The organism is Methylomonas defluvii (genome assembly GCF_033949435.1).
Taxonomy (GTDB): domain Bacteria; phylum Pseudomonadota; class Gammaproteobacteria; order Methylococcales; family Methylomonadaceae; genus Methylomonas; species Methylomonas defluvii.
Genome location: NZ_JAXARY010000023.1, coordinates 1 through 57,671 on the forward strand (window position 1 = coordinate 1; position 57,671 = coordinate 57,671).

The window sequence follows — 57,671 nt, forward strand, 5'->3', positions numbered from 1 at the left end:
GGGCAATACAACTAACTATTACATTCCCAAACCACAAAACCGTCGATGACATCCTTCGTTGATCGATGACGCTTGGCGTTGATCAGCGACATCAGTGATTCATTCAGAATTGTTAAGGCTTCCGCTTCGAAAAGGAATATTGGGTCCTCGGGGGATGCAATCGGGACCATCATCATGGTTTAGTCATCGGCTCATAGCCATGCGCTGGGTGCCCGCTTTATAGGGCCTCCTATTTACAGCGAACACACACTAACTCCCGCCAGTCAGTGGTATACCGTTGAGACATCCGCTCTGCTTTGGGTTTCCAGGTTTGATCGATGCGGGCCGTGGCCATGGCAATGCCTTTAGGAAATCGCTGATTGATGTGATCGACCGTTTTCATTAAGGCTCGGTTTTCTGTTGGTAAATCCGTGTCGGCAAAGTCGAACAACTGAGTTTGTCCCGGCGCGGTATCCGACTGAATCTGACTAAGTTGCACCCCGCATTTGTAATACCCGTAGCCAGGCTGGTAAATGGCACTGAGCAAGCGATTCACGACCGCCAGGATCACCCGAGTATCCTGACTGGGTTGATCCAGCCTGGCACTCGCACTGCGCTGGTATTGCGGTTCGCGCTCGGCAAAGCCATTGGTCCGAATGAAAATCGTCACGCTGCCGGCTACCGACTGTTGTTGCCTGAGTTTCTCGGTGGCCCGACTGGTGAACTCGGCCAGCGCGGCGGATAACTCATGGTAGTGGGTTAAGCGGCGGCTGAAACTGCGCGAACAGACGATTTGCTGTTTATTCGGAGCCACTTCTTCCAGGTCCAAGCAGGCAATACCGTTCAATTCCATCACCGTCCGGGCCACCACCACACTGAATTGCTGCTGGATTTTCGCCGGCGGTTGGCAGGCCAACTCCCAGACGGTCTTGATTCCGAGTTGGTCCAGTTTGCGCGAGAGTTGCGGGCCAATCCCCCAGACCTCGTTGACCGGTACGATACGCATTAGCTTTTCCCTGCGCAACGGGTCCGATACATCCAATACACCGTGAGTTTTGGGCCATTTCTTGGCGGCGAAGTTGGCCAGTTTAGCCAAGGTCTTGGTCGGCCCCATGCCGACACAGACTGGAATGCCGGTCGCGCGGAACACCACTTTCTTGATGCGCTGTCCGTAAGCAATCGGGTCGGATTGACATGGATAGACGCCGGTCAAATCAAGAAACGCTTCGTCAATTGAATAAATTTCCATGCAGGGGCTAAAGGCCTCCATGGTCGCCATGACCCTGGCTGACATGTCCGCGTAGTACGAATAATTTGATGAAAAAATTTGGATGTTGTGCTGCTCAACCAGATGGCGGATCTGAAACAGTGGCACGCCCATTTTAATGGTTCCCAACGCTTTCACTTCGGCACTTCTGGCCACCACACAGCCATCGTTGTTACTCAAGACAATCACCGGTTTGCCGTTCAGATCAGGTCGGAATACCCTTTCACATGAAACGTAAAAATTGTTGGCATCAACCAAGGCTATGCGCTTTTCCGCTGGCGACATGCTGGCTATACGGGATGAATGACATTGGTCACCACTCCCCAAACCACCAGCTCCAAATCGTCGCTGAGCATGATGTCCGGGTAATCCGGATTTTCTGCTTTTAGCGTCCATTGTTCGTTTTCACACGTCAGACGCTTAACCGTCAGCTCGCCGTTGAGTGCGCAAATCACGATTTTACCTGCGACCGGCTCCAGGGAGCGGTCGACGACCAAGATGTCGTTGGGGTGAATGCCGGCCCCGAGCATCGATTCGCCTTGTGCTCTCACAAAGTACGTCGCGGCGGGTCTTTGGATCAGCAATTCATTTAAGTCCAGGTTCTTTTCAATGTGGTCTGCAGCAGGCGAGGGGAAACCCGCAGAGACTTTGCCGGCGAACAAAGGCAGCCGAAGTCGTTGTAACCAGTGAGGTGGTTTGGAAACTGCCACGCGATCGGCCAATATCATTACATCATCGACGACATTACGTTTGAAAGGCAGTACAGGCATGGCATGGCACGACAGTTGGCTGATGAACGGGTGGCATAGCCTACCATTGAAAAGGTTAATGTTCTATATTTGTTCTTTGTGGCGGTCTTGCGCTACGCCCGGCTATTCGGGTTTAATGCGCTCAAGCAATTAGCGCGAGGCAGGGCTATGTGTGGCCGCTACAGTTTAACGACAACGCCGGACCTCATCATTGAGCATTTTCAGTTGCTGCGCCAGGTAAAGTTTCAGGCTAGTTATAACATTCCGCCTGGGCAAAAGATTCTTTGCATCGTTGAATTGGAAGACCAGTCGCGTAAAGCGGTCAATCTACACTGGGGATTGGTGCCGTCCTGGTCTAAAGATGCCAAGAACAGCGCTTATCTAATCAATGCCCGCGCAGAAACCGTGCGTGAGAAACCTTCGTTTCGATCTGCTTTTAAACAGCGCCACTGCCTGATACCCGCCGACGGATTTTTTGAGTGGCAAAAACAGGAAACCGGTAAACAGGCTTTCCACATTCATAGAGAGGATGGTCAGTTATTCGCCTTCGCGGGATTGTGGGAGCAATGGCCGCACGAGGCCGAAACGCTGTACTCCTGTACGATCATCACGACCGCCGCCACTGACCTGATGCAACCGATACACGCGCGGATGCCGGTGATTATTCCACCAGAGCATTATCACCATTGGCTCGACAAAGCCACCGGCGAAGACGACGCATGGGCGCTGCTGGAAAATCAGGCCTATTCGCAGATGACCGCTACACCCGTCAGTGACTGGGTGAATAGTCCTTTGCACAATGATGCGCGCTGCGTTGAAGCCATGCCGATTCGGCATTAACCAGACCAAGGACGCTATTCGCCGAGCAAGCCGTTTAGGTTCCTGGCCAATACTATCGGGCATAGCCATAATAAAAACTCAGAAAAACGATTGAAAATTTTAGCGGCTAAAATACAACATCCATCATCTAACTGTATTTCTTCTCGCCAGCAGTTTTCACCGACTGATGGCTGCAAGCTATAACCTAAATAATTGCAACCGCGTTGCGCGACGCTAGTTTCTGGCGCTGTTGCAGCTCTAGGCGCTGAACATTATCTTGATGCTGTCTCGTTTCAATTCGTTCACGCTGATCGGACACAATTTTATTCACGACATTTGTTATCTGGCGTTCAACACCTTCCCAACCCAATACGCTTTTCGTCGCAAGATCGTTGAAATCCGTAAAGGACTTCATTTTCGAGATTGCTTCTTTTTGAGCATCGGATAAGCCATCCCCCTTTGCCAATGCCGGCGTAACAGGATCAAGATCTATGGGGTACGCTTGTTCTCCAGGAGCGAAAATCGGAAACAGCGCGACACCGCCTACTGCTGTGGCCGCCGCCTCAGCTTTTTCCTTACCCGGATTGCGGCCCTCGGTCAGTTCTTGATGCAAATCATTGTCCCCAGCAATGATGATTGGCTTATCAGGAAACTGGACGCGCAATAGCTTTGCAACGTGCGGCAAATTGCCAGAATCGAACGCAGCAACCGTTGGATACCCGAGTGACTGGGATAACGTATCAGCCGTAGCATACCCCTCACCTATCACTATGGCCGGCGCTCTCGCCAACGCTTCCACGCCATTATTGCCACCGACAACATGAAACATGTCTTGCTTAGCACCGCCAGCAGCAAAGCGCTTCATGCCGTTTTCCTGGATAGATTGCACTGATCGAATTACGCCGCTTACATCTTGCGCCGACAAGAGTAAATCACCAGCGGTGAACACCAGTTTATCCGGGTGCGAGTCCCGCAACTCCTTCGACTCCTTCCATGTTTTACCAATCATTACAGCCGAATCGGGGGGCAACATTGTTGAATCGGTCGGCACCATTCGAAGATCACCTGGCCGGGCTTCTTTCGATTGCAAATATTTATGATCGGCAGATGCAGGCGGAGCGATAGCAAGTAGCTGTCTTATAGAGGCCGCTACGGCATCCTGTTTAGCTTTTAGCTCGTTTTCTCTTGCTTGCAACTTAGACGCGCTTTGAGCTTGCAATTCCGCCTTTTCTCCATCGCTAAGCGAATATCCCTTTGACTTCCATTTCTGGGCTTCGCCGGTACGATTATTCTGAGCAAAACCGGCAGGATGACCATCCAGGTGAGCAACATAAAATCCTGCTTTCTCGCCAGCCTTATCACCAACCGTTTCAAGCCTATGTCGCTGTCCATCCATAACAGGATGGTTTCCAGAAAGCACAAACCCCATATCCTTAAGTAGCGATGAAAATTCTTCGCGCGGGGTCATTGCCGGTTCTTGCTGCGGTTTAGTGTTATCAGGCAACCATCGTTGCAACTTATCCATATTGGCATTTTGACCGACATACCACGATTTAGCGCCGGCATCCCACTTAGCACCGGCTTCTTTCGCGGCTTTTCTCTCCGAATAAGGAACAGCAAGGTATAACTTATCGGAGGCGGTTGGTTTACCCACCTCCGAATTAACAACCGACGTTACTTTTACTTCTCCAGCCTCCGACGGCAACCATTTAGAAAACGCCGATTGATCAACACCAGCAGGAATGAACCAGGATGTATGTTGCCTATCCCATTTGGCACCCAATACTTTAGCTTCCTCTTTCTCGCGGAAAGGCACAGCAATAAAGGTCTTATCATTTCCTGTGTTTTGTTGGTCTGGCCGCACACTATCACCACCTTGGCCCGACAAGCTGGCGACCGATTGTTTCTGCTCAAATTCAGAAACTTTATTCTGGAAGTCTGAGCTGTTTACCGTAGCCAACAGATCGGCGGACTTCCTCTTCTCCCGAGCGGCAGCTATGTCCTCATCAGAGCTATTCGGGTCGTTTTTGACAGCTTGCTCTTCTAATCTGGCGACTTCCGCCGCCTTTTGATACTCTTCGAATGTCGCACTTGATAATTGACTTAGGTCGCGCGGCAAAGCATCAAATTCCCTTTTCATAGCCGGCGTGATAGCTGGACCAACACCATTATCGGCTTGCCATTTCCGCCAGTATTCTTCCAACACTTTTATGGCGTCACGAAACTCATCGCTATTTTCACCACCGTATCGATGTTCTAGCTCAACGTTTAACCATAGTGCATCGATCGCTTTATCGACTTGCCCACCTTGGATCAAATCAATCGCACGTCGAACATTTCCATTACCTTGCTCTTGAGCGTAGTTACCACGCCATTCAGGAATGACCTCTTGCGCGTACTCAATATTCCGCACAGATTCTTCTAAAAGACGTTCAGTTGAATTAACAACAGGTACGCGCATAACGCCTCCTTCAAATTGAGTGGTTTCCGGTTTGGCAGATTCCGATAACGCTACCGTTTTGATATACCCACGCTCGAAATAGTCAGCAATATCTTGATGTGTGACTCCGGTTTCGGACTGGGCCGATGTATCGGCTACGATTGCTTTCTTGCTGTCGCTATCGATAACAACCTTACCGTCCGCCATTAACGTAATTCTCGAAATACCAAAACCATTCGGTTTGCCATCTGGACCATTGAGCTCTGGGAACAGATCGAGCAAATTACGCCTATCCAACTCAACACCTTCTTTGGATAGGGCAATTGCCGGCGAAGAAACTTGTTGTGTTTGATTCTGGACTAGCCTATCGGCCATTGTCTGGAACGCCTGAGCCAACCCCTTGCGCTCAAAGTAAGCATTGGTCACGCTAATATCATCTGGCGCAATGCCGAAAATAGGGGAAAGAGTTTCAATAGCGGTGTCAAAAAACCGCTCAGGTATATTGCCGACCACATTCTGAATTGAATTGAGCCCTTCTTTGCGTAATGCCACATCCAGGCTCTCGCCTTCATAGTCCTGGTAATGATCGAACGTCCATTCTTCGGACCTTTGCAATACCGTCGCAATATCAACAGCCAGTGGTCCATCAAAAACTCCGACAGCTTTCGCCGTTTTTTCAACAGACGCAACCTCGTTAATATCTGCTTTTACGTTATCCTTATACCACTGCCGCAAAGGCGCAGAATTTGGTTCAGCGTCACTATGCGAGTGATCAAGCAAACGACCGGCAACCTTTGTTCGCCATGACTGATGTGCTTCCGTATCATCGAGCGGCGGAATTCCAAGACTCGCTTGAACCTGTCTAACGAAATATATTGCCGCCGTTAATGGATCGCGCTGTTCTTGAAGAGCGAGATTCGTAATGGGGTCAAGGCGGGATTCGAGGCTAGTGGAGATTTGCATGTCGGTTAGCCCGTCAAACACCATCCTCTCAATGTCAGCAGTCAATCCTAAACGGTCTGCAAGCTCGCGGGAACGGTCGATAGATTCGCCAACAGGGCCAAGAGCAGATACATCCGCTCTTGGCAACACATCGATGTTTACCGAAGGCGATGATAGCCGTGCCTCAACCGTATCCCGCCATTCAGAAAAGGCCTGTGCTACATCGAGCGGCGGAATTCCAAGACTCGCACGAACCTGCCGAACAAACGGCACTAATCCCTGGTCGGCAATAGGCGTTAAACGATCCTCTAGGTCTTGAGCAATCTGACTGGCCGTTAAGCCATTGAAGGCCAATCGCTCAATATCGGCTGTAATGCCTACTTGGTCAGACAATAGCCTTGTTACCGCGATGGCTTGGCCTACCGGTCCCAACGCCGATAAATCTGCACGTGGTAATGACTGCGGTAATACCGATGCAATATCAACAGCCAGCACGGTTGATAACCCATCAAGAGCTACTTGCACATTCTCTTGCTCTTGCTCTTGAAAGTACTTTTGTTCTAAGCCCAACACAAAACCCTGAATTTTTTCCGCATCAGATGCCGCCCGGAAAATCTCCATTGGATCATCCCGCAAAGCCTTAATCCACGAGCCAACATAAGCCGCATGTTGAACAGGATCATGACCAATACCAAGCTCTTCACCCAAGATCATACTGGCAATTTCCGCCCTTAACTCCTCCTTGGCGTAAGCCTCGCTTCCGAATGGATGTGCAATGTCCCGGTTCAACCGGTCTTCGTGTCCAGTCCAGTGCCCCAACTCATGCAACGCGGTCGCATAGTAATTCTCTGCGGTTGGAAACTGGCCTTTTTCCGGCAAGTGAATGCTATCAGTAGACGGTCTATAAAACGCACGGCTACCACCGTTATGATTTATATCGGCACCTGACGCCGCTAATATATTTTCTGCGCGTTCAATGGGGTCCCAAGTTACCTCTTTCTTTTCAAGCGGCGGCAAACCATCGATCTGTTCAGCATTAAACACCGTTGCAAAGAAAACCCGTGGACGTTCCAACTTTACGACCACCTTCACCGGATTGCCTTCTTCGTCTAAAACCGGATTGCCGTTATCATCCCGCTTTGTTTGCTCATCGGTAAATTTCCAATATTGAACACCAGTCCCCTTCTCTCCTTTTCGGACTTGCCCACCAAGCTCACCAGCTTGCTTATAGGTCATCCACCGATTATCGTTCCTATCCTCCGACAATAAATGGAGAGTGTTGATACCTTTATATCGATTGCCGGTAACAGGGTTATATGGGAGAAATCCACCTGCTTCGTCCGGGTTCCACGGCCTTTGCCACGGCGCTGTACCTTGCTCAAGTTGCTCGATTAGCTTTTCTGCAACTGTTTCGTGAAATGGTTTCTTCGTTTTATCCATTGAAATAACCTCTTGGTTAGCAAGGTGATTAAAAACAGCCGGCGCCTGCGCATGTGGTTCGGTAACGCTGTTCGGTTCTGATGGAATTGGCGCAATGCCCTGATCGGTCTGATCTGGTTGTGAAGACTGTTCAGGTTGTAATAGATTAACTGCGGTTTCTAAGGCCTTAATCGCATCGCTTCGTGTCTCAAGATCGGTGATTAGAGTTAAAGCGTCATTGTTAGGAATAACAAACCACTTACCTGAAACAATCTCGCTATCAATGATCCCTCCCTTCTCAGGATCAAGACTGGCAATCAATCCACCCGGTTGTGATTCTGTCCAACCTTCAGGCAATGACTCCACTTCGATCTTATGCGTGTTTTCACTTGCGGCAACAACTGTGTCCAACTTACTCGATGTTGGATTGAATGTAGCGGACTCTTGAACGGCCTCGTTTTCCTCCTGATCGCTATCTTTATCATTTTTTCCAATTAAATCGACAACGGGCTTTGATGAAGTAATGCGCTCGAACACACCGAGGCCATTTTCACCGGTTGGTATAAACACCCGGTCGGCCCAGTTGATGCGCTCAATAAAAGCACCCTGCTCTTTCAATACCCGTTTTTCGGCATCGGTCAGATAGCCACGGCCCTTAAGCTCGATACGATCCTCATAATTGACCTTGGCAGTTGCGATTTCCCAACCGTTGGAAAGGATGGCCTTACTGCCTTTTGTGATGGCAGCAAACAAATCACTTGCCGTCATATTTGAAAGGCCAGAATCTAGCCCCAGGTTTTTGAGTGTTTGCTTGGCCGACTTAGGCCCCAACATTCGGCCAAGTAATTGTTCACCGTCGTCTGTTTGTAATCGTTGAATGGTTTCGGCACCTTCGACACGATCCCAGATTGGCAAAATCACACCGACAAGCATGCGTTCGGTTTTTGTTTCGGTTTTCGGCGCATTCGCAAGCTGCTCATTCCAAAGCCTTTCCGCTTCCTTTTCATCAATCGCCCGAGTCAAAGTAACCCGCTGATAAGAGCCATTAACTGATCGATAGTCAAACCCGCGACTGATAACGTCGGCATTGTCGATATATCGGTAATCGTGCTTCTTGATTGTATGCACGATACCGCGACGGACTGATTTACCATCGGAATCAAGCCGGTCGCCAATGTCGCCAAGATAAAACACTTCCCCTTTGTTTTTGCCGAACTCTGATACAAACCATCCACTTAGATCGCCTTCTTTTAAGTTATCCTTGCGAAACTTTTTAGTCTCTTCCCACTTGTGATAATGAACCTCGTTAGTCACGGCCAACTCGACATATCGAGTTTGAGCACCTGTTTTTTTATCTTCGTAAGCGACATCATCCCGTGTTTTCTGGATGCTTAAGGCCGTCATAGTCTGTAGGCCAACATCATACAAACCACGTTGCTTGGCATAATCCACGGCTTCCACAAGTCTCTTTTCGAACTCGCCAAAAACTTGGTTTTGCATATCGGTTTTCAGCGACAGTAGGCGATTCAAGAACTGCGGTATAGCCGGCAGATTGCTCTCATTCAATGAAGCATTTTCATCAAGCAGATTAAGCCCCATCTGCTTGGTAACGTCGTGGAACTTAAGGCTTGTGGTCCCACGATACAGATCACGAAAAAAGTTATTCAGCGCGGTCGATGCATATTGGCTTTCAAGATTGTCAGAAGCAGTAAACATACCCTGGCTAGTGGCCTCTCTCTGCCCGCGAGTAAGCGCTCCGAGTTGGTCAAGCCGACGAGCGATTGAAGATACAAATCGTTTTTGTGCCTTTAAGTTAGTGGTAGGTAATACATAATGGGGCTCTTGGGCTTGATTGGTTCGATGAGTTCGCCCAAACCCCTGAACGGCGGCATCGGCTCGCCAACCAGGTTGTAAGATGTAATGAATCCGTTTACGTTGATTCTCCGCAGTGTTGTCAGCATGAAAGCTATAACCGGTCCCACCGGCACCCGAGAATATGAGAATGTCCTTTTTGTCGGCTTGAAACGTCTCAGCGTCGGCCCGAGAAGAGTTCTTGCCGCGCTTTTCTTCGAAAACTCGTAGATTACCTTCATCATCGCGAGATTGAACAAAGCGTCGTCCACGGCCAGTAACCTCGGCAACTCTTTCTGAACCAAAGGCATTGATGATCGAATCCAATGGATTTTCAGGAACACGAATTTGATGCAATGTTTCTAATAAAGAGTCGCGTAATGCAATGGCCTCTCGGTCAAATACCTGATTCCCTTCCGAGTCACGTACTGGAACGTAGGTTATGTTGCCGTTATCGTCTTTCGTTTCCTCATAAGCAGCAACCGGGAAGCCGTTTCTGACGTAATCCATAAGCATTTGCCGAGGCGTAAAATCCAATTCTTCCAAAGGAGCATCATTGGCTGTAGCGTCGGCGATAATCCTTTCCTGTGCAGCTTCGTTTGTATTGACCAACTGAATCACAGCCGCATGTCCAGCATCTAACTGGTCGCGAATATGGTCTATCACTGCCGGCGTTTGCATCGCCGTGACAATTTGATTGAAGAATCGTTGATGTGCGCCCCAGAACTGAGACATAGCGGCGCTTTTACCCGGACCGCTCTTGCCTGCTTGAGTGAGTTCAAGAGCCTGCTCAACATTATTTAAAACGACTTGCCAAGCACCGGCCAGTTCGTTGTAAATATCTTCCTGTAAGTCAGATAGTGGATGTTCCAAGCGCTCATAAGAGACACCATCGTAGGACAACGACCGGGCCAAATACATGCCCATTGCTTTCATGTCCCGGCTGATCAATTCCATTGATGCGATTCCGCCTTTCGATACCCCATTGATAAAGGCATTGGTATCGGCAAACGGGGTTCCCTCACCCCATAAGCCAAGACGATCCGCGTAGCTAAGATTGCTTATCTCGGTAGCGCCGGTAGCTGATACATAGGTGACACGTGCATTAGGTAATTCGCGTTGCAAGTTAATGCCGGCTATCGCTTGTTGCGAAGGCTTCTTGACGCCTCGTTTTCCCTTAATCGCAATGGCATTGCCCATGCTATGGGCTTCGTCGAATGCGATAACACCATCGAAATCCTTACCTAACCAGTCTATGATTTGTTTAGCGCGAGACTTACCGCCCTTTTGTCCCAAATCATTCGCCTGCTTTTTCTCGCCACCACGTAGCGTCGAGTAAGTAGTGAATAAAATACCTTCCTCTTGCGTTATTTCGTTCCCGGCCTTGGTCTTACCTTGAAAAAATATCTTTGTCGGGTCGCCGCCAACACCCGCAAAATCCCTTTTAGCATCTTCTATCAAGCCTTCATTGAATGAAACCCAAACGGCCTTGGTGCGACCTTGCAGCATGTTATCCAAAATGATGCCGGATATTTCCCTACCCTTACCAACGCCAGTACCATCACCAATGAAAAAGCCCTTCCTCGAACCATTCGGCAAAATTTCCGAATGCGCTTGCCCTGCATAGACAACAGCCTCAATCTGAGCAATCGAAAGTAAGCCATTTTCGATGACACTCTTTGGCAATAGAGGAGCGTAAGACGGTGCAGGTGGTTGAACAGCGGACATTGCCGCTGATTGCACCAATTTGCCTGGATGTGGTTTAGAGCCCTGTACTGTAAGACGCTGTGGGGCGTAGTTCGCAAAGACAGAATCGGTAAACTCAGTAGCTAGATCATCCTTAGCTTCTACTGCAACGCTTGCGGCACTGTTGCTTGTAGTGAGGCTACTAGTTCCTCTAGTATCTCCGCCGCCGCTTCCTCCAGCGTTTCCGATAACTCTATCTCGAACTCCACTCCCGGCTCCGATTCCGTCATTAGGGACATGGCTATCTTCGGTTGAGCCGCTAACTTCGCTATCAATAAGAGCGGATCCGGAATCGGTCCCGTTTCCAGCAGATTCCGCTCTAACGCTGTCCGCACTAATGCTAATGCCGCTAACTCCGTTTCCGGATTGAATGGTATCTGATATTGGCGGAGTATTTGGGCGGCTTGCCTGTTTATCGGGTGTTGATTGAATATGTTGACGGTCATTTCTTATACCCTCCAATAATGCTGGTAAATCGGCCACCGAATCTACTTTGCCGGTCAATATCGGCTGCGTCGTGACCCCGTTTTTGTCGATTACTAAAATTTGATTGTCGAATGTGGTTCCGTATTTAGCATATTCTCGCCCGGAAATGCCTATATTGGCCCTTACATTGTATTTGGCTTGTATATCCTTCCACCATGAAGCAAAGGCAGGCTTATCCGCGGCCATTCCGTTCCCAACAATCGCCACCAATCGCCCACCTTGCTCTAGGCGCTTTAATGCCTGTTCGAGATGTCTTGCGCCATTAGTTGTGTCCCGCTGCCCTTGTATACGACCAGCAGACGAACTAAATGGTGGATTCATTACAACCACTGTCGGCTTAAACTCGATAGGTAGAACGTTATCCAACTGCTCAGCATTCTCTTTAAATATTGTCGCCTCGGGAAACAAGGCACCCAATAGAGCTTGTCTACGAGGGGACAATTCATTCAGAATCAGTGTGGCCCCAACCATCTTCGACCATATGGCCAAGTCTCCTGTACCAGCAGACGGCTCGGCCATAACATCATCCTTTTTGACATTCGCAACCCAATTAGCGACAAAAGAGAGCGCGGGCGGTGTGCTGAACTGCTGGAATTCCTCCATTTCTTCATCACGTCGCGTCTGAGTAGGCAATCGTTGAATCCGATTTGTTAAGTCAACGACCTTTAGCTTGGCTTCGTCGGCATTCAATGCTGTCCAAGTCGCGTCTTCGGTCCCGAGCAAGTGGATGTTAAAAGCGGCCTCTAAGGCATCATAAGCATCCTTAGATAAATAATCGCCACCGGCCTGGGTTCCACCAAACGCACGATTCGCTTCCTCGGTTAATATCTTTGATGTAATACCGCCTTCTTCACTCAAGCGTTGCGCCAATCTTAATGCGAGTAAATGCCGAGCATCGTTCGGGGATGAGTCCAGGCTTTCCTTAACCGCCACCACCGGTTTGTCAACCGGCGTTGGCTCGGGAACAAGCCAATCTTCAAAAAAATTGAAAAAATCAAGTTGTCCTTGATTAGAAATAGGTGTCTTCGCCATTGGTCAGACACCTATTCATGATTTACTGAATCGATACGGCTTTCTAATGCATCAGCCTCATTTAAGGCGTCCTCATTGAATGCACCAAGCCGTTCGGCTTCGTCAGGATCGAAGTCCACGACAGAACCAGGCACCATAGCATCAAGCAGCTTCACCCCCACTACGTCGACCGCATCAACCTCTAACTCCATTTCTAATTCCGTATCGACATTCAAATCATTTACACCGTCACCGTTACTCATCACGTCCACCCTGTTTACTAATGTTAAAATCCGGTTTTCCTTTAACGTCTTGATACGTCTGCTTGCACGTTGGAAACCCACTACACCCCCACCAAAACGCTCCCTTTTTTCGCCCTGGCCGCCTCGACAAGCCCTTTCCACATGACATGCATTTATGAACATCAGACACTAGAGACGCTTGTTTGGGGACAGGCCGACCATCCTTGTCTTCAGCGGCATGCCGGCACCCATCAGAGAACCCAGTACAGCCCCAGAAAAATTCGTTTTTGTCCTTTTTCTTAATCCGGCGCAAAGGCTTTCCGCAATCCGGACAAGGATTGAAAGCAACTTTGATCCCAATGCCATTCTGCTTGACGTTAGCCACCTCTATACCGATGTACTCCATCAACTCAGTGACAAAAGTAATCGCATTGATGTCGCCGCTTTGGATAGCTCTTTGCTGTTCGTGCCATAGAGCGGTCATATCGGGATATTTAGCTTTATCGGGCAAAGTGTCGTAAAACTCTCGCCCTGTAGGAGTGCTTATAATGTTGTTACCCTTTTCCATCAGATAGCCACGATCAAACAAAGTAGCAATGATGGTGTCACGTGTCGCCGGAGTACCAATACCACCATGCTCGCCTTCCTTGCCCTTGTCCTTTTCGATAAGGAGCTTTCGTAGACGATCATCCCGAACATATTGAGCGACGCGAGTAAGGTCTGTTAACAGGGTGGCCATTGTGTACAGTGGTCGCGGCTTCGTTTCCATCTTACTTGCAACGGCTTCCGTACAATCGCCGCCCTCGCCTGCCTTTAACACGCGAAGATCCTGAGCTATGTCGTTTGCATCACCCTCCAGATCCTCATTACCTATATCGTTTCGATATAACGCCTTCCATCCCGACAAGGTAGTGACGTTCGAGCGAACAGCAAACCGATGCGTAGCGGCTTCAAGAATAATATCGGTTTGATCGTATTGATGCTTGGGCCAGAATTGCGCGATATAGGCACGGGCAATGAGCATGTATATCTTCTGCTCGCCATCAGTCAGATTAGAAAAATCGGCGGTCGCCTCAGTGGGAATGATGCCGTGGTGGGCGCTAACCTTCGACGAATTGAATGCACGGCTCTTTAGTGACGGATCGGCCCTTTGCGCGACAAGTGTTAGCGTCGGAGCCGTCTTAGCAATAGCAGCCAAAACGTTCGGAGCATCGGCATGTTGATCTTCACTGAGATATTCGCAGTCACTTCGATTGTATGTAATCAGCTTGTGTTTCTCGCGCAATGATTGGGTTATGTCCTTAACGGAATTCGGCTTCATCCCAAACTTACGCGATGCGTCTGTTTGGAGCTTCAAAAGGTTGTAAGGAAGTGGAGGGTGCTGTTCTTTCTTTTTTGTACTAGCGCTAACAAGTTTAGCCGGCGAACCTTTCGCGGCATCCGCGATACCTTGTGCATGGTCCTGATTCGATAGACGACCTTTTTCATCTACTGGATCGCCGTCAACAACTTGATAGCGTGCAGGAAATGCCAAACCACTAAAAGCAAACTGTCCAATGACATTGTAGTAATAGCTCTTGGTATGCGCCTCAAACTCTCTATCCCTTCTAACAACCAAACCAAGGATAGGAGTCTGTACTCGTCCAACACTCAACACACCTTGAAAACCAGCCTTATTCGCGGCCAGCGTATATGCACGACTCATGTTATAACCGTATAGCTGATCTCCGACGCTTCTGGCCTCCGCAGCCGCTGACAAACCGGCGAACTCCCGATTGTCCCTCATACTCGCAAGCGACCTCTTAACGACACTGATATTGTTATCATTGATGAGCAACCGTTTAACAGGCAACGAACAAGACGCATACTCCAATATTTCATCAACCAATAGCTGACCTTCCTCGTCTGGATCGCCCGCGTGTACAACGCTACTGGCTTGTTTTAATAATGTGGTGATAATCTTGAGCTGGTCTTTTTTATCGTTTGACGGTTTTTTCTGCCAAGGGATATGCGAAATAGGCAGATCATCCATATTCCACTTACTGAAACGAGGATCGTAGTCCTCTGGGTCCAACAATTGCAGCATGTGACCGTAGCACCACGTCACAAAGCTATCACCACAATCATAGAAACCGTCTTTGCGCGATCCCCCGCCCAAACCATCAACAATGGCTTTAGCCAGATCGGGCTTTTCTGCAATAAACAATTGCATGAAAACCTCCTTTTTACCAAGTGAAAACCGGGCGGATAACACCCTTGATTTGAGAGCGTTCAACTAAGCCGAAATAGCGACCATCAAATGAACCTGCGTTTATATCCGTCATAAGCAAAACCTCTGACTCAGTTAATTCTTTGGTGGTCCTAAATCTCGGCATAGGGCGTCCCGCCCCATCAAGTGCAGAAGGAGCGCTAAATGGCAATAAAACATCATTTACTCGCACACCATCGTCACCAATCGAAATGACATCCGTTTTAGCCGCTAAAATTTTCTTCATCATGAATCCGTATCCACCTGGGCAGTAACCAGCACCGATATAACCCCTAGTCATGGCTAAATCGAAGACCTCTCGTTGTGGAGGACAGAACATTACATAGGCACCCTTCTCCACCGGGTCGTTGGTTTCCCAGTAAAGGCCAACAGGAATGCTACGTGTTGAATTGAATCGCGCACCAACGGCGTAGGCGATTCCGCATAATGCGAGATAGGAGATACCAAGCATGGCAATCAATGAAGTAAGCCGCATCATAACTTGATGGCCTCATCACGCCTTGCTTCATGCGTCTTAAGTAACTTATCGGAAACCTTAGGAGGCGGAATAGATGCTCTGGCCTGAAATACCGGATCCTTGAAATATAGGGGCTGGACACCGTAAATAGCAGGGTAGCCTGCGGCATAAATCACCATGTCCCCCGGTTTCTCAATCAACCCATCTGCTCCCTTAACCGGACCAGGCATGCGTAAACATTCATCCGGAGTCAACAGGGGCCGTTGTACTTCCTGAATGGTCCTAGAGACTTGCGCCAATAACGCGCTGGTTCGCCGACCGCTGGTTGTAATTTGTTCTTTTGCAACTGTGGTTTGACCCGTCAGTTTGGATAGATGATCAGCAGTCTCTACCCTGTTTGGTGGATAAGCATTCTGTACATGACAGTTAGAGGTTATCGATTCGTCAGCTCCATAACCCGTTTCACGACTTTTTAATTGATTAATATCTTGGCAAATCAGATAGCACTTAATCCCGTAACCCGCCACAAAAGCCAGAGACTCTTGCAAAATCTCCAGTCTGCCGAGACTAGGAAACTCGTCGAGCATCATTAGCATTCGATGCTTGTAATGAGCTTTAGGACGACCATTCTCGAATTCCATCTTGTCAGCCAAAAGCCTGACAATCATATTCACCATAACCCTAACTAACGGTCTTAGCCGCGCTTTATCATTAGGCTGGGTGACTATGTATAAACTGACTGGATCATCGAAGTTCATCAGATCTTTGATGCGAAACTCAGACTTACGCACATTGCGCTGAACAACTGGATCGCGATACAAAGCGAGATACGACTTGGCCGTAGAGAGAACAGAACCAGCCTCTTCTGGAGGACGATCCATCATATCCCGAGCGGCAGAGCCAACCACCGGATGGTTTTTACCAAATGCATGCCCGTAGGTTGTCATTTCCACCCAAAGCTCGGCAATGTCTCTATTAGGATCAGACATAATGGCATCCACAATAGGAAGAGATGCCTCGCCACCCTCATCCCTGGCCTTATACAGAACATGCATAATCACACCGACAAGCAAAGCCTGAGCTGTTTTCTGCCAATGCGTTTCTAAGCCCTTACCATCTGGATCAACTATCAAGGTTGCCAAATTCTGGACATCGCCGACTTCATACTCCGTACCAAGCCTAATCTCATCCAATGGGTTCCAACATACACTACCTTGCAGTGCGGCCGGCTCAAAACGCAAAACCTTATTCCTGGCATATTTTTTTCGCCAACCTGACGTTAGAGCCCATAGCTCGCCCTTTAAGTCGGTAACAACCGCGCTACGTTCCCAAGACAATAGCGTAGGAATAACTAAACCGACGCCCTTACCTGAGCGAGTCGGCGCATAACATAGTACGTGCTCTGGACCGTTATGCCGCAAGTATCGTGTAACACCTTTCTTGTCGACCCATGCACCTACATAGACCCCTGAAACCGGCTCAGGCCTTTTACCGAAGAGCCGAGTAAATAAACCGGCAGAACGAGGCAACAAGCCGGCCTCTTCAATATCCTTCTTGTTAGCCCATCGGGCGGAGCCATGCAAATACGGATTAACCTTCGATGAATTCGCAATCACCATCTTTGCAACAACCAACCCGAGTAAACCGACAGCAGTAACGGACATACCAACACTGCCCGCTTTCATGAAGCTGTCCTGATATAACCCATACCAATCACTAGACCAACGCAGTACAGCCCACGGTGCGTATATATGGTTGTAATGAGGGCCCAACGTAGACTGGTAATTAAATTCATCGGCAAAGAACTGGGTTGCCGATTGAAGGCCAGCGACTAACGATGTAACGGCCAACGCAGGTATGACGATTCCAACACGAGGTTTACCTGCGCGGATTTGGGGGCCGACTGCATTGTTAAATTTATCTTTCATTTGATACGCCCCTTTTAGCGGCTAAAAGGCAAAAACCCTATGACTGATGTTATGGCTAACATCGCCCATAGCATTCAATGTTTTTGATAAGCTGATTATCTATGAAAAGATACTATCAACAATGACTTACAAAGGCAAATACCTTAATTTTTTTTTGATTTTAGCCCCAGAAGAAACCGAGGCGTATGCCTAACAAATAAAAGAAGCGGCTATCTACTTCGGCCTTTTGCGAGCGTTATTGAACCGGACTCACCAACAGATACAGCGTCACCTATCGATAAACGCTGTAGCCGTGCCGCCATCGGTTCATCGACTGGCAAGACACACACAACATCATCACGCTTTAGGAGCAGAAGAGCCGTGCCGTCAACGCGTCTTAAGCCAGCAAAAGATAGCGTACCAGCATCGCCTTCACTGTATCGCCTATGCATCGGCACATTGATACCCCTTAACCGCTTTTCTTCACGCTCAGCAATGTATTTATCGGCCTCAACAAATACAATCAATCCTGCCCCAGAAACTGACCGTCGCAATGCGTTATTACGCTCGGCTCCTTGCTGCTCCACACCACCAGATACATTGCCCGACAGTAGCATTTCAACTCCTGCGGCGAAGCGAACCATAGCGAGACTGGACAAGTCTCGCAAACGGTTGCGGCTTTCGGGCGGCGGTCTTCGCCCAACGCCGCTAACGTTGGGCTTATTGATGGCTCCGAAGAATCCATACCATCGCCCTGCTCCATTGGCATTATGGACTCCTGATCCAATGCCGCTAACGCCGCTTCCAATTCCTCTTCCTCGCTCAGATAGTTGTTCATTTCTGTTCACCGTAGTGTTATTCAATAAAGACCGCCTTTGCCGCTCCAGGACAGGATCGGCAAAAACCAAAGGAATGCCGGCATCAACCGCCGTTCTTACAATTCGTGCTTTGAATTCGGCACTACCCGAAACCGTGATTGTGCTCCCGTACCTTTCCATCGCCATCCGCAATGCCACCTCCAACCCATCAGCGGAAGAACCTCGTGAAACCTTAAGCTTGTCGCCATCATCACGGATCGCCGAAGAACCAGCGCGGTAAATTATGGTACCTTTCTTTGTGACTCCATCCAGCTTAACTTTCACACCATGACGTATTCGCGCACCACCTATTCCACCGATAGTATCCCCACTCAATCCTTGCGCAGCATCCCGAGCCCGTAAAGCATTAAGAGCATCAACATCACCAGAAGACGCCTTACGTCTCAACCAATCAGCCCACTGTTGCGGCCTGTGACGTTCAAATATTGCCTGCCTTTCCGCCTGGCATTGCTGATTAGCATGTTGAATGTCGGCCAATAACGACTTGCTTGCCAATGCATACAGAATCTTCTTTTCGATGCGAGACTTCGTAGAGAGCTTTATCACAGCCCGCTTTAACTTGGCCGCTCGCTTTGCGGCATCTATCTTGCGAGCCCTCTCTTCACGCACCGACTTCCATTGTTGAGCACGCAACGCCCGTTGATTAGCCTGTTCATTTTTATACCGAGCAAATAACAGCGTTGTATCAAGCCTGGATCCAACCGGCCTCGGCTCATATACCTTCCCTCGCCCGGTAGATTGCGAAGCGACACCCGAGTCTTTAGAAAGAGACTCGAACACACCAAGACGACCCTCAAGTTTTCCCTTTGATAAATCACGTGCAACGGTACTAGCCTTAACCATCAAACCATCATGATCAGCAATGACAAAACCATTCCCTCTTTCCTGCAACGTAAGGCCGTGCTCGCGAAGCACCTTGTGAAATTCATCCCAAGAGGCTGCCGCATGGAGTTGATCTAAACATTCACGCCGAACCCAACTGAGCAAGCTTTCAACACCAGCATGACGCTCCATGTCGGCAGCTCGGTTTTCACTTGCCACCTTGTTGGATTGATGATTATCTCGCTCAAGACCATACTTTATCTCTATGGCCTCGCACAGCTTACCGAGAACCTTATGGTCGTTATATGAGTTATGAATGGTTAAACGTGTCGGATGAATTTTATTGATGGCAATATGCATGTGCAGATTATCCGTGTCGCAATGGACAGCACTAACACGCTGATGCTCACCATACCCTAACCCTTCGCAAATACTTCTTTCTATCTCCTTTAGGACTTCATTACTAGGCCGCTCGCCTTCACGAAAACTTAAAATAAGGTGATAGGTCTTGTCCGATTCAGCGCGGGTATTCATTCCTTGAACAGCGGTTACTTCGATGATTGCAGCCGTTAAATCCTCCGACTGACAGTTAGTCACAGAAGTGTATTCAACACGCTCTTTCTTATCCTGATCGTCAGATATGTAACTGACAAGAGCATCGAAGTCGCTTTTCTTGATCGACTTCATCGGAACATGTTTCGCGATCATAAGCGCGAAATTTTAGCCGCTAAAATCACAGGTCGGACCTTGGCATTATTACCGCCTTCATAACTTCAACCATTTTGTCTTGCGTAGCCTCGATACGTGCAAGTGCAGCCCTAATAGTGGACTCACCGAACTGTGCGGTGCGAGCATCATTCGTTAGCCAGAGCTTCAGCAATCCACCAAGCCGCCCCAAATCGCCATTGATCTTAGCGAGCTCCATAACGCGCTCGTTGTCGGTAATGCTTTTAGGAGCATAACCAAGACCAAGGAATCTCAAGTAGGCAGATGTGCTATGGCCGGTTTGCCGAGCATTCGCCTCAATAGCCGCCTTTTCATCTGGAGTAACCCACACATAGATCGGGGTACTTCCCTTCCTCGTCGCCTTCTTCTCTGTCATGTTCCCCTCTGATGTTCAACTATCGGCGGCAGCCGATTGACCTCGTAGAGCAGGATTCCCATTGAGTGCATAGCGCGAATAAAGGGAAGTGAAGTACATGTGTCGGCTTCGCCGGTACATGTACTTCACATATCCTGCCCCGACCATACGGTCGGTGACTCCACAACATGTTATCACCATAATGTCAAAAAACACCAAAACGGACGATCAAAACGCAAAAAAATAATCGACATGTAAAAATAACTTCATATAAACTAAAGATAATTCTATATATGTAGCTTATGTTTTTACGCCATAATTGACGAAAAATTGCCCCAAAAGTTGACTGAGCCGCACTTCCAGTGAAATGAAATGAATAAACGTTATCCAGAACAGCTAGCGGAGTGGGTGAAGAAAAAGCAATCGGTGAAAAAGCGCGACCGAAATCTCGTAATGTTCCAAGCCGTAAAAGAAGATGTTCGCGAAGCAATCGCCGCAGGCTATTCAATACGAACAATCTGGGAGCATATGCACGAAGTCCAGCGTGTCACGATTGGGTATCACCAGTTCTTGAAGTACACAAACCAAGTGATCAAGAAGCACCAAGAAATGCCAACTAAAGAACAGATAACGCAGACCGAACCCAAGAAAGGAGGGCAGCCAGCACACAAGACACCCGATAACCGAACCCCCAAAAACCCGCAAAAACCACAAAACTTCATTTTCGATCCATCACCCAATAAAGAGGACTGGCTCTAATGGCAAAAATACACATGGTATTACAAGGCAAAGGCGGCGTAGGCAAAAGCCTAATAGCCGCCTTGATCGCTCAATATAAAGTGAGCAAGGGACAAACCCCGCTTTGCGTAGACACCGACCCAGTGAATGCTACGCTCAACGGATACAAGAAACTCAATGTCACTAAACTCGACATCCTAGATGGCGATGAAATCAACTCACGCCATTTCGACAAACTAATCGAAATGATCGCCACAAGCGAAAGCGATATAGTCATAGATAATGGAGCAAGCTCATTCGTACCACTATCGAATTACCTAATGACAAATGCAGTACCCCAACTACTAAAGGAAATGGGCCATACACTTGTCATTCACACCGTTGTAACTGGCGGACAAGCATTAGTAGATACCGTGGCCGGCTTCGGACAACTGGTTCAACAATATCCAGAGGAAGCCGAATTTGTCGTGTGGTTGAATCCGTACTGGGGACCAATAGAAGACAACGGCAAGGGATTCGAGCAAATGAAAGCCTACACCGCAAATAAAACACGTGTTGCGGCTATTGTAAAAATACCGGAACTAAAGGCCGAAACGTTCGGACGCGACCTAAGCGATATGTTGCAAGACAAAATGACATTCGAGGAAGCGATAGCCGCAGAAACAAACACAATCATGATGCGACAACGCCTAAAACTTATCCAGCGTCAGCTGTTCGATCAAATGGAAACTGCGGTGATTTTATAATGAGAGACGACCAAATCGAAAGCCTGATTCGGGAAATCGCGACCAAACACGGCATCGCCGTTGGTCGCGACGACCCTATTCTGATATTACAAACAATCAACAATCGACTGCTACAGGATGGAGCCAAAGCACAGCAGGACATGCTTGATCAATTCAAAAAAGAGCTGGAAGCAATGGCAATGCGCTGGAGTGAGGACGCAAAGAATAAAGCCGAGCGCATTGTAAATGCGTCGTTGAACGCCAGTAAGGAGTCAATGGAAAATATGATGGCCCAAGGCGCAAGGGACACCATAAAAACAGTCAGGACTGAAATAGACTCATCATTAAACAGAATCAATGGGCCAATCCGGGACGCAAAAAAAATCGCCGTTCTGAACGTAATCGCGGGCAGCATGACAATAATTGCCGTGACTGCATTTCTAGTATTCACTGTTTGGCTTAAATGAGGCGGTCACTGGAAGGATTTTAGCGGCTAAAAAACTAATATACTTTCCAGCGAACTTCTAAAGCAATCCACTCGCTGGTCTGCGGGTCACGCGCTAACCTAAGCTGTGCAATCCATTTCCGTATAATCGCCCCTCGCTCGCGTCTTACACGCATTTGCAAGCGGTGGACGCCGAATACTCGTGTATTTCGGGTGACAAAATTGGCTCGAATAGCCTTTTCACAAATTATCTTGTACTGATCAAGATTCATGGCAATTAAAAAACCCAATTCCGTAAACCCACAAGACTGGTCGCGGTAAAACCTACTTGCATCACCACAAGCGCCCAAGTTCGTGTTTTTACGCCATGATACAACCAGGCAAAATTGGATCCCAAATAAGCCAAAAATCCATACCCGGAATAGGGCACATGCAAGGCCAACAACAAACTACCGATTAGCCCAAATATGGATCCAACCCAACCAACAGCTACAAGCAAGCGATTATTGTTCACTTAAGTCTCCAGACATTAGATAGCCGCGTCCGTGCGGCTGATTAAACTTACATAAGGTTATAAAAACTGTAATCGTAACTTTCGCGCTTACACCACTTAACAATGGCCTCGCGTTCGGAAAGCTTATCTTTGCCGCCTTGTAGCGAGGTCATTACATTGCAATGCTCTTCACTAAGTAAACGTAATGCGTAACTGCCGTTGTCTCTGAGTAAACGACGGGCTCTTCTATACTCGGCTTTAGTCATGGGACACCGTTATTAGATCAATGGCAAGGCTGTACATACAGCAACATTGAGGGGTTAAAATGTAAATCACACTCAACACCACGGCCTAATAGATCGCGGATTGAGATAACACCATAAACGGCGGAATGAATATCGCCATTTGAAACGGTACAACCAAAGGCGTGATCAATACCTTTACCATTGCCACCTTTCTCGGTAATGAACCACTCCATACCAAAACCACGGTAATGCAGATAGGCAATGGAATGATCGCAATCACTCTCAAGAATTGGCATGGAAGTAATTACATCGGCTAAATCGACGGCAACTCTCCTAAATGAATCTTTATCATCGCCACGAAGCATTCCCGCAACAATCTCGGCCGCTTGCGCTCTTGATAAGAAAGGCATAATCACCGGCAAAGAATCACTAGCCTTTACAATAAGCGGCCTAGGAAAAAAAACAGTGGTTATATTAGAGTGCGGGTTAAAACGATTGTCTTTCATCGGTTTTCTCCGGTAATTGACCCTGGCAAATTGCCCGGCCTTCTCTTGATTATGCGCTGGTCGGAAATGCCTTACCGACCAGCCGGTTTCGAACAGCGACTAATATTCGTCGGCCTCTTCCCCGCAATGATCACAACCATGCTCATACGGATCGGCGCCATTGGATCCACATGTGTTGCAAATCCAAGTAGAATCTTCCACGCCTGTAGAAATGCGACTAAAACGGCCTAAACGTGAATCTTCAAGCCATACATCATCGTTAATGGTGGGATTGACACTGTGCTCTGCCATCGGAATCTCCGGTAAATGACCTTGGCGGAATGCCCGGCCTTCGATGGAAATAATAGGGCATTTTGCCCTATATGTCAAGCTTTACCGTGAATAAAAAAGCGCTTCTTTTAGAGAGCAATATCTAACGCTAAACATGATCCTTTTTATCTGGCGTAAAGTGACTATTTTGAACCGTGGGAAATGTTTAACGTTAATTTTGGAGCAACACCTAAACTGTCACTTTGTTTGAATGACTTCCGAGTAACAATATTGTGTCTCCGTTGAGCCTCTAATACGCTATCGAAGTCGCTAGTCAATTCCTGTTCATTTCTTCGCAATTTCCGTTCAGCAAGCTCTTCAATTTTTGGAGAATGCAAGCCCATTCCGTCCCGAATTTCTCTAACAGCTTCGAGCCTTGCTTGCATGACCTGTAACCTTGAATGTTGTTGCGCAAGTTGATCTTGCCAAGCTCGTCGAGTACCTGGCAAAACCAAAACTCCAGGCTTTGCGGATTGAATTTGTTGGATCCTGGACTGCTGTTTTTCAATTAAGGTTTCAAGCTTATCTTCAACACGATCTACTTGTTCTTGCTTTGCTTCAACGTAATCCAATAGAGCTTCTTGATAGCTTTGCTCAACAGAGGACACTTCGAGAATAGCTTGCTGCTCTCTTTCCGCTGTTTGAGCACTATCCAGAAGTTCATCAACGTTATAAACAGTTTTCGCATTTATCCCTTGATCATCTTGCAATTGATCAGACACAGGATCAATTGCATTATCGATGTCACGCACTACATCTGGCGTTAAAACTCTTTTTTGAGGAGCATTTACAAGTACCATATCGCCTCCAATCACCATTATGTACTGCGCCGGCCAAAAGCCGGCGCTTGCCTTGTAATTTAGCCTTCTAGCACTGCCAATAGCTTAACTTCACCAAGATCAACTTCTAATTCATGACCATCATCGTCATACTTGATATGCCCGCGCCCCTCGGTGGAGGGTCTTTTGTCAAGCATGATCCTACCAGGCCGTCCGTCATGCCATATTTGCACGATAGCCTTTTTAAATTTGCTTGGATCGACCACTTTTTTCTTTTCGCTATCTTCCTGTTGCTTAAGCTCTGGATCGATAGACGTTCCGGCACTCTCCGCCGATTGCAGTTGCTCATCTCCAGTTGCGACTAATGAATGTTCGCCTACTTCGATATTTGATTCACCTTCACCCGTTAAAGCAGTGTCAGAAACTTGGTCGCTATTAAGATCATCGTTACTAGTATCGGAGAGGTTATCAGTTCGTTCATTATTAGCATCTTGGATGCCACCGATATTTTCCTTCTTGTCCTTTAAATATTCCTGAAATAACTTCAATTGTCCCCTAGTAAACTCTTGACCAGGCGTATCTAACCAAGCCATGACATCATCTTGGTTCGTCTTATAAAGCTTATTGAGTTCGTAAATAATATTTACGTCGGTAACTTTCCCGGCTTTGTATGCCGCATCAAGTTCCGCTGGTAACTTGAGCAATGTAGTGTGCAAAGTCACCCATGCCGGGCTCTTACCGATTAAAGATGAAATAGTCTTCTTTCCAATACCTTCCTCTAAAGCTGTTGCGATGGTGTGCGCAATCTCTAACGGGGTATTACCTTCCTTTTGGAGATTAACAATCAGTTGTTCGATCTTTACTCGTGCCGCCGACTTATCGCCTTCGTCTTCAATGATGGCCGCAATCTTTTCAGCCCCGTTTTGCTTTGATGCCCGGTATCGCCTAGCACCATCCTTGATCATGTATCGACCCTCAATTTCTGGGTGCTTTCTGATCGTTATTGGCTGCAATAAGCCGCTATTGTCAATGGACTCCGCCAACTCCGCTATGCTTTCAGCCGAAAAGCCAGGGTTGAATTCTGTACGCGGTTGTGCAGGATCCTCGTCGATCAAATTGATGTCAATCTCTGCATAACCAGATGCTTCTTTTGGTTGTTCGGAAAGTAAGCCGGCGAGGTCGCCAATTTCATGCAAGGCCAACCCACTGCTTGCGATGGTGTGTAATTGATCTGTCATTATCCGATCTCCATTTGATTAAGAACATGGGCCGCTAATGCTCTCACTTCTTTGGCCGCCACTCGCGCTGTTGTCTTTTTGATTTTCCATACTGGCGTTCGCGATGCTAATGCATCGGCAATACTACTCCGTAGACCAATGACTATACCTTCGGGAGTCATCAATGTCGGATAAGCATGGGTGAGTTCCTGAAGGTGTCGTATGTGCCTCGGATTCCTTTTATCAACTTTGCTAGGAACCATGCCAAGAAACTTTAGATTTTTATTAGCTTTTCGGATGTTAGCTATGGTTGTAACCATTCGTTTTATACCTTGAATACTGTATGCCTCTAATTCAATGGGAGAAATAACAAAGTCCGATACAAGTAAAGCGGCTCCCATTGTTATGCCAAGTGATGGAGCGGTATCGATCAAGCAAACATCAAAGCCCACAGCAGATAATTGTTTTATGGCAGAATTAAAGTTCGTACCTGCATCTTGCAACGTCATTTTTTCCATATTCGCGAGAGCTGCATCAGACTCGATAAGAACTAGCCCAGTGGAAGGCAATGAAGAACAATCGACATTGGTATCAGATAGAAGCGTGCTAGCAGTGATTCCACACTTATACGCTCCCAATGTGTAAGATGCATTTGCTTGAGTATCAAGATCAACTACAACAACTCGTAAACCACGTTCGGCAAAGTCAAAAGCAAGATGAACTAGGGTTGCTGTTTTACCTACACCGCCTTTTTGATTTGCTGTAACTAATGTTTTCATAGCCCCTTTGCTTCCTTTGCCCACTTTCTGACTTGATATGCTTGATGCCGCGGCAAAATCACCGTCACTTTTTCGTAACCGTCTGGTACTTCCGCTAATTCCTTGTAGGCATTCCAAACTCGATTTACTGCTTGCGATACCGCGCTCTTTGTAATGTTCATTGCTCGCGCAAAGTCGGCTTGCGACTTCCCCTCCACCAATACCCCTCGCGCTATTAAGATGCTTTGATCCCCAATCTCTAACTGAGAAATCGCCTGTTCGAATTGCTTTTCGGTTAATCTCTTCATAACCACTTCCTAAACATCTATCGCCCATGTTTATGCTCCGCGCCTTGTTGAAGAAAGACGGTGACAGCCGTCGCGAGTTAAGAGTTTAGCTTAACACGTGGCCAAAGTTTAGCTTAACTAATAGGCGGAGTCAAACGAGATTTTAGCGGCTAAAATTTTCGTGGACCATAGAATTCCACAAAGTAAGTAATAGCAATTAACAATGAAGCATGAATCATAGCGGTTACTCCAGCAAACACGTCAGGTGTATTGTGATAATACATTGCCCTTACGAACTGAAACAGAACATCAACGGCGAATAGCCATTTAAAGATTGGCCAAACTATGGCAAGCGCTAACCAGACAATATGCACTAATCGGTGCAAAAATGGGGGAGAACTATGGACTAAAGGATCGGTGGCTTTGCGAACATTTTCTTGATGTGGGCGGTCCTTTCCTACATCCGGAAACTTATAAAGTTTTGCTGACATATTGACCACCTTTGCGAAATTAAGTTTTAATTATCAGTCAGGCCCGCGCCTGTGCCGTAATGTGACAGCATCACGGCAAGCCCCGGTTATGCCGGGGCTACCTACATCTTCTTACCTCCGCAATAAATGGGATATTCGTTACTTATGAATACTCAATCAATTGCGGCATATATCTTGCCGCTTTCATCGTGAACAGAAATGTAATCGATCAACCGATAGTACATTTCTATAAAGTGATCTTGCTCTGTCTTATTTGCAATTACGTTAAGCGTATAAAGAGTCGCCACAATACCAGCGGCATCTCCCGACATTTCACCACAAAAACCATTATCGGCATTACATGTGATCTTCTCATAGCCTGTAGGAGCCATATAAAAGCCACCATTTGAAAGCTTAAAGAACTCCCAATAACCGCCGGAATATTCTGCAAATAGTTTGTCCATAAAGGAATAAATCAGTGTTTCCCCTAGACAAAATTTTTCTTTGAAATAGGTTGGCAGGAAGTTGTTACGTTCAACCACTTCAACAACAGTTGCAGTAATGCTCATCGGAATCTCCGGTAAATGACCTTGGCGAAATGCCCGGCCTTCGATGCAAATAATAGGGCATAATGCCCTATATGTCAAGCTATATTGCTTGGCACTCCTAACAAGTAAAACCTCTATTTTTGGTGTTTAATCTCCTTCTCTTTCCCGCCATATCGCTTGGATACCGGCAATGTCGCATAAAATACCCCAGATAGCATAGGAAATGTCAGTTTCCCCACTAATCCATCTTCTTACTGTTCTACTGGCACCATTGCCAGTTAGCCCTACTTTTTTAGCGACCTGACCACCTGTTAACCCAGTTCTGCGGATTATTTCCCGAACCTCGTCACCGGTCGGCACACACCAATGCTCGCTAAAAGGCGTTAAGCATTCAGGACGGATTTCAACTACTTTCCCATCAAAAGGAGTTGATGAATATCTTCGCTTTACTGTTGTGTCTGGTTCATTGTTCATTTTGTAAATGCCATCGTTTTCGTTAGGGTCATTGATTTTAGCGGCTAAAATCGAAAGATCATTGTAGAAGTTGAAGTTGATCGTATCCATATAGTGACTGGACGCACTTCGGGTCTGATGCAACAACTTTCCTGCCTCTCGCGTTTATCCTATACCGTACTGGTTTATCGTCATAAGCGAATACACAGGTTTCGCTTGTTTTTGAAATTATAACGATGTTGCCAAGCTCTTTCGGAAATCGTGTCTCGATGATCCTGCATCGAGATCCAACTTTGATAATTTCTCTTTGGTGTTTAATGATTTCTGCATTTCGATAATCGGTTAGTTTTTTTGCGGCCTCATTGGCCCATTTCTTGACCTGAAAGGCTTGGTGTCTTGGAAGAATTGCTTCTACAAATTCATGTGAATCAGGAACTATGTAAGGTTTGGCCCACTTTGGAATAGGCGAGTCTTGGCTCAATTTATTAGAAACGTGAGTTTTTTTCTCCTTCAAGTATGACGAGAAAATAATTACAGCCGCTTCATCGACACATTTTCCAGGGTAAATGTTATCGAAATGAGATTTATAACCAGTTTCAGATATAAACGGTTCGTCTTTTTTTACAGCAATGAATTCAAAATGACCGTGGATTTTGACTTGATCAGTTGACGCAAAAAAACTTGGTGTGTACTTGACGATTACCTGAATACCCTTCAGTGTAATTACAAATTCACCTCGTTGACTCCACATAGGAATGACGCCAGGCGTACATCGACAATAATTTTCTATTAAGTAGCCCGCAGAGCTTTGGTCTTTTCGTGATCCTGATAATGTCCCGCCGTTTAACTTCCACTCGATTGCTCTATGCAGAATTATATTTTGTTCACGCAGTGGGATGTTGTCATTGCATATGATAGTAGCGTGAATTATGCGTACAGCCTCGTATGCTTTAAGTAGTGCCGTTTGTTGATCGTCGGGTATTGATGTTAGTTCTGGCGTATTAGCGATAAAGGAATTTATATTACTAATGATTGATACGGCTGTGGACATCGGATTCTCCGGTAATTGACCTTGGCAAATTGCCCGGCCTTTGGTGGAAAGAATAGGGCAATATGTCCTATCTGTCAATCTATCAAGAGTTACCTTAACTGATTGTCAAAGTCCTTTACATAATAATCGCGCAAACCCGCGACCTATTCCCCCTGAGTTCTCGAAATACTTATTTGTTCAAGTATTAGCGTTAGATGTTACCGACTTACCTGGGTTATCTCCTTCCTTATCAGATTGAGAATGATTGGAGTAGGCGGCCAGTCGGGATAGTTATCATCTGGCTGATTTCCCCAAACAGACCAATTTTTTTGCGGACCATGTGCAAATAGTTCAAGATAAGGTCCTGGACTGCATGACTCTACATTCTCTTAGCTATACGGTTAAAAAAAGGCTATATAAGGCTTATAAGTAATAAGGCGGCGAAAACGTTGCATTTCGCTAATATAATCAACGTCTTGAAAATTTAACCCGCGACCTATTCCCCTTACAGTGATCGAAAAATGTTGCAATTATTTGGGCGAATTGAGTATCAAAATTGTGTGTATTTTTCATTGCCACTTACCCGCGACCTATTCCCCCTGGGTTTTTATGATTCCGCGACCTATTCCCCCCACCATTCCATCAATCCGCGACCTATTCCCCCTGGACGCATTGAGCAAATTTGATGGAAATCAGGGCCTCAAAATGACCCGCGACCTATCCCCCCTGACTTCCGCGACCTATTCCCCCTGAATTTTTCCCGACAGCGCGACCTATTCCCCCCGGGGGGAGTGGGTTACAACCCGCGACCTATTCCCCTTTTGCGTTGGTTGACAGAGTAGATCCCCTTACTGATTGAAAAATGAATTACCCTATCCGTTGTAAACGCCAAATAATGATCAAGAAGGAATTTTTGATGTTTAGATTTTTGCTTATTTATGGCGAGCGAGTACGAACCCGCGACCTATTCCCCCTGGATCTTGTAAACCCGCGACCCATTCCCCCGCTTTTCTTGAGCGATAACCCGCGACCTATTCCCCCTGGATCTATCGAATTTTTCTAATTCCCTCTTCGATAGATTTCTTTGCGTCAATCAAGCGCCTATTTGATGCTTTTTGTTCGGCCGTAAATTGTGGAGATGGGAATATTGTATAAACAACGTCAACGATCTTAGCCCGTTTTCCACGTTCTTCTGCTTTGGTGTAACTCGTCAAAACACCGAGAGATTTCAGTTCATCCCAAGAAGCGTCAAGAGTAGCTATGGCATCACGTTCGCGTTTATAGCCTTCAAGCAAGGCGCTGTCTCGCTTGATTGTGCTATACCGCATTATGAAGTTATTAGTTAAAGAGGCTTGAGTGTATTTGAGAACCAATTGGGAGATTAACCATCTCGATAGTTGAGTCCTGCATTTCATCAATCTACGATAGTTGAATTGCCTATAGGTCAGATTTGAAATGCTGTTAGTTATAAGAGGATGAAATTGGATTAGCCATTTCGAGTCCTGTGAGTTGTTTACGGAATGGTCCTTTTTACTCACTCTCGCAAGTAAGGAAAGATAGTTCATCCGTGTGTAGCAAACCTCGGCATCGTCTGTCTCTCCTTGAATGTCGATGTTGCTAAGAGATAATATGTCTAACGCTTCTGTTAGTTCATCGTAACGGAGGGTATGCCCTTGATCAGCTAGATGGGTACGCAACCGGTGTAACGTAAATCGGCATCCAGAACGAAAGCCGTCAACATCATAAAATCCGTCGTCAACAGCGATTTTTCGTAACGCATGCTCGACAAGTTCCTCACGTGCTCCAGGATAATGTTCTTTTTCTTCTCCAGTGATAGGATCTTTTAGCCTCGCTGGTCGTATAAGAATCTTAAATTCATTACCTCTATATTTGAAGTCGATAGTGCAAATGGGTAATGCGCCGCTAGGAAGCCGCATTTCTTCTTGTCGTTTACGTGTGATTGAAAAGCGCGGAACACTGTCCCAAAGATCGAATGCATTGCCTAATTGATCGCGTTCATCGTTGGTGTTAGCCAAGAAATCTTGAAACAGGCATAGCTGATGATTGGAGTAAGCATCTGGAGGAACTGGCTTATGAGGGGAGATTCGTTTTTTGGCTGGTTTCTTTTTTGCAATAGGAATAGGCTCATGTTTAGGCGTTAGAGCGTCTTGGCTATTGTCCAAAAATGTAAGCTGATTGCCTTTCGACATGTATAAGTCCCGTCAAAGTAGGTAACGCGATAGTACGTGCGTAGAGTTTAGCTTAACTAATAGGCGCAAGTCAAACATGATTTGAGCGAGATTTTAGCGGCTAAAATCGAGACGAGAAACATGGGCACGATGAACAGCTCTCTTGTGCGTTGCCGACCAATTGGCTAGTCAAGGTGAAGGTGTGTACATAGAGAGTGGAAGTAAAAACATCAATAATGCAATGAACTATCTGGCTAACTGTCGCAAAAAAACATGTTATATTGCTACCAACTTGGTTCAGCGGTATTTATCTTAAATTCACAGTATCTGGCAAAACGTAATGGAGTATCCAAACAATACATACAATATAGAGGAAGCCGAGCTTGTTGAGTTTTTTAAAACTAAAGCCGTAAGAGAGATCAATATTATTCAGGATCTAAATAAAAAGTATCGAATAGTTGTAAGATTGACATGGAAGGACGGGGCATTTTTGTTAGTGTCTTATCGCAAGAAAGTACGCGAGTGGTCTACATTGGATACACTGTTTCGATACCTTAGAGATACTTACAAAGATTTATCAATACCTATAAGACTCACGTTCGCACCATCTGAAGAAGCAATTGATCCAATCGGCAATGAATTAAATATCGTAATAGATCAAAGTTAACAACTTTTAACCATTTGTTACCATGAATCCATCCCAATCAGTGAAGTATCTGATGATATGTTTTGGTCTAACACAAAACGTATTCGCCGAAACAGACGATGATCTCGGGTTGATTTACGGGTCTGATCAAATGCAATCTATAGCATCAGGTCACCCGTTGCCGCAAAGCCTAAGCCCTAGTGTTACGTCCGTGTTGACTAGCCAAGATATTGATAGGATTGGGGCGAGACGAATAACAGATGTTCTTGAATATTTGCCTGGTGTACATATTAGCAGCGCCCGTAATGGTACCAACGTAATTGGTTTCCGTGGTATTGCGTCGGAATCAAATTCGCAAGTATTAATTTTGATAAATGGTATTCCTCTACGAAACACATTGTTTGGTGGAAAACCATTTGAGTGGAATATGCCGGTCAAAAACATTTCTCACATAGAGATAATTAGAGGGCCAGGTTCAATGCTTTATGGCGGCGATGCGATGGCCGGGGTTATTAATATTGTTTTGAAAACCGGAAGGGAACTAAAAGGTGGCGATGCCGGCGGATTCGTTGGGAATCAGGATACTTATGAAGGTTGGGCTGAATACGGTAGCGAACATGGCGACTTAGAATACAGCCTAGCATTCCAAGGCGGCAGTACTAATGGTTTTAGAGGGCGGGTTAACCAAGACGCACAGACGGTTATAGATAACCAATTTGGAACGCATGCATCTAACGCACCGGGATTTACTAATAACGGGCGGGAAGATATTGACGCTCGGATAGACGTGGCCTATAAGGATTTGATCCGGCTCAGAGCGGGGTATCAAGGGTTTTACAATGTAGAAACCGGTATTGGCGCCGCGTATGCGCTGGATAACACGGGCGGAACAAATAATGACATTTACAATATTGATCTGTCTTTAAATAACAAAATCACCGACGGGCTTTCTAATACAACGTCGCTGTATTTTTTAGGACAGAATCCAAGTACCGATGTAAATCTATTACCGGCAGGTACGTTCGGTGGATTATTACCATTAGGGGCAAGGAATATCGTATCTGGATTCCAAGGTACAACAGGAATTACTACGCAGCTTAACTATATTGGATTCAACAAACATACCATCACAGGCGGCACGGGTCTTATTTATAACTGGATTTCCGACGGCACCGACAAAATTAATTACATCATAACTCCATTCTTTGCCCAGCAGATTCCATTAACTGAGGCGTCGGTATTTGGAAGAGATCCATTGTTAGCGTCGAAAGAAAGAACAAACTACTATGCGCTGATTCAGGACGAGTGGAATTTTGCACCAGACTGGTATCTAACCACTGGCTTTCGCTACGATTATTATTCTGATGTATCGCCTGGTTATAGCCCGCGCATTGCTCTGGTGTGGAATGTCAATTTGAACCTGACAACAAAAATATTATATAGCCGAGCGTTTCGACCGCCTTCGTTTCTTGAGAAAAATCTACCACTGATTCCGGGCACTATAGTAAGGCCGGAGACTGTAAATACAGTAGAATTCCAGGTTGAAAACAAATGGGCGTCTGATTTAATAACTTCTGCTAATGTTTACTGGTTTAAGCAAGAGAACTTAATCACATCTACTAATTCAACTAGTATCACCCCGGTCGGCTTTCGAAATAGCGCCCCAATTGATGGGATTGGCTTTGAAACTGAAACAAAATACATGATAAATAGTAATGTGAACGTAGCCGTTAGCTACAGTTATCACGGGCTGCCATCCACTTCTTATACAGGCCTAATGCCGGAGCATATGGCAAAAGGCTTGATAAACTGGGACATTACAGATAACTGGGCAGTAGGGACCCAATTAAATTGGATCGGCGAACGGAAGAGGCCGTCCGATGATCCTCGTGGGAATTTAGCTGGCTATTTTACGGCTGGGCTAACATTATCAACGAAGATCACGAAACCACTTGAATTAACATTTAGAGTAAACAACATTTTTAATTCAACTCTAAAAGAACCAACATTGAATCCTATTTTATTCCCTGGTGATGAAGCGATTCTTGGTCGAACAGTCCTTGGACAAGTGAAAGTGACATTCTAGTGCTTATTTACTTAGCTAGGCTAATAACAAATCCCACAGGCGCATTAACCTCTATACACAATAAATACGGCGATTGTGTGCAAACATGCATTTTTAATAAGAGGCTTTTGTTTACTTCAAATCCCGCACATTATGAGGAAATATTCAATCAAGAAGCGAAAGGGCTTTTGAATAGGGATTCGCTTTATGAAGCAAAAAAGCCTATGTTCGGCGATGGACTTTTTAATAGCAAGGGTGAGACATGGACTAACCAGCGCCGACTAATGCAACCGATGTTCACAAAGCAAGCCATCGCAGAATGGCACGGCATTATGCTGGAAGAAGCGGCAAATGCCGTAGCGCGGCTTAAAAGCAATGGTTCGACTAAAGTAAACATATCAGAAGAATTAAAAGCAATCATTCAAAGCATTCTGATTCAGGTTATGTTTGGCCGGCTTAATTCATCAAATAGTGAAAAGTTATTGATGGCGGCTATTGACACTATTGTAAAGGGATTATTTCCCCATTTATTATCAGAGACGTTAGGCAAGGGAAAGCTCAAACGGCTTTTTGTCCTGCAAAATAGGAGAATGGAAAAAGCCATCAATCAATTCGTGGGCTATGTTGAGTCGAAAATCGATGAAATCGGGCCGGACGGGCATGAGTTAATTTCTCTAATGATGAAAGGTCGAGATAGAAATGGCTCACAGATGTCGAGAGCATTACTAAGGGATGAGGCGGTGACACTATTCTTGGCCGGACAAGACACTACAGTTAATACGTTGATATGGTTCTTCTATCTCATAGGAAGGCACGAGGTTGTCCATAAACGTATCACTAGTGAGATTATGGAACTCGAAGACGCTCCATTGACGCCAGAAACGTTGGAGCGGTTGACTTACACCAAGGCCGCACTTTATGAGACATTGCGTTTATATCCGCAGGCAATTGCTCTTAGTAGAGACACAGCGGAGACAATTACCGTAGGCGGTCAACGGATTCCAAAAGATACATCAGTGATCATGAGCCTGTATGCGACAAATCGTGATGGTAGGTGGTGGGATCGGCCGGACGAATTCAACCCAGAACACTTTTTGAACGGTGCAGCAACTCAGAGACATAAATACACGTTTCTTCCGTTTGGTGGGGGGGTGCATAATTGTGTTGGTCGACACTTTGCTGAGTTGGAAATGATGGTGATTATTGTGACAGTGTTACGAGCATTCACAATCCAGGTCAATGAAGATATTAACCCAACCGTTAGTATCACGTACAAACCTGAGAGGGATGTAATAGTGTCAGTTACTCCAAACGTTAACGCCAAAATAGGTATGTGAGAGCCGTCTAATGAAAGCGATTGTTGCTTCAAGCGATTACGAAATTAGTAATGCAATCTCCAATCAATTAAGGAATGTAACCGGGGTTAGCATATCCGTTATTGAGACAACGGATGATTTCATCGAAGCCCTGAAAGGCGATGAATATGACGTGATTATTTCGGATTATTCCTTCGATGGCGTTGATATATGGCAACTGACGAAACTGGTAAATTCGAAGCAATTGGCTAAGCATGCTTTACCCATCTATTTGCTTACTGAAACGTGCGGCACAGAAATACCACCAATTCTCGCGAAGGAGCATCACTTCAAAGTGATCTCTCTAAATGACTTAACAGAAGTTCTACATAATGCTGAAAAGTTCGGATATTCACGCGGTCAGCGTGGACAATTGCGGGCAAGCATCCTGGTCATTGAAGACGACGACGATGCTTTGGATATTGTATGTGAAGCGCTAAAGAGCGATTACGATATTGACAAGGCACAAGACGGTGAGGAAGGTCTTTCTCTTTGGAAAAAGAAGCGTCACGATCTTATCTTGCTTGACTATATGCTTCCGGGTCGTAAAGGCGACGAGGTACTATTGGAAATAATGGATATTGACAAAAATCAGCCGATTATCGTAATGACGGCATTCGATAAGCCTGAATATAATAAAGATTTTATTCTAAACGGGGCTAGTCAATATTTACCAAAACCATATACATTGGCGGATTTAAGGGCGCAATGTCTTAGTTTAATATGTAAGTCGAAACTAATCTATCAAGATTATTACTACGAACAACGACAAAGTAAGCTAAGAAGCCTAGTTTATGAATTAGAAAGAGAGTTAGAGTGTAGCGATAAAGAGAAAACGCGGCGGATAATTGAAACGATGAAAATGAATTTGCCTCACAACATATCCGAAGACGAACAGTCTAAACTCTGGGATTCGGGAGTCTTACCGTAAAAATAGTGCCGGACACGATATTCGGCTCAACGGAAATGTCACCATTTAAACGTTGTACAAATTGTTTTGTTATTGCGAGCCCAAGGCCATGCCCCCCATGTCGGCGGCTAAGGCTCATGTCCACTTGCCACCACGCATCAAAAATTTGATCGCAATACTCAGCCGGTATTCCACAACCAGTATCGGTAACCTGAATGATCAAGAACGCCTGGCTAAATCGCCAGTTTAATGTGATAACACCGTCTACTGTAAACTTGCAAGCATTGCTCAACAAATTATTGAGAACGTGCCGCAATACTTCGCTATCGGACACAAACATTGCCTCAGCGCCAATTACCTCAATTCGGTTACGATTACGGGTAAGCAAAGGAGCAACATTCTCCACACAATTATGCATCAGTTGGGCGACGGCAACAGGGCTAAGCGCAACTTCATAACGATCAGCCTCAAGCTGTGCATGTAACAAAATATTGTCGATCAAACTATTCAAGTCATTAACGCGAATCAATGCCTTAGTATGTAAAGCCCGGTTTTCTGAATACATTGGATCGTCCGGTAGACGCTCAGCCAGTAGCTGCAAATACCCGCCGATTGCGTGTAAAGGGGTTTTCATCTCATGACTTACCATTGACATGATCTGCGCCTTGTAAACGTTAGCCGTTTTACTGCTTTCAAGTGCGATTTTCAAAGCACTTGTTCGTTCCTCAACACTTTTCTCTAATTCGGTTTCGGTTACTTCTATGTTAGCCAACATTTCATTTAGCGTAATTCTCATGTTATTGATTTCCGGTGAGCCAGAGAAGTGAACGCGATTTCCGCGCTCACCAATACTTACCTTATTAAGAACCGTTGCCATTTCCATCAGAGTGGAAGTAAACAATCGAGACAGCCTCCGGACGATAACAATAAAGAATAAAGAGAAAATCAAAGTAATCAATATTGATCCTAGTAAAAGCTTCCTCATTACTAGGTCATACTCGGCCTTGGATATTACAAGTTCGACATATCCTAAATAAATGTCTTGGTATATAGGGGAATAGAAGCACCATGAATCTCTGTTATCCACATAACGAAGTTCGTCTATACTAATCAACTGCACTACATTGCAGGAATACCGTGATCCATAAGATGCCAACGGTTCACCATGATTATTGTAGATCGATGCGCCCAATACGTTTTTGTCAGAACCAAAACTATGCGCGACTGATTCTGACTGCTCTGTTGAGCCCAAAATAACTGCATATATAGCGGATTCAGCAAACGTTTTTGTGTGTTCTCGCCAATAGTGACTGGTGTAGTCATTGATGTAATTGGATATTAGTTTATGCATGAATCCAATTAAAAAGCATGACGATAAGATAATAGAAACAAAAATCAAAAGATTGAACCGCTGTTGCAGGTTATAGCGGTCGAGCACTTTCATTTTATTTTAAGAGCAAAAGACTCTAAAACAACGGGGGAAAACTCAAGCGAAAGGTGCTGCGCAACTCGCCTATTCAGCGCGAATTTAATGACCCTTATGTTTTCGTAGACAGGACCCGGATGGCCTACTAATCGACCTAATTGCTCTCCGAGGGCGAAGTCATCTGGATAGGCCGCGATAAGAGCGCCATTTTCCAAATGACTCAGATTGGTTGATAAGAGGATGAGGCGTTTGTCCCATGCAACCTTCGAGACTTCATACAGAATGTTCTTTGGTAAATTCGCGGGAATGAATACTGCGTCAGAGGCCGATACTTCATCTAAAAGGCGGCCAAGAACACGAATTGTGTCTAGCGAATCTACTCCTTCTCTTAGTTCAATGGTTGTAGAAGACTTTAAATTAGAGGGTACATAATCAATGGTCTGAAAGTGAGCCTGTTGCACAATAAAAAAGCGTTTGACCGTAGGTAATAGCCTAGATAAGTGTTCAACCAAAATGCGATTATCAAGGGCCAGGCCCACGCCGCTGTATTCAGATTGATTAAAGTACATCAAGCCGGCCAGTGTCCGTTCTCGATATTCCGTTTTATATATGGTGTCAACGATGCCTTTACCGAGCGCGATTATCCTGTCGGCATGGGCCGCATCCAGCAATGAGAGTAAATTATTGTTGTCGGTAGTAGTCTCAATCCGTTGCGCATTACTATTGATTTTTTCGATACCAGCGATTACCTGAGCATACGCCGGATTTGCCAAGCCATCCGCCGAGTAAACTATGACTACTTGAGGATCCTTGGCGAATGTTGAGCAACTGATAAAAAAAATACTTGCCTTCAGTATCTTACAAATCTCTTTCCGCATTTATCATCTTTAGCTGCTTCAATTCCATAATCAACGGCATCAGTTCATGCCCAGTTAAATCCCTCATTCGCCAATATTTTGCGGACTGTTCGCCTTCTAACCAAATGGTAATGGCATGAACAGTTTTTTTTGCCAAATCTATTGCCATACGCGGCTGCATTGTACGTTGGCTTATCTTATGACGATGAATAACCTTCAACAAACATTCAACTGGGTCAGCTAAACCATCCTTTGTTGTTCCTTGACTATCATTTAATTTTTTCAAGAACTCAGTAATTGGCTTATTTAAACCAAGCATTATCATCGCTCCAGCTAAAACACCAGTAGTAAAAATATCCGACTTAGGAGATAAGCTATCGACTAAGACTAGTTCACTCTTAAATACCTCAATAGCCTTTTTCATATTTATATCTTCACGCTCTCTAATTGATCTTTTGTCCTGTAGAGAGCGTTGGCGACCACGGAGTGCTATATGAATAGCTTCATTGATAAACCCATTCCGAAGCCGCTCGGACGCAAAGACCAGTCCCAGCTCGTTATAAGCCTCTTTGACAACCTCATGCGCTGGTAGTGACTCAAGACGCTTCATCTTGGCGTCAATACATAGCGCCTCATAATCAGCCTCGGTCATTTCAAATATCATGGCCGTGAGGTAATCGGGTTTTGGAAGTCGCCCCTTAAGCCACGCGTTCTTGCGCCGGTTCCCGGTTAATTTGAAGAGCGTATCACCGACCTTCACCAGTACCACGGTGACCGCATAGGCATACAAAGACGAAATATGCTGGACAAAACCGTCGCTATCGCTTGCATCAATATCAAAGAACTCAGGTTCGCGTATTTCAAGCCACTCCTCGAAAGACAACCGCACAACGGCGCAACCTAAGTCGCTAATAGGATAGACCATTTCCATAAAGCATAATAAAAAAAGTTAATGTATTTGCTATCGTAAGTCGTTGTTGATAATATTTTTTTCGCCGTTAATAGCATGTCTAAAACATGATGCGCCGAACGCCCCACGCCAATAGCGGCACGCGAGAGGATGAGCACTACGAAATTTTAGCGGCTAAAAAATCGCAACCGACACGATATTACATAACGGAAGTTAATTGCCCTAACAAAAAGAACGGAGTTTTTAAAAAAACTTAAAAGTGCAACGCATATTGTGTTGACTGCATAGGCAGATTGTAATAGAGTGCAATGCAACTTGTTAAAAGTGCATTGCAAACTAAGTAAGTCGCACGGTTGAGCGGTGTGGCAACGATCAGAGAGGATAACGATGACCCACGAAACACATTTACACGAGTCAGTAGGTGACAGGGCAAAGGTAAAGTTAGAACGCGACCTAGGCCCCATCATTCTGTCCGCTTTAGCGGATCCTAAAACCGTTGAGGTGATGCTGAATGCTGACGGCAAACTGTGGCAAGAACGACTAGGCGACAAGATGAAATGCATAGGCACCTTATCCGGCAGCAAAGGTGAAGCAATTATAAAAACTATTGCGGGTTTCCACGGCAAGGAAATCACTAGGTTAAAACCAATCTTAGAAGGCGAATTTCCGCTTGATGGTTCAAGGTTCGCCGGTCAGCTACCGCCTATTGTTCCCGCGCCGACCTTTGCAATCAGAAAGAAGGCAGTTGCGATATTCCCCCTGGAGCAATACGCCTCAGACGGCATTATGACCAGCCGTCAATTCGATTCGATTACAAAAGCAGTCAAGGACCACAAGAACATTCTGGTAGTAGGGGGGACAGGATCAGGTAAGACGACGCTTGTAAACGCCATTATTAACAAGATGGTTGAGTTCGATCCCACAGAACGGGTGTTCATTATCGAGGATACCGGCGAAATTCAATGCGCCGCAGAAAATTACGTTCAGTACCACTCAACCATTGATGTGCCAATGACGCAATTACTGAAAACAACACTCAGGATGCGACCAGACCGGATATTAGTAGGGGAGGTGCGCGGACCTGAAGCGCTAGATCTGCTAATGGCCTGGAATACCGGCCATGAGGGCGGAACCGCCACACTTCATGCAAACAATGCAAAAGCGGGGTTAGACCGTCTCGCGATGCTTATCAGTATGAACCCCGAATCACCAAGACCAATTGAACCGCTGATTGGCGAAGCGGTACATGTAGTTGTCTTTATCGCCAAAACCCAAGAAGGCCGTCGTATCCAAGAAATCATAGAGGTTTCGGGATACAGGGACGGTCATTACATAACCGCAAATCTTTAGGAGTTAAAAATGAATGCACTCGCCAACCGAATGCAAACCGCACCGCTAGTTTTGTTAATGGCATTGGTTTTTTTTATACCGGAACAGGCAACCGCCGCCGTAGGTGATGGTGGAGCGTTACCGTATGAAGATTGGCTTACAAGCCTTCGAACATCAGTAACCGGGCCCGTAGCATTTTCCTTGTCCCTGATTGGAATTATCGTAGCCGGCGGTGTGCTGATATTCGGCGGGGACTTAAACGGATTTTTCCGGACACTGATTTTCATCGTGCTGGTTATGGCGCTTCTTGTCGGTGCGCAAAACGTGATGACTAACGTATTCGGGCGCGGCGCAGTAATCATGCCATCGTCTGACGAGGCAGGCGCACAACTCAGAATTATGGGTATCGGGGTAGCGCAGTACACCAAGGAAGTGGCGGTAAGCCTGTTCGCAATCGCCTTATTAGTAGGGCTTCAACTGCGTACATCAAAAGAAACTGACCAATCATTGACTGTGGTAGGTGAAAAGTAATGGCCTTACGCGCGATTCCTATCCGCAGAGCGGGTAACAGAGACAACTTGTTCATGGGCGGGGATCGCGAGTTTGTGATGTTCTCCGGCCTTGTGGCCGGAGCACTAATTTTCTCCGCTCAAGAACTGAGGGCCGCCATCGTCGGGATAACGCTATGGCTGTGTTCGTTATACCTAGCGAGGTTAGCGGCCAAATCAGATCCCAAAATGCGATTTATCTATCTAAGACATTTGCGGTATCGAGGTTCGCGGGTAGGCAATCTACGAGGTTATTACCCGGCGAGAAGTACCCCGTTCCGCGAAAATCCAAACAGCCAAGGGAAACAATACAGATGATGATCGAGGCCATAACATTCACGATAGCTTTACTGGGGATTACGTTAGTCGCAATCCTCGCCAGAATGATATACAGGGCGGACAAGGATCGCAGGTTAAGTCAACATCGATCAAAAAACGCCAGTGTTGCCGACTTGTTGATTTATGCCGCCGAAGTCGACGACGGCATTATTGTCGGGAAAGATGGATCATTTTTAGCCGGCTGGCTTTATACGAGCGATGATAACGATAGCTCAACGGAAGCGCACCGCGAATCAATATCAGCTAGGTTAAATCAGGCCATATCCAGACTAGGTAGTGGCTGGATGATCCATGTCGATGCCGTGCGTCGTCCTGCGCCTTCATATTCGGAACGCGGCTTATCGGCCTTTCCTGATCGGATTACCGCAGCTATTGACGAAGAGCGACGGAAGCTATTCGAAGGGCTAAGCACCATGTACGAAGGGTACTTCGTCGTGACATTGACGTATCTTCCTCCTGTACTCGCTGAGCGTAAGTTTATTGAACTGATGTTCGACGATGACGCAAAAAAACCGGACGCCAAGGCATACACAACCGACCTAATCGAACACTTTAAACGCGAATGCCATAACATAGAAACGCGATTGTCGGCGGCGGTCAATCTGCGCCGTCTTAAAGGACATGAAATTGTCAATGAAGATGGGACAACAGTCATTCATGACGATCTATTGCGCTGGTTGCAATTCTGCATTACTGGGAAAAATCACCCGGTCCAACTGCCGACAAATCCTATGTATCTCGACTGCTTAATTGGTGGTGAGGATTTACTAGCCGGTGTAATCCCCAAGATCGGTCGAAAGTACATCCAGGTTGTGGCAATTGAAGGATTCCCACTTGAATCGACGCCAGGGATGCTTACCGCTCTTGGTGAGTTACCAATCGAATACCGCTGGTCGTCACGGTTCATTTTCATGGACCCGCATGAGGCAATCAGTCATTTGGAAAAATTCCGTAAAAAGTGGAGGCAAAAAGTCCGCGGTTTCATTGATCAAGTGTTCAATCTTAATACGGGCCCAATTGATGAAGACGCACAAAATATGGTGGACGATGCACAAGCGGCGTTAGCCGAAGTCAACAGCGGCATAGTAGCCCAAGGCTATTACACCAGCGTTGTAGTGTTGATGGACGAGAATAGAAAACTTGTACAGGAACTGGCCCAACAAGTAGAGAAGGCTATCAACAGACTAGGGTTTGTCGCCAGAATCGAAACCATCAACGCAATGGAGGCCTATTTAGGTAGTTTGCCTGGTCACGGCGTCGAGAATGTTCGCCGCCCGCTATTGAACACCATGAATCTGGCAGACCTGCTGCCAATTAGCACGATCTGGACCGGGCGCGAATATGCACCATGCCCAATGTATCCGGCTCTTTCACCACCGATTATGCATTGTGTAACACAGGGCTCAACACCATTTAGGCTTAATCTCCATGTTGGTGATGTCGGGCATACCTTCATGTTCGGAAGAACCGGTGCCGGTAAGTCTACCCATCTCGCCATACTCGCCGCACAGTTACGCCGCTATCAAGGGATGCACATTTTTGCATTCGACAAAGGGATGTCTTTGTACCCATTAACAGAAGCAATACATGCAACGAGTGGCGGACATAGCGGCAAACATTTCACAGTCGCCGCCGACGACGAAAAACTGGCCTTTTGCCCTTTGCAATATCTGAAAACCAAAAGTGATCGTGCATGGGCTATGGAATGGATCAATATCATTCTGGCGTTAAATGGCTTGAATACATCGCCAGCTCAACGAAATGAAATAGGTAATGCCATCATCAATATGCATAACAGCGGCGCTAGAACATTATCCGAATTCACGGTCACTATTCAAGACGAGGCTATTCGTGAAGCGCTTAAACAATACACGATTGATGGCGCAATGGGGCATTTACTGGATGCGGAAGAAGACGGGCTAGAACTAACCGATTTCACGGTTTTTGAAATTGAAGAGTTAATGAACCTCGGGGATCGATATGCGCTTCCAGTGTTGTTATATCTCTTTAGGCGCATCGAACGATCATTAACCGGCCAACCAACTGCAATTATTTTGGACGAGGCATGGGTAATGCTTGGCCATACGGTATTTCGCGAAAAAATTAGAGAGTGGCTAAAGGTACTGCGGAAAGCGAATTGTTTCGTTCTGATGGCAACTCAAAATTTATCGGACGCCGCGAATTCGGGCATCCTCGACGTAATTATCGAATCAACTGCGTCGAAAATCTTCTTGCCAAACATATACGCAAGGGAGGAAGACGCAACCGCACTATATCGTCGTATGGGGCTTAACTCCAGGCAAATTGAGTTGTTGGCGACGGCCATCCCCAAACGACATTACTACTACGTCTCCGAAGAAGGCTGCCGTCTCTACGATCTTGCGTTAGGCCCACTCGCTTTGGCGTTTGTAGGTTCATCGGATAAAGACTCTGTAGCAGCTATTAAAAAACTCAAATCGACTCATGGGCATGAATGGGTTGATGAATGGCTCGGTAGAAAGGGGTTAAGCATTGAAGATTACTTGGAGAAAGCAGCATGATTTTTAAAAGAAAAGACCCTAAAGCGGATCCCAGAAAGCGCCCGGAAGTTCTGGTTGGTGGTCGCAGAGCTGGAGAAAACGAAAATCCTTATTTGTCGGCAAGACGAACATGGAAAGATCACACTCAAGGTGTGATAGCTACACGGCAGGCCTGGCAAATAATGGGGATTTTGTCCTTGTTAGTGGCGTTAACCGGAGTTGGCGGAATGATCCATATCGGTCAGCTATCGAAATTTGTGCCTTATGTCATACAGGTAGACAAACTAGGACAAACCGCCGCTGTCGCCAGAGCCGACCGTGCATCACCAGTGGATGGGCGAGTAGTTGCATCTGCCGTATCAGCCTTTATCTCGAATTCTCGAATAGTCACCATAGACATCGCGCTACAACGAAAAGCCGTTATGGATGTTTACGCAATGTTAGCTCCTGGGGATCCATCGCTACAAAAAATGACTGAATGGTTGAATGGCACCGAAGAGTCTAGTCCGTTTAAACGCGCGATAAAGGAAATGGTAAGCGTAGAAGTGGTGAATGTCCTTGCCCAAACCCCAGACACATGGGAGGTCGATTGGATTGAAACGACCCGCGACCGGCAGGGTGTCGTTACCGGCAAACCTGCATTCATGAGGGCATTAGTCACCATTAAAGTCGTTGAGCCAACGCCGGCCACAAGCGAAGAGCAAATCCGTAAAAACCCAATCGGTATTTACGTGAAAGACTTTTCTTGGTCCAGACAACAACAGTTTTAACCGAACGAGGGAATTCTATGAAAAAGCAATTTAGAGCAATGCTAAAGATAGCAATGGCGCTATTTGTAATGCAGTCCGCCGAGGCCGAGCCGGATATGGCGGATATGTACTTTGCAACGAAAAACCCAACATTAACCAAGCAAGAAAAACAGGCGATTGCGATAGCGGAAAAGTGGAAAGCGAGTAGTGCAACCGGTATGGCACCAACCAGCGGACAAAACGGTACGATCACTTTTCTTTATGGCGCTCAACAACCAAGTATCGTCTGTGCAGTTCTCCAGGTGTGCGACTTATCGTTGCAGCCTGGCGAACAAGTAAACGGGATAAATCTCGGTGACACCGCAAGATGGACCATTGAACCCGCGATAGAAGGTAGCGGTTCGAACGAAGTACAACATCTGATTATCAAGCCACATGATGTTGGGTTGGAAACATCGCTATCGGTGACAACCAATCGCCGGGCCTATAACTTGCAGCTACGATCACACCGCACACAGTACATGCCCAAAGTGGCTTTTACTTATCCCGAGGATGCGATGGCGAAATGGAATGCAATCGTCCATAAAGAACATAAAGAACGCCAAGAAAAGACCATTCCTCAAACCGGCGAGTATTTAGGGGATCTGAGCTTCGATTATGAAATCGAACCTAATGGCCCAATTTCATGGACTCCAGTTCGCGTTTATCACGATAAGCAAAAAACCATAATTCAAATGCCGGAAACAATGGCCCAAACCGAAGCACCGACATTGCTTGTTGTGCGCAGGGAAGGGGGGGTGTTCGAGGACGATGAAACCGTGATGGTGAATTATCGGGTACAGGGCGACCGTTACATTGTCGACACTGTATTCGATAGAGCAATCATGATTGCAGGTGTTGGTTCAAATCAAGACACCGTAACCATTCAACGGGTGAAATAACATGATCAGGATATTAGCGTTCGTCATCAGTATTGCCGGACTGTTTGGATGCGCAACTGAACGATTCGGCAATTTCGAATCCAATGCGCCTTCTGGGCTTCATGAAGGCATTGCGACCGATACCATTCAGCAGCTGGAAAAGGTCTATCCACCTGCTCAAACTCAATTCAATTTCGGCCAAGTGGTTCCAAAATCCGACCGATTTGGCATGTTGTTGCTGGAATCGCTGAGAGCAAAAGGCTATGCAGTGAAGGAATATAGCCCGAAATCAACTGCCACCGGCGCTGGACTGAGATTCCAGTACGTCATTGACAGGCCATCTAATACGCCAGATTTGTATCGTCTTAAGCTCAAGATCGACGACGTTACGTTGACTCATGCTTATGAGGCAAAGAATAACACCGCCTTGTCAGCAGGCGCATGGGCAAAAATGGAGTAAAGCAATGGAACGTACAGCAGATACCGTCAATGAAGATTATATGTCGCCGGAAATGTCACCGGATGAGCCAGAAGCCGGTCACGGCGTTCGCCGGGTCAATAACTTGCCAGTGCTTATTCTGGGCGTCGCCATCTCAATATTTTTGATCATAATGGTCCTTGTTGCAGCCGACCGGGCAAACCAGCAGAACAAACCCGATATAGCAGATCGGCAGAAAGGCGGGAACGCCAATATGTTGGCAAAGGAAATAGTCGGCAATAATCTGGGAGGCATTATTCCCCCTGAAACTAAACCGCAACCAGAGCCGCAAGCGGAACCTACACCGCCAGTCAAAATTGTTCGGGCCGATATGCCGCCTACACCCCCAGCCGCCGCGCCCAATAGAGCCCGTACCCCGGAAGAGGATGCAGCCGCACGTATTGCCGCAATGAAGCGTCAACAATTTGAAGATGCAATTAAGGCAAAAACGATGGTAACGGCAGTTTCCCCGCGTAGCGCCGGCTCACCTCCAACCGTCGTTTCAGCATCACAAGTTCAGACAACAAGCCGAGACGGAGTACTCGCGAAGCTGGCGGCGGTCAGAGAGCAAATGACGGACGCAGACCCGATGACCGCATATAAGAAACGACTTTCGGCATTGCAAGAGTCTGGAATTATGGAAGCAGGTGGGGAAGGCGGGATTGGCAGCAATGAACTATCGCCGCAACTCGTTAGTTCCGAAGGCACGGGTGACAAAAACAACATCAATCAATTCGGGAAATCAGGATCAAGCGATAGATGGCGACTGGACTCATTACCAGAAGCGCCCAGAACGCCATTCGAACTGAGAGCCGGTTTCATTATCCCTGGAACGTTAATTTCTGGGATCAATTCCGAGTTACCTGGGCAGATTATGGCCCAAGTTTCACAGGACGTGTTTGATACGGCAACCGGAAAATATTTATTGGTTCCGCAAGGCTCCAGATTGGTTGGTGTTTATTCAAGCGAAGTGGAATACGGTCAATCGCGTGTTCTTGTTGCATGGCAACGTATCGTCTTCCCCGATGGCAAGGCGATGGATATTGGCGCAATGCCGGGGGCCGATAGCGCGGGATATGCAGGATTCACGGACCAAGTAAATCATCACTTTGTTCGTATATTTGGTTCCGCACTGCTGATGTCGGCGATTACTGCCGGAATTACTTATAACCAGCAGCAGAACCAGCAAAACAACGGATACACGGCCCCTAATGCCAACAGTGCGATGAGTAATGCACTCGGACAACAACTAGGCCGTGTGACCTCCCAAATGATCGCGAAAAACATGAATATCGCGCCGACTCTGGAAATAAGACCCGGCTATCGATTCAACATTATCGTTACGAAAGATCTAACGCTAACCAAACCGTATCAAGCATTCGACTATTAAGGTTCACACCATAGGAGTAAGTTATGAAAAACAACAGCATTTTAGCCGCTAAAAAATTGATGTTAGGCTTGGTGATCGCTACAGCAATGTTCGCACCAACGATTTCACGTGCGGGCGTTCCAGTAATTGACGGCACAAATCTGACGCAAAACGTTATGACTGCCGTTGAAGAAGTCGCTCAGACATTGAAGCAAGTGCAGGAATATGCCACTCAACTGGAACAGTATTCAACGCAGTTGCAGCAATACGAAAATATGCTGCAAAACACTGCATCTCCAGTGGTCAATATCTGGGATAGAGCGACCGCAACAATGGGAAGACTTCGCGGAACCATTGATACCGTCACTGGTTATAAAGACAGGTTCGGAAACCTAGATAACTATTTGTCAAAGTTTAAAGACATCAACACTTATAGAGGCTCAGCATGTTTTAACGGCGAGGCCTGCACGGAAGCCGATTTAGCCGACTTACGCGATTCTGTTCACCTTGGTTCTGAGGCGCAACAAACAGCAAACAAAGCCGCAATCGAAGGCCTGGATAGCCAACAAACCGCTTTGGAGGCCGATGCCGCAACGCTTGAAGATCTTCAAGCGGCGGCACAAGGTGCCGATGGTCAAGTCAAGGCAATCGGTTATACCAATCAGCTCGCCAGCCAACAGGCCAATCAGCTTCTGCAAATTCGCGGGTTGTTGATTGCGCAACAAAACGCCGACATAACCCGAAATCAGGCTCTTGCAAATAAGGAAGCACAACAACAAGCGGCATCAGACAAGGCCCACGTTGTGCCGTATGCATACGGCGATAATGCAGGCTGGAGCATCAGGTAACTCCACATGTCCATTAAATATATCCTGGTGGTGATACTGATCGTGTCCGCGATTGCAACAACCGTAAGCAACTGGGACGGTCTTTTTAATCGCGGCGATGACATTTTGCCGGTCGCGGAGGAAGCGGAATCAGACACTGACACTGACACTGATGGCGAAGAGTTTGTTGTCAATGAAATAAATTGTCGACATGAAAATCTTGCTCGCATTGTGAATGAGAAAAAGCGGCGTCGACTAGCGTCGGCTTGTGCTCGCCGGGTGACGTTCGGTGCTGCCAACAATCGAAATTGGACGATCAAATGAATAAACAAATGTTATTGATTGCTACCATCCTGATAGCGTTATCTACTGACGCCTTAGCGGCAATAGATGGGCCGAACATTATGGATGATGTTCAAGGACGATTCGCCGCAGCAGCAGCCGGATGGGCCGACGCCATAACTGCGAGAGCAACCTGGCTATTCTGGGTATTGGCCTTAATTTCTATGGTATGGACACATGGCTTTTTATTATTAAGAAAGGCCGATATTGGCGAGTTCTATGCCGAATTCCTTCGGTTCACGATCACCACAGGGTTCTTCTGGTGGTTGTTGAGTAACGGTCCTGCAATGGCGACCGGCATATTTGCATCAATGCAAACGCTAGGGTCAAATGCGGCCGGCCTCGGAGTGGTAACACCGTCTGGCATTATTGATGCTGGATTCCAGGTGTTTGGCAAAGCAATTACAGCATCCTCCATCTGGGAACCAGTCGAGGGCGCTGCGCTGATTATCATGGGAGCGGTCGTACTGGTAATAATGGCCCTGATTGCTACGAATATGCTTGTGCTCTTTATTAGCGGCTGGATCCTTGCTTATGCCGGTGTGATTTATCTGGGCTTCGGCGGTGGCCGCTGGACTACGGACATGGCAATTGGCTTTTACAAAACGGTACTGAACGTCGCCATACAATTGATGGCAATGATTCTGATTGTCGGGATTGGGCAAGCCTTTATCAATGATTATGTCGCGGCAATGGAGGCCGATATGACCTACGCGGATATGGGCTCGTTTCTAGTCGCATCAGTGGTTTTATTGTTATTGGTCAACAAAGTGCCGCCAATGCTAGGGCAAGTCGCATTCGGTGGCGGAACTGGGGCACTTGGGCACGGATTTGGAGCTGGTTCAGCAATGGCGGCGGCGGCTACTGCCGGAGCCGCCATCGGCGTTGCTGGCGGGGCGATTGCCGCTGGAGCAACGAATATCGGAGGCGGTATTCAAGCCATTATGGCGGCGTCCAATAAAGCAGCGGAATTCGCCGGAAGTGGTGGGTCGGATTCAGCATCAAGGATGACCGCCGACTATCTACAAGGCGGCCAGAGCAATAGCGATTCATCATCCTCAAAAACGACGACACCGCTTGGTGAAGCAATGGGGGGAAGCAGTACGTCCAGCCGGGACAGCAACCCCAAATATGGCCCTTCAATGATAAAAAATCTGGCGACTGGTATTGGCGAAGTCGCAAAACAGAAAATCAGGGACAGAACCAGTAATACGTTCGGCGGCCAAGTCGCATCCGCAATTAGCAATAGCGGGCAAACAACACCCTCATTTGGTGGAGATAGCTTATCTGGATCCGATGAGGCAGTTGATCCAGCCGAAGAAGTCGCTGCATTCACTAACGGTAACAATAGCGGTAACGCGCAATCAGCATAACAGGTGAAAAATCATGAAAACGTTAAAACTTTGCATTATTGCAATCGGCATATTTTCCGCGTTAGTGTTTTCTCAACCGAAAACAGCTCGCGCGAATTTCTTAAACCAATGTCCGAGACAATAATATGCCCGCTATAGACATTCCTCCACAAAAACAAGAGCAGGTTGTTTGCGCGATTACTGCGGCAGAGAAATTTGATATACCAGCGAATATTGTGCTGGCTGTTGCCGAGAAAGAAGGCGGAAAACCGGGGCAATGGGTCAGGAATACAAATGGCACTTACGATGTAGGCCCGATGCAATTCAATACGTCCTACTTAAATCAACTGGCAAAGTACGGCATTACGCCAGAGGATGTAGCAAGCGCCGGATGCTACCCATACGATCTAGCTGCATGGCGGTTAGCTGTTCATATCAAAGACGATAAGGGTGACTTGTGGACCAAAGTCGCAAATTATCATTCAAGAACGCCTTATTACAATGGGATATACAAGGCGGATTTGATGGTACGAGCCAACAAGTGGGCCGATTGGCTAGATGTGGTTCTAAAGGGTGGAACTTTAGAGGTCCATCAAGCAAGGAAGACGGAGCCGGCACCCGCTCAGAGTCAACAGAATATCTTAACGGCGCAGTATCAAAGGCCGATGCAAATGCAGACGGCCACAACTTACATCCCTCGCAAAATTATGGTTAGCGCCGACTAACTGTCTCATTTTAGCCGCTAAAAAAGGAAGAATAGAATGAACTATCCACGTGTAGTTGTGGCAGATGGCACCATTGAAGCCATCAAGTGGTTTTCACTGATCCTTATGATTATCGATCACACCAACAAATATTTATATAAGGGCGGCATTCCTGTTTTATTCAACATAGGCCGCTTAGCGATGCCGTTATTTGTTCTGGTTCTCGCGTATAACCTTGCAAGGCCAATGGCGTTCGAGCGTGGCGTACATATCCGGATTATTAAGCGATTGGCGTTGTGTGGATCGTTGGCAACCCCGGCCTTCCTTGCTTTGGGCGGATTACTGGCCGGATGGTGGCCGTTAAACTTTATGTTTGCGTTGTTGGTTCTCACGCTCACCATTTATTTAATCGAGCATCAAACGATCACTGGCTACCTAGCTGCGGCGGTAGTGTTTTTACTTGGTGGCTCAGTGGTCGAATATTGGTGGCCTGGTCTTATTCTTGGCTTATCGGCGTGGTGGTATTGTAAAACGCCACAGCTTGCCCCGGTAATTATTGCAACTATATCCATTCTGTCATTACGTCTAATCAGTGGCAATTACTGGGCCCTGGCGGTATTACCGGTTGCATTGATAGCTTGTTTAGTGCGATTGCCCGTTCCGCGTGTCCAATGGGCGTTCTATGCCTTTTACCCATTGCACCTAACCGCTCTGTGGATCATTTCCATGACAGACACAACTTTCACCAACCTATAAGGAAGTATTTATGACCATAAAGCGCCTAGTCATACTTGCGTCATTTATGACGTTCGCAAACGTCGCAAAAGCGCAAACATTCCATATTGAGCCGATTACCTCAAACACGGTAGCCGATGTCGGCATCATTGAAATGCCACGATCAAATACCGTAACAGTCTTATTTGATAATCGGAGCATTACTTTTCGTCCTAGCATTAACGATTCGTCGGTTTTGGACGACGCCAAGAATGCCGCATTGATAACGGTTCGAGGCCGGACCAGTACGCCAATCCCGAGCGCTAAGGACGAGCAGCTTGCATTATCAAGGGCAGTATCCGCTAGAAATTACTTAATAGAGCGTGGCGTGTCTCCTTTGAAAATTCACGTGAATTACGCTTCCGGATCTGATTTTATCGCAGACAATTCAACACCCGAAGGGAGGCGTCAAAACCAGCGGGTGGAAATTGAACTGGTGTACGTCACACCGACAAGCAGTTACTCGTCAGTCACCCAATAGTAGGAAAGTACTTTGCCTACCCACAGTAACCTTGCCGGCACTTTTTGCGGTTTTACCAATCGCGCATTCAACCTTAAATTAAGCGATAATTGTTATTCTGTCCGTATGAACAATACGCCCCAGCAATGGTTTTTTACAATCAGAGAAATATATGGCAGCACTAGTAGAAGGCAAAGTAAAGTGGTTCAACGATGAAAAAGGCTTTGGTTTCATTGAACAAGCCGGCGGCAAAGATGTCTTTGTCCACTTTAGTGTGATCCAAGGCAGCGGTCGGAAAAGCCTGAAAGAAGGCCAGCGCGTGACCATGGAAGTGACCGCCGGGCCCAAAGGCCCACAAGCTGAAAACGTGACCCCTTTATAAGCATCTATTCATTGGCTAGCAAAGAGCGAAACCAGACCCGATGTAAATGCTTGTTTTTATTATAAAATTAAGCGGTTAATTTCCATTATTTAACATAACCTATCTTATGCGAAGTAATATCATAACTGGGCTAGGGGGCTCAGCTCAAACCTGCGCAATTTTTTAATCGTATTAAAAACAGTTACATAAAAATGCAAGATGCCAAAATTGCTTGATTAAACACATCCCTACTACTTTCCAGCAAGGTGAAGTTTTCTTTCGCTCGGGTGATGCCCGTGTAGATCAGTTCACGGGTAATAACAGGACTTCTGTTTTCAGGCAGCACCAAGGCAACGTGACTAAACTCCGAGCCTTGGGATTTATGAACCGTGATGGCAAAAGCGGTTTCCACATCCGGCAGCCGCATCGGCGATATCCAGCGTATCTTGATGTCAGCCAAGGGATCGTCGTTTGGAAATGCCACCCTCAGTTTCCCGTTGCTGTCTTTAAGGGCAATGCCGATATCGCCGTTCATCAGGCCCAAATTGTAATCATTCCGAGTCACCATGACGGGACGGCCTTCATACCAAAGGCTGGTTTTTTGTTGTGGAAACAACCAGTCTTCGATGCGCTGATTGAGCTCTTCTATTCCCCACACGCCACGGCGCAGAGCGCAGAGCACCTGAAAGGTATCAAAGGCTACCAGCACTTGTTTAGCCCAGTCATCGTATTGGGTGTTATCGGCAGGACGATTTTCCTCGATCACGGCCAGATAATAGCCATAGCCTTGACGATCATTGGGTTTGCCGTTGTCATTGACGCCGGCATTCAAGGTCACCAGCTTTTTTAACAAGCGGTTTGCCGCATCCGGATTAGGCTGTTCTCTCAGCTTTAAATACTCTGTACGCGGTTCAGGTATTAAATCCGCATAGGTGCTTAGATTATTTAAGACGGCTTGGGCTTGCTCGGCATTCCCTAGATTCACCGCTTTAGCCAGCTGGCCAATACCACTGAGTTCATTAAACCGGTGGCTATACCGAAGCATGATGGTTTGTTGGTTGATCGCCGAACCGGTAACTGTGGGGGCATCTAACAGCTCACCTGCATAATGGTTAATCCATGCCCGTGTCGACTCGTCGTAGGCACTGTTTTCGGCGCCAAAGCATAAATCCCCCATCACAGAACCGGCTTCGACCGACGCCAATTGATCCTTGTCGCCCAGCAATATTAATTGTGCAGTATCCGGTAGCGCATCCAGCAACGAGGCCATCATTTCCAGATCTATCATCGAGCCCTCATCGACAACCACAATATCCGCGACGATGGGATTATCTCGATGATGAATAAATCGCCGAGAGTCGTGCCGGCTTCCTAGCAAGCGATGCAACGTGCTGGCTTTCTTGGGGATGGCTTGTTTGATGTCCTCACTGACGTTTAGATGATCCAGCGCCTTGCCAATGGATTCACTGACCCTAGCGGCCGCTTTGCCGGTGGGTGCGGCTAATAAAATATTCAGCTTTTTCGTGTGGTTTGATTCGTATTGGGCTAGGTTAATCAATAGTGCTAAGAGCTTCGTCAACGTCGTGGTTTTACCGGTACCCGGTCCTCCGGTAACGATGGTAAACCGCGAACGCAAAGCCAACACACAGGCGATTTTTTGCCAATCTGGGATCTTTGAGTTTTCAGCTGTTTCAGGGACAGCAGGAAACAAGTCTGTTAATTGATCGCGCAACGCGACGGGCAAATGCTCTCGGATTGGCTGCAAGCGTTGTTGGATACTCGTATTCAGGGTTTGCTGATAGTGCCAGTAACGCCGTAAATATAAACGCCCCCCTTCCAAAACCAAAGGTGTGCTGCCCTGCCCCAACGCAACCAGCTTCGATTGTTTCAGCGCCGATAGCCAATGGTCTAAATTAAATGCTTGCAGCGCCGATAACTCGCGGTTTGCCAATTCATGCTCGACTTTCCAGGCATCATCGGTCGGAATGGCCAGCGTTAAGCCAGGCTGTTGACAGAGTTTTTCTAAATCCAGATACACTTCACCTCGATCCAGCTGGTGACTGACCAGAGCCCCGGCCCACAGGACGGCATCCCTCGCATTCTGATCCTGATCGAGCAGAAAACGGACGAAAGCTCTGTTCAAGTGGCTTAACCAACCCCGCACTATCCATTGATCCATGTTTTCAAGTACGGATAATCCCTGCGTCATAGTGTGTCTCCATTCAGCGTCGATGCCGAAAACAGTTTATCCAGGCCTTCGATGAGTTCACGCGGCGGTTTAGTCAACAGCCGGCCACCGCTTGGGCTTTGCGATCCACGCAGAAACAAGTAAAGCCCGCCGCCAATATGTTTTTCGTAATCGTACTGTGTACCCAACCGCACCTTCAGCAAACGATGCAACGCCAATAAATAGAGTGAATATTGCAAATCATAGCGTTTTGACAGCATCGCCTGTTCCAGTGCCTGTAGCGTATAACTCGCATCATCATTGCCCAGGCTATTAAACTTGTAATCCACTACGTAATATTGCTGCTTATACACAAACACCAAATCCATAAAGCCTTTTAATAAGCCGTTGACGAATCTTGGCAGCAAACTCGGCCGGGGTTGTCCGGCAAAGGTATGTCGGGTCACCAGCTGGTCTAAGGTTTGAACATTTACGGAGTCTGCCCCCAGCAGAAACTCCATTTCAGCCTGATAGTCATCGGCACCCAGTTGAGCCAAACTCAGGTTTTCACCTTCCAACAAGGGCATGCTTAACCAGACCGATAATGCCGAGGCAATAATCTCATGTTTGTGGGCCCATTCAGTGGCCGAAAAGCCCTTTTGGATTAACTGTAGACCGAGCGCCGGATTGGCCTGCACAGCCGAAAAACCTAATTGAGCGCATTGCTCCAGCAGGTCATGAATCAACACCCCAGGCCCTGAGCCTCTGGCTAAACCGTGGATGCCGGCCAGTGGCTTTAGCATCGGCGCGACATTCAGGTCCGCTTCATCATTTTGTTTATCGTCCCGAGCGTTTTCCAGCTCCTGCGGCAGAGGCGGTTGCTCTTCCTGAATCAACGAGGTCTCTTCAATTTGCAAGGCGCTGTAGCTCGCCACCCACCAATTATTGGCAATTCTGGCGGCGGCGATTCGCGTGGATTCCAGCTGGTCCGTTTGCTGCGGGGCCAGGTAAGGCTCATCGGTGATGGTGGGTAAACCGGTCAACAGGATGGACTCGCAACTGCCTTTCAGGTGCGTCAGTTGTAAACCCAACGCGCCGACGGACAGTCCGGCTTGCCAGTTCAACAGCGAACCCATGGCGGTTTTTTCCAGCTGGCATTCCTTGGTGTTGCCGAATTTAATCGGCGCTATCCCTAACCAGCAGGCATGCTGCGCTCGAGTCATGGCGACATACAGTAAGCGCAAGTCTTCCTGCAGGCGTTCTTCATCGCTTAACGCCCTAATGTCATCCGCCTTCGTCAAATCGATGTTGAGGATTTGCTGTTCATCGTGATAGCGGTAGTGGGTATTGAAACGGCTGTTGATTTCCCGAAAGCTGCATATAAAAGGCAGAAACACCAAGGGATACTCGAGGCCCTTGGATTTATGGATGGTGACGATTTTGATCAGATTGGCATCGCTTTCCAGACGGATAATACCTTCGTCGCCGGATTGACTACTTTCGGCTTCGATAGCCTCCGCCAGATAACGGATTAAAGCCTGCTCGCCTTCGAGCTGGCCGCTGGCTTGTTGCAGAAGCTCCGCCAGATGCAATAGATTAGTGATGCAGCGTTCGCCTTCACTATCCGCGGTGAGCCGCGCATGCAAGCCATAATCGCTCATCAGTTGCCGCAAGGTCGGCAAAATACCATCCTGTTGCCAGCGCGCCTGATAACCCAGGAAACGTTCCAATTGCTCTTCCCAGCCGGGCTCATCTATCGCCAGTTGCTGCAGCGCTTGATAAGACCAACCAAAGGTGGCGGTACTTAACGCGGTGCGCACCTTGCGTTCATTACGCGGTTCGGCGAGCGCTTTCAGCCACAACAACAGGTCTTTCGCCTCACGGCTGGCAAAGATCGAGTCGCGCTCGGACAGATAAACACTACGCAATTGGCGTCTGGCCAGTGCGTTTCGCATCACCTTAGCTTCGGCGCCGCTTCTGACTAAAATCGCAATATCCGAAGGTTGTAAGGACTTTAACTTTTTTGATGATTTAAAACCGGTACGGCCTTGCGTCGCCAAATTCAGCAAGCCCACAATCTCGCTGGCCGTCACTTCGGCCATGGTTTGCCGATATTCCGGCAGTCCCACGGGCTTTAGCTGGCCATCGGCATCGGTGATATCCCAATGCCAGAGCGTTAAGGCCGGCGCCGCCAGATCGTTGATGACCCATTCATCCTCACGGCCCTGGGCGGCCACAGCAGTGAACGGCAAGGGATTATCATTCTCGCGTTTGAACCGAAAGGCCCCGTTGGGCTGCTGATCGGCATATAGAAAGACCTGATTCACCGCGTCCACCAGATGTTGGGTAGAGCGGTAGTTAGTGCCTAGCGTGTAATGCCTCCCCGCCGTATCCTCATGTGCCCTGAGATAGGTATAAATATCGGCGCCCCGGAACGAGTAGATCGCTTGTTTGGGGTCGCCGATCATCAAACAACCCAATTCTGCATCACCCTCTACCGGATACAGGGTGGAAAAGATACGGTATTGCACCGGGTCGGTATCCTGAAACTCATCGATTAAGGCGATGGGGTATTGCTGGCGAATCACGCTTGCCAAGCGCTGACCGTTGTTGCCTTGCAGGGCTTGATCAAGGCGGGTCAGCATGTCATCGAACGTCATCCGCGCCACACGTTGCTTTTCACTGTCGTAACGATTGCGAATCCAGT

The 57,671-nt window shown here is 47.0% G+C and carries 48 protein-coding genes (1 of these 48 running past the window's edge); 22 read left to right on the forward strand and 26 right to left on the reverse strand.

From position 1 onward, the window contains the following. Positions 1-229: 229 nt before the first annotated feature. Both QLH52_RS19860 and QLH52_RS19865 read right to left on the reverse strand, forming a co-directional pair. A complete protein-coding gene (locus tag QLH52_RS19860) occupies positions 230-1,531 on the reverse strand; it encodes a Y-family DNA polymerase (protein WP_319962703.1) in 1,302 nt (433 codons plus the stop codon). Positions 1,532-1,536: 5 nt separating this feature from the next. After that, positions 1,537-2,016 (reverse strand): LexA family protein, encoded by a 480-nt coding sequence (locus QLH52_RS19865; protein WP_367156213.1) that lies wholly within the window; start codon positions 2,014-2,016, stop codon positions 1,537-1,539. A gap of 147 nt (positions 2,017-2,163) precedes the next feature. On the opposite strand from QLH52_RS19865, the gene QLH52_RS19870 reads away from it, so the two are divergent. Beyond that, entirely contained in the window at positions 2,164-2,835 is a 672-nt protein-coding gene (locus tag QLH52_RS19870) for an SOS response-associated peptidase (protein ID WP_319962704.1), read from the forward strand. 184 nt (positions 2,836-3,019) lie between these two features. Here QLH52_RS19870 and QLH52_RS19875 read toward each other — a convergent pair whose 3' ends face one another. The 7 genes from QLH52_RS19875 to traJ form a co-directional block, all read right to left on the reverse strand. Continuing rightward, positions 3,020-12,730 carry a strawberry notch-like NTP hydrolase domain-containing protein gene (locus QLH52_RS19875; protein ID WP_319962705.1) on the reverse strand — a complete coding sequence of 3,237 codons (9,711 nt, stop codon included), beginning with the start codon at positions 12,728-12,730 and terminating at the stop codon, positions 3,020-3,022. An 11-nt stretch (positions 12,731-12,741) separates the two neighbouring features. Continuing rightward, the gene (locus QLH52_RS19880; RefSeq protein ID WP_230874546.1) at positions 12,742-12,972 is read right to left on the reverse strand and encodes a conjugal transfer protein TraD; all 231 of its coding nucleotides are present in this window, start codon (positions 12,970-12,972) and stop codon (positions 12,742-12,744) included. Then, a complete protein-coding gene (locus QLH52_RS19885) occupies positions 12,965-15,163 on the reverse strand; it encodes a DNA topoisomerase 3 (RefSeq protein WP_319962706.1) in 2,199 nt (732 codons plus the stop codon). The genes QLH52_RS19880 and QLH52_RS19885 overlap by 8 nt, the downstream gene beginning before the upstream one ends. 13 nt (positions 15,164-15,176) lie before the next feature. Further along, a complete protein-coding gene (gene traF, locus QLH52_RS19890; RefSeq protein WP_196433906.1) occupies positions 15,177-15,698 on the reverse strand; it encodes a conjugative transfer signal peptidase TraF in 522 nt (173 codons plus the stop codon). Beyond that, positions 15,695-17,605, reverse strand: a complete 1,911-nt coding sequence (locus QLH52_RS19895) for a type IV secretory system conjugative DNA transfer family protein (protein WP_196433905.1) — start codon at positions 17,603-17,605, stop codon at positions 15,695-15,697. Before QLH52_RS19895 ends, traF begins: the two co-directional genes overlap by 4 nt. 209 nt (positions 17,606-17,814) lie before the next feature. Further along, positions 17,815-19,992: a TraI/MobA(P) family conjugative relaxase gene (gene traI / locus QLH52_RS19900; RefSeq protein WP_319962707.1), complete on the reverse strand. Its 2,178-nt coding sequence runs from the start codon at positions 19,990-19,992 to the stop codon at positions 17,815-17,817. Between the two features lie 25 nt (positions 19,993-20,017). Next, positions 20,018-20,386: a conjugal transfer transcriptional regulator TraJ gene (gene traJ, locus QLH52_RS19905; RefSeq protein ID WP_196433903.1), complete on the reverse strand. Its 369-nt coding sequence runs from the start codon at positions 20,384-20,386 to the stop codon at positions 20,018-20,020. Between the two features lie 351 nt (positions 20,387-20,737). Here traJ and QLH52_RS19910 point away from each other — a divergent pair, with 351 nt between their 5' ends. The 3 genes from QLH52_RS19910 to QLH52_RS19920 are packed head-to-tail and all read left to right on the forward strand — an operon-like array spanning position 20,738 to position 22,295. After that, complete coding sequence (locus tag QLH52_RS19910) at positions 20,738-21,124, forward strand: TraK family protein (RefSeq protein ID WP_196433902.1); 387 nt, start codon at positions 20,738-20,740, stop codon at positions 21,122-21,124. Then, positions 21,124-21,849, forward strand: coding sequence for a nucleotide-binding protein (locus tag QLH52_RS19915; RefSeq protein ID WP_196433901.1), 726 nt, complete (start codon positions 21,124-21,126; stop codon positions 21,847-21,849). Before QLH52_RS19910 ends, QLH52_RS19915 begins: the two co-directional genes overlap by 1 nt. After that, positions 21,849-22,295: a conjugal transfer protein TraM gene (locus tag QLH52_RS19920; RefSeq protein ID WP_425257806.1), complete on the forward strand. Its 447-nt coding sequence runs from the start codon at positions 21,849-21,851 to the stop codon at positions 22,293-22,295. Before QLH52_RS19915 ends, QLH52_RS19920 begins: the two co-directional genes overlap by 1 nt. Positions 22,296-22,550: 255 nt before the next feature. Here QLH52_RS19920 and QLH52_RS19925 read toward each other — a convergent pair whose 3' ends face one another. The 12 genes from QLH52_RS19925 to QLH52_RS19980 all read right to left on the reverse strand — a co-directional run bounded on the left by QLH52_RS19925 (position 22,551) and on the right by QLH52_RS19980 (position 31,578). Further along, positions 22,551-22,787: a hypothetical protein gene (locus tag QLH52_RS19925; RefSeq protein ID WP_230874545.1), complete on the reverse strand. Its 237-nt coding sequence runs from the start codon at positions 22,785-22,787 to the stop codon at positions 22,551-22,553. A gap of 262 nt (positions 22,788-23,049) precedes the next feature. Beyond that, complete coding sequence (locus QLH52_RS19930) at positions 23,050-23,517, reverse strand: hypothetical protein (RefSeq protein WP_196433900.1); 468 nt, start codon at positions 23,515-23,517, stop codon at positions 23,050-23,052. A 99-nt stretch (positions 23,518-23,616) separates the two neighbouring features. Further along, a complete protein-coding gene (locus tag QLH52_RS19935) occupies positions 23,617-23,808 on the reverse strand; it encodes a hypothetical protein (RefSeq protein ID WP_196433899.1) in 192 nt (63 codons plus the stop codon). A gap of 161 nt (positions 23,809-23,969) precedes the next feature. Beyond that, a complete protein-coding gene (locus tag QLH52_RS19940) occupies positions 23,970-24,644 on the reverse strand; it encodes an IncP plasmid survival protein KfrC family protein (protein WP_319962708.1) in 675 nt (224 codons plus the stop codon). 41 nt (positions 24,645-24,685) lie between these two features. Continuing rightward, positions 24,686-25,843, reverse strand: a complete 1,158-nt coding sequence (locus tag QLH52_RS19945; RefSeq protein WP_196433897.1) for a ParB/RepB/Spo0J family partition protein — start codon at positions 25,841-25,843, stop codon at positions 24,686-24,688. After that, positions 25,843-26,601 carry a ParA family protein gene (locus tag QLH52_RS19950; protein WP_196433896.1) on the reverse strand — a complete coding sequence of 253 codons (759 nt, stop codon included), beginning with the start codon at positions 26,599-26,601 and terminating at the stop codon, positions 25,843-25,845. Before QLH52_RS19950 ends, QLH52_RS19945 begins: the two co-directional genes overlap by 1 nt. Then, positions 26,598-26,888, reverse strand: coding sequence for a TrfB-related DNA-binding protein (locus QLH52_RS19955; protein WP_196433895.1), 291 nt, complete (start codon positions 26,886-26,888; stop codon positions 26,598-26,600). The genes QLH52_RS19950 and QLH52_RS19955 overlap by 4 nt, the downstream gene beginning before the upstream one ends. Positions 26,889-27,037: 149 nt before the next feature. After that, positions 27,038-27,358: a KleE stable inheritance protein gene (gene kleE, locus QLH52_RS19960; protein WP_319962709.1), complete on the reverse strand. Its 321-nt coding sequence runs from the start codon at positions 27,356-27,358 to the stop codon at positions 27,038-27,040. A gap of 152 nt (positions 27,359-27,510) precedes the next feature. Further along, positions 27,511-27,906, reverse strand: coding sequence for an antirestriction protein (locus QLH52_RS19965; protein ID WP_196433893.1), 396 nt, complete (start codon positions 27,904-27,906; stop codon positions 27,511-27,513). A gap of 126 nt (positions 27,907-28,032) precedes the next feature. Next, positions 28,033-28,449, reverse strand: coding sequence for a helix-turn-helix domain-containing protein (locus QLH52_RS19970; RefSeq protein ID WP_319962710.1), 417 nt, complete (start codon positions 28,447-28,449; stop codon positions 28,033-28,035). Beyond that, complete coding sequence (locus QLH52_RS19975; protein ID WP_196433892.1) at positions 28,418-29,389, reverse strand: hypothetical protein; 972 nt, start codon at positions 29,387-29,389, stop codon at positions 28,418-28,420. The genes QLH52_RS19970 and QLH52_RS19975 overlap by 32 nt, the downstream gene beginning before the upstream one ends. Before the next feature lie 1,025 nt (positions 29,390-30,414). After that, positions 30,415-31,578, reverse strand: a complete 1,164-nt coding sequence (locus QLH52_RS19980) for a replication protein (RefSeq protein WP_319962711.1) — start codon at positions 31,576-31,578, stop codon at positions 30,415-30,417. Between the two features lie 668 nt (positions 31,579-32,246). On the opposite strand from QLH52_RS19980, the gene QLH52_RS19985 reads away from it, so the two are divergent. The 3 genes from QLH52_RS19985 to QLH52_RS19995 are packed head-to-tail and all read left to right on the forward strand — an operon-like array spanning position 32,247 to position 36,554. Then, positions 32,247-34,289 (forward strand): TonB-dependent receptor plug domain-containing protein, encoded by a 2,043-nt coding sequence (locus QLH52_RS19985; RefSeq protein ID WP_319962712.1) that lies wholly within the window; start codon positions 32,247-32,249, stop codon positions 34,287-34,289. Further along, the gene (locus QLH52_RS19990; protein ID WP_319962713.1) at positions 34,289-35,605 is read left to right on the forward strand and encodes a cytochrome P450; all 1,317 of its coding nucleotides are present in this window, start codon (positions 34,289-34,291) and stop codon (positions 35,603-35,605) included. Before QLH52_RS19985 ends, QLH52_RS19990 begins: the two co-directional genes overlap by 1 nt. Before the next feature lie 10 nt (positions 35,606-35,615). Then, positions 35,616-36,554, forward strand: a complete 939-nt coding sequence (locus QLH52_RS19995) for a response regulator (RefSeq protein ID WP_319962714.1) — start codon at positions 35,616-35,618, stop codon at positions 36,552-36,554. Here the strand turns inward: QLH52_RS19995 and QLH52_RS20000 are convergent. From QLH52_RS20000 to QLH52_RS20010, 3 genes are read right to left on the reverse strand one after another with little or no spacing between them, the layout of a single operon-like run. Continuing rightward, complete coding sequence (locus QLH52_RS20000; protein WP_196433887.1) at positions 36,523-37,977, reverse strand: sensor histidine kinase; 1,455 nt, start codon at positions 37,975-37,977, stop codon at positions 36,523-36,525. The two genes, QLH52_RS19995 and QLH52_RS20000, sit on opposite strands and share 32 nt — an antisense overlap. Further along, complete coding sequence (locus QLH52_RS20005; RefSeq protein WP_319962715.1) at positions 37,974-38,837, reverse strand: hypothetical protein; 864 nt, start codon at positions 38,835-38,837, stop codon at positions 37,974-37,976. Before QLH52_RS20005 ends, QLH52_RS20000 begins: the two co-directional genes overlap by 4 nt. Beyond that, a complete protein-coding gene (locus QLH52_RS20010) occupies positions 38,818-39,747 on the reverse strand; it encodes a hypothetical protein (protein ID WP_196433885.1) in 930 nt (309 codons plus the stop codon). Before QLH52_RS20010 ends, QLH52_RS20005 begins: the two co-directional genes overlap by 20 nt. Before the next feature lie 366 nt (positions 39,748-40,113). Here QLH52_RS20010 and trbB point away from each other — a divergent pair, with 366 nt between their 5' ends. From trbB to QLH52_RS20085, 15 genes are all read left to right on the forward strand, one after another. After that, positions 40,114-41,076 (forward strand): P-type conjugative transfer ATPase TrbB, encoded by a 963-nt coding sequence (gene trbB / locus QLH52_RS20015; RefSeq protein ID WP_319962716.1) that lies wholly within the window; start codon positions 40,114-40,116, stop codon positions 41,074-41,076. A 9-nt stretch (positions 41,077-41,085) separates the two neighbouring features. Continuing rightward, complete coding sequence (locus tag QLH52_RS20020; protein ID WP_196433883.1) at positions 41,086-41,586, forward strand: TrbC/VirB2 family protein; 501 nt, start codon at positions 41,086-41,088, stop codon at positions 41,584-41,586. Continuing rightward, positions 41,586-41,921 (forward strand): conjugal transfer protein TrbD, encoded by a 336-nt coding sequence (locus QLH52_RS20025; protein WP_319962717.1) that lies wholly within the window; start codon positions 41,586-41,588, stop codon positions 41,919-41,921. The genes QLH52_RS20020 and QLH52_RS20025 overlap by 1 nt, the downstream gene beginning before the upstream one ends. Next, positions 41,918-44,482, forward strand: coding sequence for a VirB4 family type IV secretion/conjugal transfer ATPase (locus QLH52_RS20030; protein ID WP_482194193.1), 2,565 nt, complete (start codon positions 41,918-41,920; stop codon positions 44,480-44,482). Before QLH52_RS20025 ends, QLH52_RS20030 begins: the two co-directional genes overlap by 4 nt. Beyond that, positions 44,479-45,231, forward strand: a complete 753-nt coding sequence (locus QLH52_RS20035) for a VirB8/TrbF family protein (protein WP_196433881.1) — start codon at positions 44,479-44,481, stop codon at positions 45,229-45,231. Before QLH52_RS20030 ends, QLH52_RS20035 begins: the two co-directional genes overlap by 4 nt. 17 nt (positions 45,232-45,248) lie before the next feature. Continuing rightward, positions 45,249-46,151 (forward strand): P-type conjugative transfer protein TrbG, encoded by a 903-nt coding sequence (gene trbG / locus QLH52_RS20040; RefSeq protein ID WP_196433880.1) that lies wholly within the window; start codon positions 45,249-45,251, stop codon positions 46,149-46,151. A gap of 1 nt (position 46,152) precedes the next feature. Continuing rightward, on the forward strand, positions 46,153-46,590 hold the full coding sequence (locus QLH52_RS20045) for a hypothetical protein (RefSeq protein WP_196433879.1): 438 nt from the start codon (positions 46,153-46,155) through the stop codon (positions 46,588-46,590). 4 nt (positions 46,591-46,594) lie between these two features. Continuing rightward, the gene (locus QLH52_RS20050; protein ID WP_196433878.1) at positions 46,595-47,998 is read left to right on the forward strand and encodes a TrbI/VirB10 family protein; all 1,404 of its coding nucleotides are present in this window, start codon (positions 46,595-46,597) and stop codon (positions 47,996-47,998) included. Between the two features lie 23 nt (positions 47,999-48,021). Next, a complete protein-coding gene (gene trbJ, locus QLH52_RS20055) occupies positions 48,022-48,825 on the forward strand; it encodes a P-type conjugative transfer protein TrbJ (RefSeq protein ID WP_196433877.1) in 804 nt (267 codons plus the stop codon). A 6-nt stretch (positions 48,826-48,831) separates the two neighbouring features. After that, positions 48,832-49,128 carry an entry exclusion lipoprotein TrbK gene (gene trbK, locus QLH52_RS20060; protein WP_196433876.1) on the forward strand — a complete coding sequence of 99 codons (297 nt, stop codon included), beginning with the start codon at positions 48,832-48,834 and terminating at the stop codon, positions 49,126-49,128. Then, on the forward strand, positions 49,125-50,519 hold the full coding sequence (trbL, locus tag QLH52_RS20065; RefSeq protein WP_196433875.1) for a P-type conjugative transfer protein TrbL: 1,395 nt from the start codon (positions 49,125-49,127) through the stop codon (positions 50,517-50,519). Before trbK ends, trbL begins: the two co-directional genes overlap by 4 nt. Positions 50,520-50,644: 125 nt before the next feature. Continuing rightward, the gene (locus QLH52_RS20070) at positions 50,645-51,223 is read left to right on the forward strand and encodes a lysozyme family protein (RefSeq protein ID WP_196433874.1); all 579 of its coding nucleotides are present in this window, start codon (positions 50,645-50,647) and stop codon (positions 51,221-51,223) included. A 36-nt stretch (positions 51,224-51,259) separates the two neighbouring features. Further along, positions 51,260-51,958: a TraX family protein gene (locus QLH52_RS20075; RefSeq protein WP_319962718.1), complete on the forward strand. Its 699-nt coding sequence runs from the start codon at positions 51,260-51,262 to the stop codon at positions 51,956-51,958. A 10-nt stretch (positions 51,959-51,968) separates the two neighbouring features. After that, a complete protein-coding gene (locus tag QLH52_RS20080; protein WP_319962719.1) occupies positions 51,969-52,457 on the forward strand; it encodes an OmpA family protein in 489 nt (162 codons plus the stop codon). Positions 52,458-52,608: 151 nt separating this feature from the next. Beyond that, complete coding sequence (locus QLH52_RS20085; protein WP_196433872.1) at positions 52,609-52,818, forward strand: cold-shock protein; 210 nt, start codon at positions 52,609-52,611, stop codon at positions 52,816-52,818. A 181-nt stretch (positions 52,819-52,999) separates the two neighbouring features. On the opposite strand, the gene recD is transcribed toward QLH52_RS20085, so the two are convergent. Further along, entirely contained in the window at positions 53,000-55,006 is a 2,007-nt protein-coding gene (recD, locus tag QLH52_RS20090; protein WP_319962720.1) for an exodeoxyribonuclease V subunit alpha, read from the reverse strand. Beyond that, positions 55,003-57,671 carry the 3' portion of an exodeoxyribonuclease V subunit beta gene (gene recB / locus QLH52_RS20095; protein WP_319962721.1) on the reverse strand. 1,045 nt of this gene lie beyond the right edge of the window, so 2,669 of the gene's 3,714 nt are visible here — the last part of the coding sequence; its start codon lies off the right edge, out of view; it ends in the stop codon at positions 55,003-55,005. The genes recD and recB overlap by 4 nt, the downstream gene beginning before the upstream one ends.

Coding starts and splice junctions, on each gene's coding strand:
- QLH52_RS19860 (WP_319962703.1), bottom strand. CDS start 1,531: ATGTCGCCAGCGGAAAAGCGCATAGCCTTGGTTGATGCCAACAATTTT.
- QLH52_RS19865 (WP_367156213.1), bottom strand. CDS start 2,016: ATGCCTGTACTGCCTTTCAAACGTAATGTCGTCGATGATGTAATGATA.
- QLH52_RS19870 (WP_319962704.1), top strand. CDS start 2,164: ATGTGTGGCCGCTACAGTTTAACGACAACGCCGGACCTCATCATTGAG.
- QLH52_RS19875 (WP_319962705.1), bottom strand. CDS start 12,730: ATGGCGAAGACACCTATTTCTAATCAAGGACAACTTGATTTTTTCAAT.
- QLH52_RS19880 (WP_230874546.1), bottom strand. CDS start 12,972: ATGAGTAACGGTGACGGTGTAAATGATTTGAATGTCGATACGGAATTA.
- QLH52_RS19885 (WP_319962706.1), bottom strand. CDS start 15,163: ATGCAATTGTTTATTGCAGAAAAGCCCGATCTGGCTAAAGCCATTGTT.
- traF (WP_196433906.1), bottom strand. CDS start 15,698: ATGATGCGGCTTACTTCATTGATTGCCATGCTTGGTATCTCCTATCTC.
- QLH52_RS19895 (WP_196433905.1), bottom strand. CDS start 17,605: ATGAAAGATAAATTTAACAATGCAGTCGGCCCCCAAATCCGCGCAGGT.
- traI (WP_319962707.1), bottom strand. CDS start 19,992: ATGATCGCGAAACATGTTCCGATGAAGTCGATCAAGAAAAGCGACTTC.
- traJ (WP_196433903.1), bottom strand. CDS start 20,386: ATGACAGAGAAGAAGGCGACGAGGAAGGGAAGTACCCCGATCTATGTG.
- QLH52_RS19910 (WP_196433902.1), top strand. CDS start 20,738: ATGAATAAACGTTATCCAGAACAGCTAGCGGAGTGGGTGAAGAAAAAG.
- QLH52_RS19915 (WP_196433901.1), top strand. CDS start 21,124: ATGGCAAAAATACACATGGTATTACAAGGCAAAGGCGGCGTAGGCAAA.
- QLH52_RS19920 (WP_425257806.1), top strand. CDS start 21,849: ATGAGAGACGACCAAATCGAAAGCCTGATTCGGGAAATCGCGACCAAA.
- QLH52_RS19930 (WP_196433900.1), bottom strand. CDS start 23,517: ATGAAAGACAATCGTTTTAACCCGCACTCTAATATAACCACTGTTTTT.
- QLH52_RS19935 (WP_196433899.1), bottom strand. CDS start 23,808: ATGGCAGAGCACAGTGTCAATCCCACCATTAACGATGATGTATGGCTT.
- QLH52_RS19940 (WP_319962708.1), bottom strand. CDS start 24,644: ATGGTGATTGGAGGCGATATGGTACTTGTAAATGCTCCTCAAAAAAGA.
- QLH52_RS19945 (WP_196433897.1), bottom strand. CDS start 25,843: ATGACAGATCAATTACACACCATCGCAAGCAGTGGGTTGGCCTTGCAT.
- QLH52_RS19950 (WP_196433896.1), bottom strand. CDS start 26,601: ATGAAAACATTAGTTACAGCAAATCAAAAAGGCGGTGTAGGTAAAACA.
- QLH52_RS19955 (WP_196433895.1), bottom strand. CDS start 26,888: ATGAAGAGATTAACCGAAAAGCAATTCGAACAGGCGATTTCTCAGTTA.
- kleE (WP_319962709.1), bottom strand. CDS start 27,358: ATGTCAGCAAAACTTTATAAGTTTCCGGATGTAGGAAAGGACCGCCCA.
- QLH52_RS19965 (WP_196433893.1), bottom strand. CDS start 27,906: ATGAGCATTACTGCAACTGTTGTTGAAGTGGTTGAACGTAACAACTTC.
- QLH52_RS19970 (WP_319962710.1), bottom strand. CDS start 28,449: ATGGATACGATCAACTTCAACTTCTACAATGATCTTTCGATTTTAGCC.
- QLH52_RS19975 (WP_196433892.1), bottom strand. CDS start 29,389: ATGTCCACAGCCGTATCAATCATTAGTAATATAAATTCCTTTATCGCT.
- QLH52_RS19980 (WP_319962711.1), bottom strand. CDS start 31,578: ATGTCGAAAGGCAATCAGCTTACATTTTTGGACAATAGCCAAGACGCT.
- QLH52_RS19985 (WP_319962712.1), top strand. CDS start 32,247: ATGAATCCATCCCAATCAGTGAAGTATCTGATGATATGTTTTGGTCTA.
- QLH52_RS19995 (WP_319962714.1), top strand. CDS start 35,616: ATGAAAGCGATTGTTGCTTCAAGCGATTACGAAATTAGTAATGCAATC.
- QLH52_RS20000 (WP_196433887.1), bottom strand. CDS start 37,977: ATGAAAGTGCTCGACCGCTATAACCTGCAACAGCGGTTCAATCTTTTG.
- QLH52_RS20005 (WP_319962715.1), bottom strand. CDS start 38,837: ATGCGGAAAGAGATTTGTAAGATACTGAAGGCAAGTATTTTTTTTATC.
- QLH52_RS20010 (WP_196433885.1), bottom strand. CDS start 39,747: ATGGAAATGGTCTATCCTATTAGCGACTTAGGTTGCGCCGTTGTGCGG.
- trbB (WP_319962716.1), top strand. CDS start 40,114: ATGACCCACGAAACACATTTACACGAGTCAGTAGGTGACAGGGCAAAG.
- QLH52_RS20020 (WP_196433883.1), top strand. CDS start 41,086: ATGAATGCACTCGCCAACCGAATGCAAACCGCACCGCTAGTTTTGTTA.
- QLH52_RS20025 (WP_319962717.1), top strand. CDS start 41,586: ATGGCCTTACGCGCGATTCCTATCCGCAGAGCGGGTAACAGAGACAAC.
- QLH52_RS20030 (WP_482194193.1), top strand. CDS start 41,918: ATGATGATCGAGGCCATAACATTCACGATAGCTTTACTGGGGATTACG.
- QLH52_RS20035 (WP_196433881.1), top strand. CDS start 44,479: ATGATTTTTAAAAGAAAAGACCCTAAAGCGGATCCCAGAAAGCGCCCG.
- trbG (WP_196433880.1), top strand. CDS start 45,249: ATGAAAAAGCAATTTAGAGCAATGCTAAAGATAGCAATGGCGCTATTT.
- QLH52_RS20045 (WP_196433879.1), top strand. CDS start 46,153: ATGATCAGGATATTAGCGTTCGTCATCAGTATTGCCGGACTGTTTGGA.
- QLH52_RS20050 (WP_196433878.1), top strand. CDS start 46,595: ATGGAACGTACAGCAGATACCGTCAATGAAGATTATATGTCGCCGGAA.
- trbJ (WP_196433877.1), top strand. CDS start 48,022: ATGAAAAACAACAGCATTTTAGCCGCTAAAAAATTGATGTTAGGCTTG.
- trbK (WP_196433876.1), top strand. CDS start 48,832: ATGTCCATTAAATATATCCTGGTGGTGATACTGATCGTGTCCGCGATT.
- trbL (WP_196433875.1), top strand. CDS start 49,125: ATGAATAAACAAATGTTATTGATTGCTACCATCCTGATAGCGTTATCT.
- QLH52_RS20070 (WP_196433874.1), top strand. CDS start 50,645: ATGCCCGCTATAGACATTCCTCCACAAAAACAAGAGCAGGTTGTTTGC.
- QLH52_RS20075 (WP_319962718.1), top strand. CDS start 51,260: ATGAACTATCCACGTGTAGTTGTGGCAGATGGCACCATTGAAGCCATC.
- QLH52_RS20080 (WP_319962719.1), top strand. CDS start 51,969: ATGACCATAAAGCGCCTAGTCATACTTGCGTCATTTATGACGTTCGCA.
- QLH52_RS20085 (WP_196433872.1), top strand. CDS start 52,609: ATGGCAGCACTAGTAGAAGGCAAAGTAAAGTGGTTCAACGATGAAAAA.
- recD (WP_319962720.1), bottom strand. CDS start 55,006: ATGACGCAGGGATTATCCGTACTTGAAAACATGGATCAATGGATAGTG.